This window comes from Pseudomonas sp. S07E 245, from assembly GCF_019599025.1.
In the GTDB taxonomy this organism is placed as follows: domain Bacteria; phylum Pseudomonadota; class Gammaproteobacteria; order Pseudomonadales; family Pseudomonadaceae; genus Aquipseudomonas; species Aquipseudomonas shirazensis.
On sequence record NZ_CP080625.1, the window covers coordinates 2,606,020 to 2,663,690 of the forward strand.

Sequence of the window (57,671 nt, forward strand, 5' to 3'; positions counted from 1 at the left end):
CCGCGCCCGCGACAAGGCCAATGGCAAGTTGCAGATGAGTCGCCAGAGCCTCTACGACCTGGATGGCGAGCAACTGCTGGGCAGCGGCAAGAACGAATACAAGCAACTGGTCGAGGCACGCCTGGGCCTGAACTTCGAGCAGTTCACCCGCGCCGTGATGCTCGCCCAGAGCGAGTTCAGCGCGTTTCTCAAGGCCGATGACCGCGAGCGCAGCGACTTGCTGGAAAAGCTCACCAACACCGCCATCTACACCCGCCTCGGCCAACGGGCGTTTGCCAAGGCCAAGCAGGCCGGCGAGGTCTATCAGGGCTTGCAGGAGCGCGCCAGCCACCTGCTGCCGATGGTCGAAACCGAGCGTACCGAGCTTGACCAGCGCCTGGAGCAGGCGCAACAGCTGCTCAAGGCCGAGCAGGCGCGCGAACGCGAACTGGACCAGCAACGCGCCTGGCTGCGCGATCAGGTGCAGCTGCAGCAGCAACTCAGCGCGGCTCGCGAGGCCTTGCACAGTGCCGAACACGACTGGCAGCAACTGGCCGGACAGCGCCTGGACCTGCAACACCTCGAGCGCCTGGCGCCGCAGCGTCATCAGTTCCAGCGGCAACTGGCGCTGGCCGGCGAGCTTACTCCGCTGGCCGCAGCGGTCGCGGCGCAACTGGTTGAGCAGCGCAACCTGCACAGCCATAGCGAGCAGTTGCAGCAGGCCCTGCAAGCTGCCCGCGAGGCGCTGGCACAAGCGCAGGCTAAACACACCGACAGCGCCGCGAACCTGCGCCAGGCGTTTGCTGCTCAGGACAACCTGGCCCGCCTCGACACAGAGCTGGCGCAGTTGGCCACTGTCGGTGCCCAAGCCGATCAGGCCGTCAGCGAAGGCCAGTCGCAGCTGCAGCAGCTTGAGCAACAACAGCAGCACAGCCAGCAGCAGCTCGCCGCCATCGACGCCGCGCTGGCCGACAGCGCCGCACTGGCTGCTATCAGCAGCGCCTGGCAGGCCTACCGCGGCCAGTTGCAGCAACTGCTGCAGATCGGCAACCGCCTCAGCCAAGGCCGCGACGAGTTGCCCAGCCTGCAAGCCCAGGCCAGCCAGGCCAATGCCCTGCTGCAGGAGCAACGCGCCGCTATCGAGGTGCTGTTCCACGAAGCCGGCGCCGAACCGCACGCCCTGGCCGAACAGCTGGACCTGCTCGGCACCTTGCTCCAGGAGCAGCGCAAGCAGCAGCGCGCGGTCGAGCAATTGTCCCGCCTGCACGCTCGCGAGCAGGAACTGCAGCACACCCTGCACAGCGTGCGCGAACGTCAGCAGCAAGGCTTGCAGCAGCGTCAGCAACTGATCAGCGAAGGCCAGGCGGCCAAGGCCGAACTGGACACCGCCGAGCAGGCTCTGACATTGACCCGGCAACTGCTTGAACGCCAACGCCTGGCGCGCAACACCAGTGTCGAGGAGCTGCGCGGGCAACTGCGTGATGGCGAGCCGTGCCCGGTGTGCGGCAGCGCCGAGCACCCGTTCCATCAGCCTGAAGCCCTGCTGCAAAGCCTGGGCCGGCATGACCAGGTCGAAGAGGCTGCAGCGCTGGCTCAGGTCGAGGCGCTCAATGCCCGCGTGGTCGAGTTGCGCACCCAGGTCGGTATGCTCAACAGCCAGGGCAAGGAGTACCAGCAGCAACAGCTACAGCTGAGCGAACAACTGCTACCGCTGCAGCAGGAGCTGCAAGCGCACGCTTTGTGGCCATCGCTCAGCACCCAAACCGACAGCACCCGCAGTGCCTGGCTGGACGGCCAGCTGCGCCGCCTCGAAGAAGAAATCAACCGCGACGAGCAACGCCAGAGCGCCCTGCTCACCCTGCAGAAAGACGCCGCCCGACTGACCCAGCAAGTGCAGGCCGCCAGCGACGCGCAGCAGCAAGCACAGCAGCGCCTGGATCAGCAGCACCAGGCCATGGCCGCCGATCAGCAACGCCTGGAGCAGACCCTGGCCGATTTTGCCGAGATCCTGCCCGGCGATATCCTCAAGGCCCTGCGCGACGAGCCAGCCCATGCGTTTCTCGCCCTCGATCAACAGGTGGCCCAGCGCCTGCAACAGCTGGAGCAGCAAAAGGACGAGCAAAACGAGCAGCAACAACGCCTGCAACAGCAGCAGCGTCTGGCCGACCAGCAGCAGAGCCGGCTGCAACGCCAGAGCGAGCTGCACAGACAACTCGCAAGCCTTGCCGAGCAGCAACAACAGGCGCGCAGCGTGCTCGCCGAACTGCTTGGCGAACACGCCAATGCCGGTGCCTGGCAGCAGCACCTTGAGCAGCAGGTCGAGCACGCCCGCAGCGTTGAGGCCAGCACCGTGCAAGCGCTGCAGGACGCCCACAGCCAAAGCGTGCAACTGGCTGCTGAACTCAAGGCCAATCAGCAACGCCAGCAGGCCTTGGAGCAGGAACAGCAGACGCTGCAGGGCCAGATCAGCCAATGGCGAGCGGCCCATCCAGAACTCGATGATGCGGGCCTTGAGCGCTTGCTCAGTGTCGATGAAGCCACGCTCGACGCGCTGCGCCAGCAACTGCATAGCGTCGACAAGGCCATCGAGCAAGGCCGGGTACTGCTGCAGGAGCGCGAGCAGCGCCTGCAACAGCACAACCAACAGGCTCGGACCGAGCTGTCCAGCGAGCAACTCGAGCAGCACCTCGCCGACTTGCAGCAACAGCTGGTCGGGCATGAGCAACAATGCGCCGAGCTGCGCGCGCAGCAGGCCGACGACCAACGCCGGCAGCACGCGCACAGCGCCCTTGCCGCTGAAATCGAGCAGGCCCAGCAACAGTGGCAACGCTGGGCGCGCCTGAACAGCTTGATCGGCTCGGCTTCGGGCGATGTGTTCCGCAAGATCGCTCAGGGCTACAACCTCGACCTGCTGCTGCACCATGCCAACAGCCAACTGCGCCAGTTGGCCAAGCGCTACCGCCTCAAGCGTGGCGGCAGCGCACTGGGCCTCTTGGTGCTGGATACCGAGATGGGCGACGAACTGCGCTCGGTGCACTCGTTGTCCGGCGGCGAGACCTTCCTGGTGTCGCTGGCCTTGGCCCTGGGCCTGGCCTCGATGGCCTCGAGCACCCTGCGCATCGAATCGCTGTTCATCGACGAAGGTTTCGGCAGCCTTGACCCCGAGTCACTGCAACTGGCGATGGATGCGCTGGACGGCCTGCAGGCGCAAGGGCGCAAGGTGGCAGTGATCTCCCACGTGCAGGAGATGCACGAGCGCATCCCGGTGCAGATCCAGGTCCGGCGCCAGGGCAATGGCCTGAGCGAGGTGGAGGTCTGGGGATGATCCTCTACTCGTTTCGCCGCTGCCCCTGGGCCATGCGCGCGCGGCTGGCGCTGGCGTATGCTGGCTGCACCGTCGAGGTGTGTGAAGTGTCGATGAAGCACAAGCCGCCCGAGCTGCTGGCGTTGTCGCCCAAAGGCACGGTGCCGGTGCTGGACACCGGCGCCGAGGTGTTGGAAGAGAGCCTGGATATCATGCGCTGGGCCTTGCTTCAGCATGACCCGCAGGACTGGCTACTACGCGATGATCCAGCGGCAGCTGTGCAGGCAAACGCCCTGATTGCTCGCAATGACAGCACCTTCAAGGCTCAGGTCAACCTGTACAAGTATGCCGAGCGTTACCCCGAGCACACTCGCGAGGAGTACCGCCTGCAGGCCGAATCATGGCTTGAGGAGCTGGAGGCGCTGCTGCAAGGCAGGCCGTACCTGCTGGCCCAGCACCCAAGCCTGGCCGACGCCGCGTTGTTGCCGTTGCTGCGGCAGTTCGCCGGGGTCGAGCCTTTATGGTTCGCCCAGGCGCCCTACCCCCAGCTGCGTGACTGGTTGCAGGGCTGGCTTGTGTCAGACCTGTTCAAGGCCGTGATGGCGCGCTGACTCAGTCGAGAAACTTCAGGTCCGACGGGGCCGGCTGGTCGAACTTCTGCAGCGTTGCACCGAGTTGGCCAGTGCGTGGGTCGCGGTGCATGACCACGATCTGATTGCTCTTCTGGTTGGCCACCAGCAAATACTTGCCGCTTGGATCGATAGCGAATTCACGTGGGTGGTCGCCCTCAACCGAACGCCGCTGCAACAGGCTCAACTGGCCATCTTGCTTGCCGATCGCAAACACCACGATCTGATTGGCCGTGCCGCGATTGCTCACATAGAGGAAACGCCCATCGGCCGATAGGTGCAAGCCGCCGCCGGCCTTGGCGGCAGGGTCTTGACTGTCGGTCAGCGGCAGACGCTGGCGCTCGATCAGGGCATCGTCACGCACATCGAACATCACCACTTCAGCGCTCATCTCGAGGGTCAGATAGGCGTGCTTGCCCAGCGCGTCAAACAACAGATGGCGCGGGCCGCTGCCCGGCGGCAGGCTCACCGAAGCCGGCGTTGCCGGACTCAGCGGCTGCGTCGGGCTGGCGCCGTCGTAGGCGTAGACAAACACCCGGTCGGCGCCCAGATCGCTGGCGTACAGACGCAGGCCTTCGGCCGAAGGCACGACCGAATGCACATGGGCGCCGGCCTGGCGCTCCGGGTTGACCTTGCTTGGCGTGTGCGCCAACTGCTGCACCATGTCGCCGAGCTTGCCGTCCTTGGCCACTGGTAGCACCACCAGGCTGCCACCAAGGTCGGGCGCGACCGCGTAGTTGGCGACGAACAGGTAGCGCTGATCCTGGCTGAGGCTGGCGTGGGTCGGCTCATCGCCGGCGCTGGACACCTGGTTCAGTGGCGTGATCACGCCCTTGCTGCTCACTGCAAAACTGCTGACATGGCCGCGCGGGGTTTCATTGACGGCGAACAGCAAGCGCTGGTCGGCCGACAGCACCAGCCAGGACGGGCTGACCGTCTTCACCACCTGCAGCGGGGTCGGCTCGATACGGCCCTTGGCTGTATCGAACTGATATCGATAGATACCCTCGCTGGCAGTGCCTTCGGTATAGCTGCCAACCAGCAGGGTGGCGGCCTGCGCAGTGCCAAGCACAACGCTCAGGGCACTAGCGCTCAACAGGGTTTTCCAGCTGCGGCTGATCATCTTCCTGGTCATCATCGTCTTCGTCCGAGCCGTACACGGCACTCATGCAGACTAGCTCATGCTCGCCTTGGTCATCGTTGAGGCGCCACTCTTCGCCTGCGCCGACCGCGGCCGCGACCTGTTCGGCAGTGAATTTCCAGCGTTTGAGGTTGCGCCCGTCCATGCATTCGATCACCAGGCCGCTGGCGTCGAAGGTGAAACCGAAGGCGTGCAGGCCATCGATCAGGAGCATGTCGCTGGTGGCGAGGGCAGTGGCGAGGGTGGTCATGGGGCTACCTTGATGCGCAAAGCGTCCAGTATAACCAAACCCGGGCCAGGCCCGCTGCTCACCGCAGCGGCCTGACCGCACAAGCGTCAGTGGGCGAAGATCGAGCCGCCCTGCTTGCCTGCCAGTTTTTCCGGTTTGATCAGGAAGCGCGCCAGTGCCGGCAGCAGCCAGAGTGCACCGAACATATTCCAGAGCAGCATGAAGGTCAGCATCAGGCCCATATCGGCCTGGAACTTGATCGCCGAGAAGATCCAGGTGCACACGCCGATGGCCAGGCACAAACCAGTGAACAGCACCGCCTTGCCGGTCGAGCGCAGGGTCTGGTAATAGGCCTCCTGCAACGGCAGACCAGCACGCAGGAAGCTCTCCAGACGGCTGTAGATATAGATCCCGTAGTCGACCCCGATACCCACGCCAAGCGCCACCACCGGCAAGGTCGCGACCTTGACGCCGATGCCCATGAACGCCATCAGCGCGTTGCCCAGCACCGAGGTCAGCACCAGCGGCAGGACGATGCACAGCATCGCGGCAAACGAGCGGAAGGTGATCAGGCACATGATCGCCACGCACAGGTAGACCAGAATCAGAATGGTCAGCTCGGCCGACTTGATCACCTCGTTGGTGGCCGCCTCGATGCCGGCATTGCCCGCCGCCAGAAGGAACTGCAAGCCGTCACGGTTGTGCGTATCGGCAAAGGCCTTGGCTGCGGCGGTGACGCGCTCAAGGGTTTCTGCCTTGTGGTCGTTGAGGAACACCAGCACCGGCGCCAGCGAACAGTCAGCGTTGTACAGGCCGTCGGCGCGGGCCACCGAGCTGTTGAGCACATCCGGGTTGCGCGAGAGGGTTTCCCATTTCAGGTTGCCCTCGTTCATGCCGCGGATCATCTGCTTGGACACACTCACCAGGGAGATTGCCGACTGCACCCCGGGGGTGTTCTGCATGGTCCACATCAGCTCGTCGATGGGGGCCAGGGTCGAGTGGATCGAGCAGCTCTCCGAGGGCGTCTTGACCATGATCACCAGCACATCGGAACTGGTCGAGTAGTTGCTGATGATGAAGTGGTTGTCCTGGTTGTAGCGCGAGTCCGGGCGCAGCTCCGGGGCACCCGGGTCGAGGTCGCCGATCTTCAGGTTCTGGCTGTACCAGAGGCCGCCGCCAAAGGCGACCAGTGCCAGCGCAACCGACACCGGTGCCACTTTAGGGCTGGCGAAGTTGGCCAGCAGGCGCCAGAACGGGTGCTCGCGGGTGGCGTCGCGCTTGGAGCGCTCGACGGCCTTTTTGCTGATGCCGACATAGGAGATCGCCACCGGCAGCAGGATCAGGTTGGTGAAGACAATCACCGCCACGCCGATCGAGGCGCCGATGGCCAGCTCGCGGATCACGCCAATGTCGATGATCAGCAGAGTGATGAAGCCCACCGCGTCGGCCAGAATCGCGATCATCCCCGGCAGGAACAGCTGGCGGAAGGTCCGCCGCGCAGCGGTCAGGGCATTGTCGGCGCCACTGGACTGCAGGGCGATGCCGTTGATCTTCTGCACCCCGTGGGAAATACCGATGGCAAAGATCAGGAACGGCACCAGCATCGAGTAAGGGTCGAGGCCAAAGCCCACCGCGTGCATCAGGCCCAACTGCCAGACCACCGCCACCAGGGTGGTGATCAACACGGCAATGGTGCTGCGGATACACCAGGTAAACCAGTACAGCAGGACCCAGGTGATCGCCAGCGCCACGCCGAAGAACAGCACCACCATCACCAGGCCGTCGATCAGGTCACCGACTTTTTTCGCAAAGCCGACGATGTGGATTTTCACATTGGGGTTCTGCGCCTGGAACTTGTCGCGGATCTTCTCTTCCAGCTGGTGCGAGAACTGCTGGTAGTCGAGCTTGACCTGCTTGCCCGGGTCCTGCGGATCGGGGTAGCTCTCCAGCAGCGGCACGTCGACGATGCTCGACTTGAAGTTGTTCGCCACCAGGCGCCCGACCTGGCCGGACTTGAGCACGTTGTCGCGCAGCTGATCGAGGCTTTGTGCGCTGCCATCGTAGGTGTTGGGGATCACCTCGCCACCGGCGAAGCCTTCTTCGGTGACCTCGGTCCAGCGCACGCTGGGGCTCCACAGCGACTTCAAGCCGGCGCGGTCGACACCCGGGATATAGAACACCTCGTCATGGATCTGGCGCAGGGTCTCCATGTAATCCTTGTCGAAGATGTCGCCGTTGACCGCCTCGACCGAGATGCGCACGGTGTTGCCGAGGTTGGCCAGGTCATTGCGGTGCTCGAGCATCTGTTCGATGAACGGGTGCTGCAGCGGGATCATCTTCTCGAAACTGGTCGAGGGGCGAATCTGCGTGGCCTGCCAGAACAGCAGGATGCTCACCAGCAGGCAGAGGCCGATCACTACCGGGCGGTTGTTGAAGATCATCCGCTCGAGCAGGGTGGGTTTGTCCTGATGATGCTGGGGCATGTCGAAGCGCTCCGGGCCGGTCATGGTTGCTGCTCCTCGGCGCCTTGGCCGTTGGCCAGGTGGATGCCGCCCTGCCCAACCAGCAGCAAGCCGCCGTCGGCCAGGCTGGTGACGCCGGCCAGGGCGATGCGGTCGGCGCGGTTGAATACGCTGAAGGTCAAGCCATCGTCACGGCTGCGCAGCACACTGCCGCCGTTGCCGACCAGGACGATACTGCCATCCTCGAGCAGCGCCGCGCTGGCCAGGCCGAACTGCAGCGGGCCGCGACTGGCGGTCAGGGCGATCTGCTGCCAGCTGTCGCCGAAGTCACTGGAGCGGTAGAGGTTGCCCCGCAGTCCGTAGGCCAACAAGGTGTGCGCCTGGGCAGTGCCGAGGACGCCGAACAACGAGCCCTCGTACGGGCCCTCGACGCGCGACCAAGTGGCGCCGTTATCGCCGGAGCGGAACATGCTGCCCTGCTCACCGACGATGAACAGGCCGGAATCCTTGATCGCGGCGATGCCATTCAGGTGCAGTTGATCGGGGTTGTCGAGGCGCTCGGCGACGTCCTGCCAATGCTGGCCGCCGTCGGTGGTCTCGAGCAGCGCGCCGTAGGCACCGACGGCAAAGCCATGCTGGGCATCGACAAAGCTGACGTCGAGCAACGGCGCTTCGCGGGCGAGGTCTTCGAACTGCTTGCTCCAGGTGGCGCCGCCATCGCTGCTGGCGAGGATCTGCGCGTCGTGACCGACTGCCCAGCCGCGCTTGTCATCGATGAAGAACACCGCGGTGAGCAGTTGCCGGGTCGGCACGCGCGCCTGGCTCCAGGTCTTGCCCTGGTCGTCGGAGAACAGGATATGGCCACGATCACCGACCACCACCAGGCGCTTGCCGGCGTGGGCGGCGTCGATCAGCAGGTTGTCGACTGCCTTGGCCGATTCGGTCGAGTACTCCTCGGCGGCAGCAGCGACGACAGTGCCGCTCCACATACCCAGCAGCAACAGTGCGCCCGCGGCCAGTGGCCTGGCGTGCGCCATCACCCGTTCCCTCATGCCCTTCCCCTATTGTATTTTTCTTGGTGGGTCATCCAGTGCAGGCACTGCAAGAAGCCTGATTCAGAGGCCTGCAACAGCTTTGAGCCATCCTAGCGGTGAGTTCTGCGGCAACACAATTGGCGGGACGTTATGTTTTGTTAACGGCGACAGCGCCCTGTTGTTTCGACCGCGTCGCCGGGGTGCTGCGCGGTCGGCGTAGGAGCGGCCTTGTGTCGCGAAAGGGCTGCGCAGCGGCCCCAGATTTCAGCTTCGCAGCCGATATCCCCGGGCCAGCTACGCTGGCCTTTCCGACCGGTCCGGCGCCCCGGCAAGGCCGCTCCTACGCCAGATCGCGGGCGCTCGCCAGGTTCATGCCAGGCTCTTGCTGACCACCTCATAGACGTCGCTGGACAAGGTGCCCGACACCAGAATCCGCTCCAGCTCGGCCTTCATCAGCGCCTGACGCGCGCTATCGTACTTGCGCCAGCGGGTCAGCGGCGCGAGCTGGCGCGAGGCGATCTGCGGGTTGAGCGCGTTAAGCTCGATGACCAGGTCCGCCAGGAAGCGATAGCCGGAACCGTCGGCCGCGTGGAAGTTGACCAGGTTCTGCCCCGCAAACGCGCCGATCAGTGCGCGCACCTTGTTCGGGTTCTTCAAGGTGAATGCCGGGTGCTGCATCAGCGCCTTGACCCGCGCCAGGCCGCCCGGCAACGAGCTGGCTGCCTGCACGCTGAACCACTGGTCCATGACCAGCGGGTTATCCTTGAAGTGCTCGGCGAAGGCTTGCAGCACTTCGGCGCGCTCTGCCTCGAACGGCGAGTTGACCAACACCGCCAGCGCGGTCAGGCGCTCGGTCATGTTGTCGCTGTCCTTGAACTGCTCAAGGGTCGCCGCCAGCACCTGCGGCTTGCCGCTGAGCATCAGGTACGACAGGGCGATGTTCTGCAGGCTGCGCCGGGCGAAGTGCTCGGCGGCCGCCACATATGGCGTGCGCCGCGACACTTCACGGTTGGCCTGATAGCGCGACCACAAGGCGTCGAACAGCTGCTCGGCGATCTGCTTGCGGGCAAATTCGCGGGCCGTGTGGATCGCGTCGACGTCGGCCACCTGGCTGATCTCGGTCAGGTAGGCCTCACCTGGCAGCGAGAGCATTTCCGCGACCATGGCCGGGTCCAGCGCGTCATTGCCGATGACCGTGGCCAGGGCAGTGATCAAACGCGGATCGAGGCTCAACGGCTGGCCGGCCTGATGCTGGCCGATCAGCTCCTGCAGCACTTGCACCGACAATTGCTGGCCGGCTTCCCAGCGATTGAAACCGTCGCTGTCGTGCTGCATGAGGAACATCAGCTGGTCGCGGTTGTACGGGAAGCTCAGCTTGACCGGCGCACTGAAGCCGCGCAGCAGCGACGGCAATGGCTTGGCGGCGATGTCGAGGAAGGTGAAGGTCTGCTCGGCCTCGGTCAGCGACAGCACGCGGCTGCTGCCCTGGGCGCTGGCTTCGCCGTCCAGGCGCAGCGGCAGGTCGTTGCCGTCGGCGTCGAGCAGGCCCAGCGCGACCGGAATCACGAACGGCAGTTTCTCGCGCTTGTCCGGCGTCTGCGGGCAGCTCTGGCGGAAGGTCAGGCTATAGCGCTGCGCTGTGCTGTCATAGGCTTCGCTGACCTCGAGGCGCGGCGTGCCGGCCTGGCTGTACCAGCGTTTGAACTGGGTCAGGTCAACGCCGTTGGCGTCTTCCATGGCCTTGATGAAGTCATCGCAGGTAACGGCCTGGCCGTCGTGACGCTCGAAGTACAGGTCACTGCCCTTGCGGAAGCCCTCGGCGCCCAGCAGGGTGCGGACCATGCCGACCACTTCTGCGCCCTTCTCGTAGATGGTCAGGGTGTAGAAGTTGGAGATTTCAATGAAGCTGTCCGGGCGCACCGGGTGGGCCATCGGGCCTGCGTCTTCGGCAAACTGATGGGTGCGCAGGTACGCCACGTCTTCAATGCGCTTGACCGTGCGCGAGTTCATGTCGGCGCTGAATTCGGCGTCGCGGAACACCGTGAAGCCTTCCTTGAGCGACAGCTGGAACCAGTCGCGGCAGGTGATGCGGTTGCCGGTCCAGTTGTGGAAGTACTCGTGCGCGACCACCCCTTCAACGCGCTGGTGAGCGGCGTCGGTGGCCGTTTCGGCACGCGCCAGCACACAGCTGGAGTTGAAGATGTTGAGGCCCTTGTTTTCCATGGCGCCCATGTTGAAGTCGTTGACCGCAACGATCATGAAGATGTCCAGATCGTACTCGCGGCCATAGACTTCCTCGTCCCAGCGCATCGACTTCTTCAGGCTGACCATCGCGTGCTGGCACTTGTCGATGTTTTCTGGCTCGACATAGATGCGCAGCGCCACGTCACGGCCGGACTGGCGGGTGAAGGTGTCTTCAACGCACCAGAGATCGCCCGCCACCAGGGCGAACAGGTAGGCCGGCTTCTTGAACGGGTCTTCCCAGGTTGCCCAGTGGCGGCCGTCGTCAGCCGGGCCGCTGCCGATCGGGTTGCCGTTGGACAACAGGATCGGGTAGCGATGCTGCTCGGCGATCACCGTGGTGGTGAACGTGCTCATCACATCCGGGCGGTCGAGGTAGTAGGTGATCTTGCGAAAGCCCTCGGCCTCGCACTGGGTGCAGTACATCGACCCCGACTTGTACAGTCCCTCCAGAGCCGTGTTGCTCTCGGGGTGGATCTTCACCGTGGTGTCGAGGGTGAACGTCTGCGCTTTCGGATGCAGGGTCAGGCTGTCGTCATCAAGCTGGTAATCGCCCGCGCTCAGGGCCTGGTCATCCAGTTGCACACTGACCAGTTGCAGCTGTTGACCGTTCAGCACCAGCGGCGGCAAGCCTTCGCCACGCGCCGGGTTGCGGCGCATCAGCAGTTGCGCATGGACCAGGCTGTGGTCCTCGAACAACTCGAAGGTCAGGTGCGTCTCGTCGATCAGGTACTCGGGCGCCTGGTAATCCTTGAGGTAGATCACTTGCGGTTGTTCGGTGCGCATGTGGCTGTCCTTTTACTGATGCACGGCCAACTGGTAGGCCGTGTATTTGCGAATATTGATCACGCCGGTATCGAAGATCAGGTACTGGCCCTTGATTCCGAGCAGAGTGCCTTCGATGACCGGGGTCTTGTCCAGGTTGAGGCTGACGATCTTTTTCGGATAGGCCTCGACCGGGTAACGGATCTCGACCACCTCGGCATCGGGCAGCGGCTGGATCGCTTGAAGGCCAAAACGTTCGTGCAGGGTGCGAATACCGTCGGCGCAGGCGTCGAAGATCTGCTCGCGAATCGCCGCCAGGTCGAGCACCTCGGCATCGCCCTTGAGCAGGTTGCGCCAGTTGGTGCGGTCTGGCACCTGGCTGCGCAATACATCCTCGACCCGGCCCGACTGCTGCCGAGTGGAAACGCGCATGATCGGCAGGGCCTGGATGGCGCCCTGATCGAGCCAGCGGGTTGGCAGTTGGGTAGCGCGGGTGATACCGACCTTGACCCCCGACGAGTTGGCCAGGTAGACCACGTGATCGGTCATGCAGAACTGCTCGCCCCAGGACGGCTCGCGGCAGGTGCCGGCGTCGTAGTGGCAACGTTCCGGGGCCATGATGCACAGGTCGCACTGGGCCAGCTTGGTCATGCACGGGTAGCAGTAGCCCTGGCTGTAGCTGGTCTTGGTGCGCTTGCCACAGTGGCTACAGTGGATGGCACCGAGGTATTCAAGACGTAGGGTCTTGCCGATCATCGGGTTGACCGGCACCAGCGAATCACCCAGGCGAAAGCTGTATTGCACAACCGGTGCCTGCAACTGCACCGACATCTTGCTCAAAGAGCCACGAGCGAGTTCGATCAATGTACCGAGTCCGACTTGAACAGAATATTGGCGATGGGCGCCGACTTCGAGGCACACTCTTGCGGGCCCATGTAACCGGTACGCTGGTCTTCAGGCAGGTTCTGCAGTTCCCAGGCGATGACCGCCTGCAGCGACAGCTCTTTCTGCTCGACGGTGAGCTTGCGCCCGTCGGACCATTTGCCCAGCTCGACCGCAAGCTTGAGGCTCTGGTAGATCTCGGGGGTGATGTTTTCAATCATTTGGGCGAACGTGGACATTGTCTCTCCTCAATCAAGCCGACAGTTTACGCCGCGCCAGCGCGCCACCCAAGAGCCCAGTCAGGCATCCGATGAGCAGGCCACCGACATGCGCGGCATTGGCGATCTGGCCGAAGCCAAGCTGGCCGACCACGCCGGTCAGGCACACCACCAGCCAGATCAGCATCATCACCAGTACGCCCTTGGGCAGGCGGTAATGCGGGTTGGGTGCCAGCCACTGGTACAGCCAGACGTAGCCGAGCAAGCCGTACAACACGCCGGACAGCCCGCCGAACAGGCTCGGGCCGCCGACCAGGTGCTGGGCCAGGTTGGAGATCAGGCTGAACAGCAGCGTCAGCAACAGCAGCAACCAAGGCCCCTGGCGCAGCTCGATGCGCTTGCCCAGCTCCCAGTACCACATGCCATTCATGGCCAGGTGGAGGAAGCCGAAGTGCAGCAGCATCGGTGACACCAGCCGCCACCACTGGCCATCGCTAAGGCCCTGGGCCAGCGAGCTGAAGTACAGGTACTCGCCCTGCACACGGAAATCGAGAAAGGTGAACCAGCTCAGAGTCGACAGGTTGTCGCCCAGCCCGGTGATTGCCGCCACCACCACGCACAGCAGCAGTACGCCAGCCGTGACCTTGCACGCGCGGGCCTGCTGGGCCAGGGACGGTTGCCTGGGCAGGCTGGCCTGAGCCGCGGCCGGCAGTTCGATCTGGTCGTTGCCTTCGGGGTAGCGCTCATACAGCTGGCGGACATCCTCGAGCAAGGCCTGCGGCGCCCACAGCACCTGCTCTTCGCCCTCCTCGCTGACCCGGTGCGGCACCTGCAGGCGGCGCAGCAGGCTGACAAAACCACTGAGGTCGACGGTCAACGGCAGGCGCAGCACTTCGATCACATTCATTGAGTGTCCTGTGGGCGCTCGACATCGACCCAGACGAACTTGTGCGGGTCGATGCCGGTTTCGTCATCCAGGCGATAGGCCGCCAGTTTGCCGTAGAGCACGGCGCTGTAATCCAGGCAGGCCAGATTGGGCCGGATCGGCGCCGGGCGACCGCTGCGCCAGTAATGGCCGACGAACAGCATCGGTTGCGCTTCGTCATAGCGCAGCAAGGCGTTTTTCTGCGTGTGGCTGAGCGGCGCGCTGGCCACCTCGTCCGGCAAGGCATCGGGCTGGAACACGATGTCGCCGTAGGTCTGCGGGTCTTCTTCCCAGAACTTGGTGCGGAAGAACGCCCGCGTCAGGCCATCGCCACCGGTCAGGGTGAGGCCATCCGGCAGGCGCATGTCGGTGCCGCGCAGGAGGCGATTGCACACGGTCGAGGCAAAGCTGCCGGACACACCCGAGGCCTGAATGAAGTGCTCGTCGATGCAGCCGCTTGGGTACTGTGGGCGCAACTGCTCGATCAGGCTCGGGTCCCAGCAGGCGTGCACCAGCCGGAAGCGCCCGGCATCGACAAACAGCGGCAGCTGGTAGAACCAGGCCAGGAAGTCGTGCCAGTCGCCCGGGTGCTGGGCGAACTGGGTCAGGGTTTCGTCGATCAGGCGCGCGTTACGCGGCGTGTGCTCACGGACAAATGCCTTGCCACTGCCGGGCAGCGCCGGCGTGACCCAGGCCAAGGCGTTGTACTCATGGTTACCCATGATGCAGAACGCCTGACCGGCCACGACCATGTCGTGGACGATATGCAGCGCCTCGCGAATTCGCGGGCCGCGATCGACGATATCGCCGAGGAACAGTGCCTGGCGCCGTGGATGCCGCCAGACCCCGCCCACGCGCTTGTAGCCGAGGGTATCGAGCAGGCGTTCGAGGGTATGTGCACACCCGTGCACGTCGCCGATGATATCGAAACTGCGCGCCGGATCGAGCATCAGTCGCCCCCACCCCCCAGGCGGCTGCCCCAGCCGAGCTTGGTGCGGCAGACTTCGTAGTAGTTGTGATCGAGCGGGTGGATCAGGCGCAGTTTCTGCGGCTTCTTGCTCACCGTGATGGTATCGCCGGGGGCGCAGGTGAAGTGGTTCTGGCCGTCACAGGACACTTGCGGATAGATCTGCAGGTCCTGCGAGACGACGATCTTCAGCTCGCTGTTGCCATCGACCACGATCGGCCGGCCCGACAGGGTGTGCGGGTACATCGGCACGATGACGATGGCGTCGAGCTTGGGGTGCATAATCGGCCCGCCGGCCGACAGCGCATAGGCGGTCGAGCCGGTGGGGGTGGCGACGATCAGGCCGTCGGCCTTCTGGCTGCAGACGAACTGGCCGTCAATGTAGATTTCGAACTCGATCATCCGCGTCGACTTGCCCGGGTGCAGGACCACGTCGTTGAGCGCGTCGCCCTGGCCAATGGCTTCGCCGTGGCGGCGCACTTCGGCCTGCAGCAAGAAGCGGTTTTCCACCAGGTAGTGGCCGTCGAGCACTTCGGCGACCTTGACCTCAAGCTCATCCGGGCGGATGTCGGTGAGAAAGCCCAGGTTGCCGCGGTTGATACCGAGCACCGGCACATTGTGCCGGGCCAGCGCGCGGGCGGCGCCGAGCAGGCTGCCATCGCCGCCGACCACGATGACCAGGTCACAGACCTCGCCGAGCAGCTTGCGGGTCGAGGTCTGCAGGCCATGCCCTGGCAGCACTTCGGCAATCGTGTCCTCGAGGATCACGTGCATATGGCGATCAAGGAGGAACGTTTTCAGTCGGCGAATGGTGTCGAGCACCTGTGAGCTGCCCAGGCGGCCGATGATACCGATATTGCGAAATTGCTCCATGGTGCTCCTGCAAGGCCGTGCGGCGGGTAACGATAGCGGGTAACGATAGACGGATTATGGTCGAAACGACCGTCCAGCGGCAAACCGGCTATGCTCGCAGGATGACGCCCCTCACCGAGCTGCGCGACCTGCCCCGCCGTTTGCGCCGCCCTGCGGTGCGCGATCTGGCCTGGGCGCTGCTGTCGCCACCGCTGATGCGCGACTTGCCCGCACCACAGCGCCACCCGTTGACCGCCAGTGACTGGGCTGCCGACCCGCAGCAGCTGCAGGACTGGTTACTGGCGCTGGATGGCGATGATCAGCCGCTGCGCGATTGGCTGGTGAAGATGACCAGCCGGCGCCTGGGCCTGTATTACGAGGCCCTCTGGCAGTTCGCCTTGAACCACGCCAGCGGGGTCGAACTGCTCGGCGCCAATCTGCCGATCCGCCAAGGCGGCCGCACTCTGGGCGAGCTGGATATCCTCCTGCGCGACCGCGACGGTGTGCATCATCTGGAATTGGCGATCAAGCTCTACCTCGGCCCGGCCAATGGCGCTGGCCCAGGCTCGATGCACTGGTTGGGGCCGGGATGCCAGGATCGGCTCGATCTGAAACTGGCCCACCTTGTCGGTCATCAGCTGCCTATTTCTGCTCGCCCAGAGAGCCAGGCGCTGCTTGCGGAGCTTGGCCTGGATCAGCCCCAGGCGCACCTGTGGCTGGGCGGCTATCTGTTCTACCCAGGCATGCTTGCAGTCCATCCTCCAGCCGGCGCAGAACCTGCGCACTTACGCGGTGACTGGCTGCACCGGCACGACTGGCCCGGCTACCGCAGCGGCGCGGCAGAGGGCCGCTGGCAGGTCCTGACGCGCCAGCACTGGCTGGCGCCCGCGCGTATTGCAGACAGCGACTGCTGGACGCCAGCGCAGTTCGAGCAATGGCTGATGCAGCTGGACCCGTTCGCACCCGCGCAATTGCTGGTCAGGTTGACGCAGACCGAAGACGGCGCCTGGGAGGAACAGCAGCGGTTGTTTCTGGTGGCGGACAGCTGGCCGCACTTGCCGAGCTGAGCAGCAGGCCGCCAAGGTTTTCGACAGATTCACGCAAATATCTGCGCAGCCTTCGACCTGTAGCAAAGAAATCTGTCAGCCATCGATTAGAGTTAGCGATACGCGCCAGCAAGAGCGCCTTTTCGACCTGATAAGTGAGGAGTGACCATGGTTTCATCCAACCCGCCGGCGCATTACGCGCGGATCTCGATTGCCCTGCACTGGCTGATGCTGGTGTTGCTGGCAAGCGTCTACGCCCTGATCGAACTGCGTGGCCTGTTCCCCAAGGACAGCGCCGAACGCAACCTGATGAAAGACCTGCACTTCATGTTCGGCCTGACCGTGTTCGTACTGGTCTGGCTACGCCTGGCCATGCGCCTGATCAACCCGACGCCGCCGATCACGCCCAAGCCGCCGGCATGGCAGACTGGCCTGGCGCACCTGGTGCACCTGCTGCTGTACCTGCTGATGATCGGCATGCCGCTGGCGGGCTGGTTGATCCTCAGCGCCGCCGACAAGCCAATCCCGTTCTACGGCTTCGAGCTGCCCGCGCTGACCGGGCCTGATTCGGACTTTGCCAAGTTCATCAAGGGCTGGCATGAGCGGGTTGGCGGCTGGGGCTACTGGCTGATTGGCCTGCATGCACTGGCCGGGCTTTACCATCACTACATCAAGCGCGATAACACCCTGGTGCGCATGCTGCCCTACAAGTAACCGCGTCGGCCCTGCAGCCCGCCTGTGTGCACGAACAGCAGGCGGCTGCCGGGCCTGAAGCGCCCCGCCTCGACCTCATCGCGCAGCGCCAGCAGGGCCTTGCCGGTGTACACCGCCTCCAGCGGCAGGCCACTGTGCTGTTCGCTGTCGGCGATAAACGCCAGCAACTCATCATCCATGCGCGCAAAGCCGCCACGGCAAGCGTCATGCAATTGGTAGCCCTGCTCTCCCGCCAACGCTGCCACCGTTGCCGCCACGCCGTGGTCAGCCGGCACCGCAAGGGCGCCGTGCACCGGGCGCGCACCGGCCTCAGCGAGCACCAGCCCCGCCAGGGTGGTGCCGGTACCGACGGCCAGCCACCAGCCATCGTAGTCATCCCAACCCAGCTGCGGCAGCTGCTCGCGTGCCTGCTCGACGATCAATCGGCAACCCTGTGCGCCGGCCATGCCGCCACCGCCCTCGGCGATGCACTGCCAGCCGGGGTAGCGTGCTTGCCACTCAGCCCAGAACTGCGGCTCATGTCGCGCCCGGTAGCCGCCATAGCCGAGCCAGTGCAGTTGCATGCCCAAGGCTTGCAGGTCGCGCACGGTCGGGGTGTCCTGCGCATGGCCACGCAGCAGGCCGGCGGTGGCAAAGCCAAACCGTTTGCCGGCAGCGGCCAGTGCATGCAGATGGTTGGAATGGTTGCCGCCAAGGCTGATCAAGCCGGGCGCGTTGCACCGCCAGGCTTCGACCAGATGGTCGCGCAGCTTGAACCACTTGTTGCCGCTGATCAGCGGGTCGATCAGGTCCAGACGCAACACTGCGAGCTGGACCTCAGCGCGCTGAGTCCAGGGCAAGCACAGCGGTTGTAGAGGTGCCTGAGGCAGGCAGGAGAGTTCGGCAGACATCGACCGAGTCTACCAGCTTGGGCCGGGGCCGCGCTGCAGCCCCACCCCAGGCCGTTACAGCTCGGCGGCCAAGCGCGAACCTTGGTTGATGGCGCGCTTGGCATCCAGCTCGGCGGCCACATCAGCGCCGCCGATCAGGTGCACCGACTGCCCCGCTGCGACCAGCCCGTCCTGCAGTTCGCGCAGTGGATCCTGGCCTGCACAGATCACCACGTTGTCCACTGCCAGCAACTGCGGCTCGCCATCAGCAATGCGTACATGCAAACCAGCGTCGTCGATCTGCAGGTATTCGACACTGTTGAGCATCTGTACCTGCTTGTTTTTCAGGCCAGTGCGGTGAATCCAGCCGGTAGTCTTGCCCAGACCGTCGCCGACCTTGGTCTTCTTGCGCTGCAAAAGGTACACCTGCCGCGCCGGCGCATGCGGCTCGGGCTTGATCCCGGCCACGCCACCACGCGCTTCGAGCGCAGTGTCGATGCCCCACTCTTTCCAGAACGCGTCGCGATCCAGGCTGGTAGCCACGCCCTGGTGCACCAGGTACTCGGAGACATCAAAGCCGATGCCGCCCGCGCCGATCACCGCAACCCGCTGGCCGACCGGTTTGCGCTGCAACAGTACATCCAGATAATTCAGCACCTTGGCGTGCTCGATGCCGGGGATAGCCGGGTTGCGCGGGACAATCCCGGTGGCCAGGATGATCTCGTCATAATCGCCGGCAATCAGCTGCTCGGCGCTGACTCGGCTATTCAGGCGCACGTCCACGCCCGTGAGCTGCAGCTTGTTACGGAAATAGCGCAGGGTTTCGGAGAACTCTTCCTTGCCCGGCACGCGCTTGGCCACGTTGAATTGGCCACCGATTTCGCCAGCGGCGTCAAACAGGGTGACCTGATGGCCGCGCTCGCCGGCCACGGTCGCCGCAGCCAGGCCAGCCGGGCCAGCACCCACAACCGCGATACGCTTGGCCTGGGTCACCGGCAGGTAATTCAGTTCTGTTTCATGGCAGGCGCGCGGATTGACCAGGCAACTGGTCAACTTGCCGCCAAAGGTGTGATCAAGGCAGGCCTGGTTGCAGCCGATGCAGGTATTGATCTGCTCGGCCTGATCGGCTGCGGCCTTGTTGACGAACTCTGGATCGGCCAGGAATGGCCGGGCCATCGACACCATGTCGGCATCGCCGGCAGCCAGCACGGCCTCGGCAACTTCGGGTGTATTGATGCGGTTGGTGGTGATCAATGGGATGTTGACGTGCCCACGCAGCTTGGCCGTGACCTTGCTGAAGGCCGCCCGCGGTACTTTGGTGGCGATGGTCGGAATGCGCGCTTCGTGCCAGCCGATGCCGGTATTGATCAGCGTTGCCCCGGCCTGCTCGATGGCCTTGGCCAGTTGCAGGATCTCTTGCCAATCGCTGCCACCTTCGATCAGGTCGAGCATCGACAGGCGGAAGATGATGATGAAGTTAGGGCCCACCGCCGCACGCACGCGGGTGACGATTTCGACCGCCAGGCGCATGCGGTTGGCGTAGCTGCCACCCCAGCGATCGGTGCGGTGGTTGGTATGAGCGGCGAGGAACTGGTTGATGAAGTAGCCTTCCGATCCCATGATCTCGACGCCGTCATATCCCGCGCGCTGGGCCAGTTCGGCACAGTTGACGAAGTCGGCGATCTGCTTCTCGATGCCGGCTTCGTCCAGCTCCTTGGGCTTGAACGGGTTGATCGGCGCCTGAATCGCGCTCGGCGCCACCTGGCGCGGGCTGTAGGCGTAACGGCCGGCGTGGAGGATCTGCAGGCAGATCTTGCCCCCAGCGGCGTGCACCGCCTCGGTGACGATACGGTGCTGGTCGGCTTCTTCAGCGGTGCTCAGCTTGGCAGCACCGGAGTACACGCCACCCTCATCGTTTGGCGCAATGCCACCCGTGACCATCAGGCCGACACCACCGCGTGCTCGCTCGGCGAAGTACACTGCCATGCGTTCGAAGCCGCCTGGGCGCTCTTCCAGGCCGGTGTGCATGGAGCCCATCAGGGTGCGGTTGCGCAAAGTGGTGAAGCCAAGGTCAAGCGGGGCCAGCAGGTTCGGGTAAGCCATGGAGCAACTCCACATGGGCAAAATCACGGGATGCAGGCGCCTCGCTGGGATGCGGGGCCCGTCGGTTATCTGCCATCGACATTAAACAGCCGTTTGAACCGGCTCAATGATCGAAACTGACAACTTATTGATCCTGCTGCACAGCAGGTCTACCCTAGGGCTCCTTACATTCGATGGTGCCGCAGCGGTTCATGCGCAAACTTCTCGCAAGCGCCCTGGCGCTGGTAATGATCGCCGCGTTGTGTGGCTATGGTTTCTGGACGCAACAGCGCCCTGAAGGCCACTACCTGTCTGACCTGCGTATCGAGCTGGCGCTCAATCAGGGTAGCCCTGGCGAGCGCGGCAATCTGCTCGGCATCGAGCCGCTGCTCTACCCCAGCGACTATCAAAACCTGCAACGGCTGCGCCTCAAGCTTGCCGCCTACCTGCAGCAGGCCCGCGAGCAGGGGCTGGTGAATGCGCGCACAGTGGTGGTATTGCCTGAGCACATCGGCACCTGGCTGTGGGCGCGCGGTGAAAAAAACGAGCTGTATCAAGTGACCCAGCGGCGCGAGGCCGAGCAGTGGCTTGAGCTGAGTAACCCGCTGCGCTACGGCCTGGCAATGCTTTGGGCGACCGGGGACGACCGCCGCGCCGATGCGCATCTGCGCATGAAGGCGGCGCAGATGGCCGCCGACTATCAGGCCCTGTTCAGCGGCCTGGCAAAGGAATTTGGCGTGACCCTGGTGGCCGGCTCGATTGTCTTGCCCGCGCCCTATGTGGAGAACGGCGTGCTGCACGCCGGCAGCGGCCCACTGTTCAACAGCAGCTTGGTATTCGCCGGCGATGGCAGTGTGCTGGGGCAGCCGCAACGCCAGCAGTTTGCCGACAGCGAAGTACGCCGGTACATTCAGGACGGTCGCGGGCAAGACGGTCGCGAGCAGCCCCTGCACGTCGTTTCGACCCCAGCTGGACGCCTTGGCGTGTTGATCGGCAGTGACAGCTGGTACCCGGAAAATTATCAGCAGCTGGCGCAGCAGTCCGCACAGCTGATCGCCAACCCGGTATTTCTCAGTGGCAAGCACAGCTGGGACGCACCCTGGCGCGGTAATCGCCATCAGGATGCCGCCGCCGAGCTGCCACTGCAGCGTGGTCAAGTCAGCGAACAACAGGCCTGGCGGCAACTGACCCTGGCCGCCAATCCCGGCCTGACCAGCATCAGCGTGTTCATGCGTGGCCAATTCTGGGAACTTGGCGCTGACGGTCAAGGCTTTGCCAACCACGCTGGCGGCCAGTTGGCCGGCACCTCGCAGCATGGCGCCCGCCTGCTAAACGTGTGGTTGTAACGCCATGCCCAGGCCGCGTGTGCGCCTCGGTGAATTGACTGTAGGGTTCGTCCAGCCTCTGGCCGAGGCCCTGCAACAGCTGGGGCATGACCCTACGCCGTTGCTCGAGCGTTACGGCCTGACCAGCAGCCGCCTCGCCCAGCCCGGCGCGCGCTTGTCGATACCGCGCTACATGCACCTGGGCCATGCAGCAATCAAGCTCAGCGGCGAGCCAGCGTTGGGCCTGCGCATGGGCAGCCTGAGCCGGCTGGCACAGACAGGTTTGGCCGGAGTCACCGCAGCTCAAGCACCGACGCTCGGCGAAGCTGCCCGCACCTTGCTGCGCTTCGAGCCGCTATATGCGGCCAACTACCGCGGCAGCTCGGTGTTTGTCGAAGACACGCAAGGCGCCTGGCTGCGCTTCTATTCGATCAGCCCCTACAACGACTACAACCGTTTCGTGGTCGACTCGCTGCTGTCGGGCTGGCTTGCGCAGTTAGGCCAGCTGGCGGGGCAGCCGGTGCAGGCAGAGCGAATGGAGATCGAATTTGCAGCGCCAAGCTACGCAGCGGGCTATCAGGCACTTTGTGCCACGCCGATACACTTCGCAGCCGAAGGTAATCAGCTGCGCCTGAGCCGGGCCACGCTTGAGCAGGCCAACCCACAGCACTGCCCCAGCACCTGGCAGCAGCTGCTCCAGCTATGTGAAGTGGAGCTCGCCCAGCACACCCGTGTACGCAGCCTTGGCGAGCGCATCACGCATCTGCTCGGGCCGCTGCTTAACGGCGGGCGCGAGCCTGACCTGGAGGAAGTCGCCCGCCATTTGCAATTGCCGACCTGGACCCTGCGCCGCAAGCTTGCCGAAGAAGGCACGCGCTTTCGCAGCCTGCTCAACGACACCCGCCAGGATCTTGCCGAGACCTACATCCGCGACACGGAGCTGGCCTTCGGCGAGATTGCCTATCTGTTGGGGTTTGCTTCAGCAGAAGCCTTTCAACGTGCGTTCAAGCGCTGGACCGGGCTTACGCCGGGGGAGTTCCGGCGTAATCAACGGCGCACCGGTTAGAGCTCGGTGGCGTCGTCTGGTTCGGGGGCGTCCAGTTCATAGGCCTGATATTCGAGCAGCTCTTCCTGATAGTCGTCCATCGCCCTGCTTCCTCTTCACTCATGATGTTGGCTCATGTCGCCACGCTAAAGCGGGCGCATGACGCATTGATGACAAGCTTATGAGTGATAAACGTAGCAGGGGTTCGAAGGATTAGCCTGGCAAGCTGTAACAACAAACTGCAAGGCCGATCGAGGCCTTGCAGAGGCCATTTACATCGAGGCTGGAGCAGCCTCGCTGGCCGGAGCCTCCTGCTGCACCTGGATCGGCGAAGCCTCGTTGGGGGGCGCGACCGGCTGCGAGCTGCGGCTGTCGTCTACCAGCGGCGCGGCAGGTGCCTCGCTGACGGGAGCAACGGCCGCTGGGGCGACTACAGGTGCTTCGGGAACCGCTGGGGCCGCTGCCGGCGCGACCGCTGCAGCCGGAGCCAATGCAGCCGGCGCTGGCGCTTGCTCCGGCAGGCCCAGATCTGGCGCTGGCTGTTCAGCCTTCGGCGCCTCGACCTTGGCTTCAGCCTTTTTCGCCTTCTTCGGTTTGGGCTTGGGCAGGAAGCTCTCGACCAGCGCGAAGTAGCGCTCATAGAACTGCGGCGCCGTGACGGTTTCGCTGGCCACCTTGACCATCGAATCATCGCTCGAACCGATTGGCATCGACACCGAACCGAGAATCCCTACGCCAAGGCTGGCCGAGGTATTGGACTTTTTTAGCGCGTAGCGATCCTGCAGGGCGTTGGCGAACATCGTCGAACGCTGGTCATCGCTGCTGTCGGGCGCACAGGTGACGCTGAAGCTGATCTGCAGATGGTTGTCGCTGTTCTGCTGAAAGCTCTTGTTGCCGGCGATCTGGTTGTCGCCCGTGCTGGTGATGATATAGCCCTGGCTGAGCAACGCGCGCCGGGCCGCTTCGCAGGAGCCGGCGTCGCTGACCGGGAAGCTGCGCGAGTAGGTGCCCGAGTCATCGAAGTTCTCGTGCTCGTAGACCGCAGGTTTTTTCGAGGAGCAACCGGATACGCCCGCCAGCACAAGGGCCAGCCCGAGCGCACCGAAGACGGATGATCTGGACATCATGAATACCGGATTGGTCGAATGGCGCCTATTGTGCAACACATACCCGCTGACTTAAACCGTTGATCTGTGAAGAGGCTGTCAGCTTTGGCTAAAGCTGGGCTGCCTCAACACGGTGATAGGGGCGCTGTGAGCAAGATAGCAAGACGCGATCACCCTGCCGACAGGTGTGTATGCAACCGCTCGATGTGCTCCGGCCCGATCCCGCAGCAACCGCCAACGATGCTGGCGCCAGCGGCCACCCAGCTACTTGCCCACTGCAGATATGCCTGAGGGGTCAGATCATCACGAATCTCGAGCAAGGTACTATTGGCCTTGGCCGCCGCGCTGACTGGAGGAAACGCATTGGCATACACCCCAAGCTCGATGGCCTGACCGAGGAGCTGGATGACCACGCGCGCTTCATGCAATGCCGCAGCCATCACCTCTGGCTGGCTGCAGTTGAACAACACCACGGCCGCGCCCAGCTGCGCAGCGACACGCACGGCCTCAGCCACCGCCTCACCTGAGCGCAAGCGCGGGGCCCCGGCGACCTCGTCCAGCAAGGTAAAGGACAACCACAGTGGCTTCGGCTGCGCACCCAGCGCCTCGGCCACGGCGCGAGCTTCGGCGACAGAGCTTTGTGTTTCCGCCAGCCAAACATCAACCCGCTCGCGCAAGCCAGCAATGAGTTGCCGGTGAATGGCGACACTGCGTGCATGATCGAACAAATCCGGGCGGTAAGATCCCAGCGCCGGCGGCAATGAGCCAGCCACCGTGACTGGCGCGGGAGACTCATCGGCAGCCTCGCGGGCAAGGCGCCCTGCCCTCTCGGCCAACGTCAGAGCATGCTCGGCAAAGCGCTCTTCACCGAGGTGAAACGGCACCACGGCATAGCTGTTGGTGCTGATGATCCTGGCGCCAGCGGCGATGAACGAGCGATGCGCCTGCAGCACGAACTCGGGCGCTTCAATTAATGCCAGCGCCGACCACTCCGGCTGCCTGAACGGTGCGCCGATGCGCTGCAGCTCACGGCCCATGCCGCCATCCAACAAACGAACAGTGGCTGCACTCATTGGTTGGCACTCACGGTCTGCTGAGGCTCGCCCAGCCAACGAGCAATGATGGCTGGGTTGGCCTTGACCCACGCCTTGGCTGCAATTTCAGCCGGCTGCTTTTCCTTTTCGATCTTGAGGATCAGGTCATTGAGCTGCGCAGGTTCAATAGCGACGTTTTGCAGAAACGCGGCAATTTTCGGTGCACGCTTTTGCAGGGCGACCGACGACAACACGTAAACCTTGGCATCCGGGTACGCGCAAGTGATCTGGCTTTTGTTGAGCCAGTCAGGGTCAACTGTAGGGCTGATGAACTTCCAGCAGCCGTCAGCCTTGTACAACGGATCCCCCTTCTTGTTGTCCTGGGCATACCCATCGAATGCCGGCTCCTGCAATCGGCGCAGGTCGAAGGCGGAGAATATCCAGTCCGGGGTATAGGCATAGAACACCACGCCTCGCCCTGCTTTGTAAGCTGCCGCCAGCCTGGAATAGGTGACGGCTGCCTCAGTAGAGATCGACTCGAATTTATCGGCAAACTGGTAATCCTTGGCCTTGATCTCACCGATGTAGGTTGACTCCCAGCCCGCCGGCCCGACCAGCAACTGGGCCTTGCCGCCGCCCGGTGGCTGGAAGAGCTCGGCGACTTCCGGCTTCTTCAGGTCATACACGGATTTCACCCCGTATTTGTCCTGCAGATAGCCGGGGATGTAAAAGCCTTGCTCGCCGGTGTAGGTTGTTTGTTCGGAAACAGCGAAGGGTTGGCACCGCTGACATATTTCGCCCAGGCAGCGGATTGGTTGGGCATCCAGATGTCGGTCAGCACGTCTACCGAACCATCGCCTTTCGACGCTGCACTGAGCAGCACCGGGACGTCCCCCGCCAGGTAGGAGACGTCGGCGTCGAGGCGGCTCTGCAGCACTTCACCGAGGATGTACTGAATGGCGACTGCGCCAGTCCAGTTCTGTTCGCCAATGACGATCTTGTCCTTGGCCAACGCCGTGTTCGAACCGATGACGGCGGCCAGTACAGCCAGCGCGCCGAGGCTACGCGATAAAGATGGGTTCACGGTAAGTCTCACTTTCACTGGTAGAGTTGGCCTTGCTTGCGCAGGCTCGATTGAATGATCCGATCAGGGATCAGCGCGCACACGACAATCGCGATACCCGCAAGCACGCCCTCGCCGCCTTTGATGTTGCGCAGCGCAGTCATGACGTCGTAACCCAGGCCGCCGGCGCCGATCAAGGCAGCGACCACCACCATCGACAGGCTCATGACAATGGTTTGATTTATCCCCAGCAGCAGCGAACGCCGAGCCAGCGGCAGCTCCACCTTGCACAGCGTCTGCCAGGGGCTGGCGCCATGGGCGACGGCGGCTTCGAGGGCATCCTTGGGTACTTCCTGAATGCCCAGCGAGGTCAGGCGAATCATCGGCGCCAGCGCAAAAATCACAGTAGCAATCACCGCAGGCGTCTTGCCGACCGAAAAAAACGCCACGGCAGGGATCAGATAGACAAACGTCGGCAAGGTCTGCATGACATCCAGCAACGGTGTCATCAGCCGCCGCAGCAGTGGCCGTTTAGCCAACAAGATCCCGCTGGGGACGCCGATGACCAGGGCAATCAGCACCGAGGAGCCGACCAGCGCGAGCGTGGCAATGGTGTGGTCCCAGAAGCCGAACACGCCGATATACGCCAAGGCGGCGGCGCTGGTGAACGCCAGCCCCCAGCCAGCCGAGCGCCAGGCAAGGTACACCAGCGTCAGTGCCGCAACCGGCCATGGCAACCAGCCCAACAGGTTTTCGACACCCTCGATCACCGTGCGCACGGCCACGATCACACCAACGAATGCACCCTCAAAGGTGACCTGCGACCAACCGATAAAGTCGTCGATCGCTTGTGCGGTTACCAGCAGCAACTGGCGGTTGACCGGAAACTGCAGCAACGCGTGGCTTGGCTCTGGTGCCGCCACACGCCATAGCACCAGCGCCTGGCAGACAACCACCAAGGCCAGCGGCAGTAGCCAGCCAGTACCTTCGCTTGCACCCGCATGACGGCTCAGCCTGACCGCAGTCAGGCGGCTTGCCAGCAGTGCCAGCAGCGCGAGAATGCTCAGCCACCCGGCAGTCGACTGTGCCAGCCCGACCAGCGCGGCTAGCTCGACCCCAAACGTGCCCCAGAAGGCTGCGCCTTTGCCGCGCGCCGCTAACGCGGCTGGCCCCAGCAGCGCTGCTTGCCACCAAGGCAAGGCGGTGCTGCCCGGCTGCGCCCGGCGCTCTGCTGGCAAGGCGGTCTGGGTTGACCTGCTCGCCGCAGCCGGCGGGGTCGAAGCGGGCTGGCAGTCGCGGAAGAAATCCGCCACTTCGCTGTCAGCCGGCTGCTCGAGTAACGTCTGCGGTGCGGCCAATTGCACCAGTCGCCCGCCGCGCATGACTGCTATACGGTCGGCCAGTCGCAACGCCTCAGCAGGATCATGGGTCACCAGCAAGGTGGTGATGCCACGCTCACGGACCAGGCTCATAAAGTGCAGCTGCAGGTCTCGGCGAATAGTCGGGTCCAACGCGCTGAACGGCTCGTCCATCAACAGGATGTCCGGCTCCGACACCAGCGCCCTGGCCAGACCAACCCGCTGTTGCATACCACCGGAAAGCTCATGCGGATAATGCTCGCCCCAGCCCTCAAGCCCGACCGCCTTGAGCTGCACGGCAGCTGCCGCGTGCCGAGCGCCCTCGGCTTCACCGCTCAACTCCAGCGGCAATGCGACATTGTCGAGCACGGTGCGATGGGGCAGGAGACCAAAGTGCTGGAGCACCATGCCGATGCGTCGTGACCTGAGTACCCGCAGCGCGCTGTTGCTCAAGCCACTGAGGGCCTGGCCGTCGATGAGCACTTCACCTTGGCTCGGCTTGATCAGACGGTTGATGTGACACAGCAGGGTCGATTTACCGCTGCCAGAGGTGCCCATCAGGCACAGGACCTCACCGCGGCGCACCTTGAGACTGACGTCATTTACCGCAGGCAGCGATGGCGTGCCCTTGCCACGCAAGTAGCGCTTGGTCACCGAGCGAAGTTCAAGCACCACGTCGCCGTCGTCCTGCTCGGAAACATTGAGATCAAGCTCTGACTCATACACTGGCGCCAGCGGCGATTGGATGACTGTCACGACGACTCCCGACAGATCAGCTGGGCCAAAACCGGCTCACAGGCTGACGAAAAAAAAGCGGGCGTCAGTGGGATATTGCTTCAGCCCGACGCCTGGACAACGCCTGACTGGACAGCAAGGCGTTGGGGTTGGGTTAAAGCTAAACGATCTTAAAAAAGCAAAATAAATACTTTTTTAGAATTAGCTTAGTCGTGAGCGTCGTAGTCACGAGGAGCGTCGGCATGCTTCAGCACGCAGGTACGCCTGAGCAAGCGTCACACTTCTATCGCTGAGTGGATACCGTCGATGAAGAGGGATAACTGCTGGAAACAAAAAAAGCGACCCGAAGGTCGCTTTCTCTGTGTGCTTCAAGGCGTTCAAGGGGCCTCGAAGCGAAGATGGCGCAGCGGACGGGACTCGAACCCGCGACCCCCGGCGTGACAGGCCGGTATTCTAACCGACTGAACTACCGCTGCGTATCATTCAGGCTTGCGCCTGTTTGAAACTAGGATCTGACCTACAGCAACCTGTGCTGGCGGTTCAGGCACAAAAAAAGCGATAACGTGATCGCTTCTTTTGTGTTGCTTCGAGGCGTTCAAAGGGCCTCGAGGCGAAGATGGCGCAGCGGACGGGACTCGAACCCGCGACCCCCGGCGTGACAGGCCGGTATTCTAACCGACTGAACTACCGCTGCGTATCGTTCAGGCTTGCGCCCGATTGAAACTGGGTCTGGCACAAAGGCTTGGCCTTTGAACCTCAGACCGGTGACAAGCACCCATCTGGAGAAAAGTGGCGCAGCGGACGGGACTCGAACCCGCGACCCCCGGCGTGACAGGCCGGTATTCTAACCGACTGAACTACCGCTGCGCATAGTGGACTTGCGTCCTGTTCCTCTCTACCGATTTGCTTCTTGCGAAGCTGACCAGCCAGGAACATCTCAGAAAGTGGTGGGTGATGACGGGATCGAACCGCCGACCCTCTGCTTGTAAGGCAGATGCTCTCCCGGCTGAGCTAATCACCCATATTCGCTTCAAGTGTTGCCTAGTTCTACCTAGTCTTGCTTGTTACGTTTACTTCGCTGAGGCCGCGAAATTTACGCAGGTACCGATGCTAAGTCAATACCCCCATTGAATTTTTTTTCAAAAAGGGCAAAACGGATCAGGTATAGATCATCTTCCGGCTCATGCCGCCGTCCACTACAAATTCCTGGCCGGTAACGAACCCGGCCTGACGCGACAGTAACCACGCCACCAGCGCCGCGACGTCTTCTACCGTCCCTACCCTGCCGGTCGGATGCTGGGCGTGGTCGGCATCGGTCAACGGCTCAGCCCTGCGCTGGGACGGGTCACGTGCGTCGATCCAGCCCGGGCTCACCGCATTGACGCGAATCTCCGGGCCCAGGCTCATGGCCAGGGCGTGGGTCAGCGCCAGCAGCCCGCCCTTGCTCGCCGCATAAGCCTCAGTATCAGGCTCGGATTGGCGTGCACGGGTCGAGGTCAAGTTGACGATGGCGCCGCCATGGGCACGTAGATACGGCGCACAGTGCTTGGCCAGCAGCATCGGGCCATTCAGATTGACCGCCAGCACCCGGTTCCACTGGCTCAGGCTCAAACTCTCGAGGGTATGGTTGTGCGGGTTGGCGATGGCGGCGTTGCACACCAGCGCATCGAGGCGACCAAATTGGCCAAGCACCTCGGACACCCCGGCACTGACCTGGGCTTCATCGGCAACGTCCATGGTGATGAACCAGGCATTGTCGCCCAGGGCCTTGGCCACCTTGGCACCGCGCGGGCGGTCAAGGTCGCTGAGGACCACTTGCCAGCCCTCACAGATCAGCCAGGCGGCAATGCCCAGGCCGATGCCGCGGGCGGCACCGGTAACCAGGGCGACCCGACCGTTATGATCGGGCTCGCCGCCCTTCCAGTCGATCACAGCGCTGCCAGCCCACGCGCCAGGTCGGCTTGCAGGTCAGCAACGTCTTCCAGGCCAACCGCAATGCGGATCAGGCTGTCGCGGATACCCGCCGCCTCACGCTCCTGCGGCGACAGACGGCCGTGGGAAGTGGTCGCCGGGTGGGTGATGGTGGTCTTGCTGTCACCCAGGTTGGCCGTGATCGAGAGCAAACGGGTGGCATCGATGAAGCGCCAGGCGCCGTCTTTGCCGCCTCTGACCTCAAAGCTCACCACCGCACCGAAGTCACTCATCTGCCGTTTGGCCAGGTCGTGCTGCGGGTGGCTGGCGAGGCCAGCGTAGTGGACTTTCTCTACCCCATCCTGCTGCTCAAGCCACTGCGCCAGCGCCTTGGCACTCTCGCAATGGGCGCGCATACGCAGCTTGAGCGTCTCCAGGCCTTTGAGGAAGACCCAGGCGTTGAACGGGCTGAGGGTAGGACCTGCGGTACGCAGAAAGCCCACCACTTCCTTCATCTGCTCACTACGCCCGGCCACCGCACCGCCCATGCAACGGCCTTGGCCATCGATGAACTTGGTTGCCGAATGCACGACGATGTCGGCACCCAGCTTCAGCGGTTGCTGCAGCGCTGGGGTGCTGAAGCAGTTGTCGACCACCAGCAGCGCGCCGCGGGCATGGGCGATCTCGGCCAGCGCGGCAATATCGACAAGCTCGGCCAGCGGATTGGACGGCGACTCGACGAACAGCAGCTTGGTGTTGGCCTTGATGCCCTGCTCCCAACCGCTGAGCTCGGCCAGTGGCACGTAGTCCACCTCGACGCCAAAGCGCTTGAAGTACTTCTCGAACAGGCTGATGGTCGAGCCGAACACGCTTTGCGAGACCAGCACATGATCACCGGCGCTGCACAGCGCCATCACCGTCGACAGGATCGCCGACATGCCGGTAGAGGTGCCGACTGCCTGTTCGGCGCCTTCCAGGGCCGCCAGACGCTCTTCAAAGGCGCGCACGGTCGGGTTGGTATAGCGCGAATAGACGTTGCCCGGTGTTTCACCGGCAAACCGCGCAGCTGCATCGGCAGCCGTGCGGAACACGTAGCTGGAGGTGAAGAACAGCGCGTCGCTGTGCTCAGCCTCCGGCGTGCGGTATTGACCGGCGCGCACCGCCAGGGTGTCGAAAGCGACACCCTCGAGGTCGCTGTCCAGTCGCCCGGCATCCCATTGATCCGTCATGCCGTCACTCCCAATCAGTTGTTGTAGAGGTCGATGATCGCGCTGACAGCCTGAGTCTTGACCTTCGCCGCATCGTTGCGATTTTGCTCGATACGGTCCAGGTAGGCGTCGTCGATGTCGCCGGTGACGTATTCACCGTCGAACACTGCGCAGTCGAAATGCTCGATCTTGATCTTGCCGCCACCGACCGAATCGATCAGGTCTGGCAAGTCCTGATAGATCAGCCAGTCGGCGCCGATCAACTCGGCCACCTGGTCGGTGGTACGGTTGTGGGCGATCAGTTCGTGGACACTCGGCATGTCGATGCCGTAGACGTTGGGGTAACGCACTGCCGGGGCAGCGGAACAGAAGTAGACGTTTTTCGCGCCGGCCTCGCGGGCCATCTGGATGATCTGCTTGCAGGTGGTACCGCGCACGATCGAGTCGTCGACGAGCATCACGTTCTTGCCGCGGAATTCCAGCTCGATAGCGTTGAGCTTCTGGCGCACCGACTTCTTGCGCGCGGCCTGGCCGGGCATGATGAAGGTACGGCCGATGTAGCGGTTCTTGACGAAGCCTTCGCGGAACTTCACGCCCAGACGATTGGCCAGCTCCAGCGCCGCGGTACGGCTGGTGTCCGGAATCGGGATAACCACGTCGATGTCATGCTCAGGACGCTCGCGCATGATCTTGTCGGCGAGTTTCTCACCCATGCGCAGCCGCGCCTTGTACACCGAGACGCCATCCATGATCGAGTCAGGGCGCGCCAGGTAGACGTGCTCGAAGATGCACGGCTTGAGCATTGGGTTATGCGCGCACTGCTTGGTGTGCAGCTGGCCTTCCTCGGTGATGTACACCGCTTCGCCCGGTGCCAGGTCACGGATCAGGGTGAAGCCGAGCACGTCGAGGGCGACGCTTTCGGAGGCGATCATGTACTCCACGCCCTCGTCGGTGTGACGCTGGCCGAACACCACCGGGCGAATGCCGTTGGGGTCACGGAAGCCGACGATGCCGTAGCCGGTGATCATCGCTACTACCGCGTAACCACCAACACAGCGGCTGTGCACGTGGGAGACCGCCGCGAACACGTCTTCTTCGGTAGGCTGCAGCTTGCCGCGCACGGCCAGCTCGTGGGCGAATACGTTGAGCAGCACTTCCGAATCGGAGTTGGTGTTGACGTGGCGCAGATCGGACTCGTAGATCTCCTTGGCCAGCTGCTCGACGTTGGTCAAGTTGCCGTTGTGGGCCAAGGTGATGCCGTACGGCGAGTTGACGTAGAACGGCTGGGCCTCGGCCGAGGTCGAGCTGCCCGCAGTCGGGTAGCGCACGTGGCCAATGCCCATGTGGCCGACCAGGCGCTGCATGTGCCGCTGCTGGAATACGTCGCGCACCAGGCCATTGTCCTTGCGCAGGAATAACCGGCCGTCATGGCTGGTGACGATACCGGCAGCATCCTGGCCGCGGTGCTGGAGGACCGTAAGCGCATCATACAGCGCCTGATTGACGTTCGACTTACCGACAATACCGGTGATGCCACACATGCGACGCAACCCCTACTTTGATGAAACTTGAGTGAATAGCGCTCAAGGCCGCGATGGCCCCAGCAACTGTTCCTTGAACGGAAGATCAGCAGGTGCGCTGATCCCACTGGACATCCACTGGCTGGTGAAACCCAGGATAAGGTTTTTCGACCAGTCAGCGACCAATAGAAATTGAGGTATCAGGCGCGACTCTTGCCACCATGGGTCCTGTTGTACAGGGCCAAGGCTGAGCAGACCGACTGCCACGACAACCAAAAGGGCTCCACGGGCGGCGCCGAAGGCCATGCCCAGAAAGCGATCGGTGCCGGACAGCCCGGTCACGCGGATCAGCTCGCCTATCAGGAAATTGAGCATCGCCCCGACAATCAGCGTGGCGACAAAAAGAATGGTACAGCCGGCGATGACCCGTGCCGAAGGCGTCTGGATGTAGCTTTCCAGGTACTGCGCCAACGAGCCGCCGAACATCCAGGCAACCGCACCCGCGGTAATCCAGATGACCAGCGACAGGGCTTCCTTGACGAAGCCGCGTGTCAAACTGATCAATGTGGAGACGGCGATAACAGCGATGATCGCCCAATCAACCCAGGTAAATGCCACGGTGCCGCCTGCATACGTTTGAGGCGGCGCATTTTACCAGAGCAACGGGCTGGGAGTAAGCGGAATGTCAGGGTGTTGCTTCACCAGCGCTGGCGACGCTGGCAAAGCGACATTCCGGACTCAGTTGCGCTCGGGCTGGAAGCGGGTGACAAAGCCCTTGAGCTTCTGCTGGCGGTTGATCACATCACGCAGGCGCTCGGCCTCGGCGCGCTCGATCAACGGCCCGACGTAGACCCGGTTCATGCCATCGGCGGAGCGAATGTAGGCGTTGTAACCCTGGCTGCGCAGGGTCTTTTGCAAGTTGTCGGCACCGGCCCGGTTGGACAGACTGGCCAACTGGATCGACCAACTGACCGGCAGACCATTGCTATCGATCTTGGACGCGGCGGCAGGCTTGGTGACGGCGGCGCTGGCGGTGGCTGGCGCGGTGACCGGCGCACGGTTCTCGACCTTCGGCGCAGGCGCTGGCGCAGTTACCGGCGCTGGCGACGGTGCAGCACTGATCGGCTGGCTCGGCGTGGACGGTGGCGCGGTCGACTCATCGACCACCACCGGTGGCTGCTCGACAATCGGCTGCTGCTCGGGCACCTGGATCGTCTCGACCTGCACCTGCGGCAAGCTCGGCATAGCCGGGGCCTCGGGCGCATCGACCCGGACCTGGCGCATCTCGTCTTCGCGGGTGAACAGCATCGGCAAGAAGATCACCGCCAGTGCAACCAGCACCAACGCACCGACCATGCGCTGTTTCATTCCCTTATCCAGCACTGCCATTTACTCCGCCCTCAGGAGCCTGCTGCGCAAGCCATTGCAAGGCCTGGGCAACACAGAAAAACGAACCGAACAGCACGATCTGATCATCGCCGGTCGCGTGTGCGCACTGGCCCTGCAAAGCGGCCTCGACGCTGGGGTAAGACTTCACCGACTGACCAAGGTTCGTCAAGGCCTGCGCAAGCTCGCCAGCCGGGCGACTGCGCGGGGTGTCGAGCGGTGCCACGGCCCAGCTGTCGAACAGCCCCTGCAGCGGCGCGAGCACGCCGTCGAGGTCCTTGTCGGCGAGCAGGCCGAACACCGCCAGGCGTTTGCCCAGTGGTGGCCTGGCAGCCAGCCGTCGTGCCAGGTACTCGGCCGCATGCGGGTTGTGGCCGACATCCAGCAGGACCTCGACAGGTGTACCCTGCCAAGTCAGCGAACGCCGGTCGAGGCGACCGGTCATGCGCGTATCCAGCAGTGCCTGACGTACCTGCGCCGCGTCCCACTCCAGCCCCATCAGCAGATAGGCCTGCAACGCGAGCGCGGCGTTTTCCATAGGCAGATCGAGCAACGGCAGGTCATGCAGCTCGACCGCCGCGCCATCCAGGGTCCGCCCCCGCCAGTGCCAGCTATCGGCAGCCATGCTCAGGTCAAAATCGCGGCTGCGCAGGAACAACGGGCAGTCCAGCTCGCGGGCTTTATCCAGCAACGGCTGCGGCGGCTCGGGATCACCACACAGGGCCGGTTTGCCCGGACGGAAGATGCCCGCCTTCTCGAACGCCACCGACTCTCGCGTGTCGCCCAGGTATTCGACGTGATCGACGCCGATACTGGTGACCAGCGCCAGATCGGCATCGACAAGATTGACGGTATCCAGCCGCCCACCGAGGCCGACTTCAAGCACCACGGCATCCAGCGCCGACCGCTCGAACAGCCAGAACGCCGCCAGGGTGCCCATCTCGAAATAGGTCAAGGAGGTGTCACCGCGTGCAGCCTCGACGGCAACAAACGCCTCGCACAGGCGCTCATCGCTGGCATCGACGCCATCGATGCGCACCCGCTCGTTGTAGCGCAGCAGGTGCGGCGAGCTGTACACGCCAACGCGCAGGCCCTGGGCCTTGAGCAACGCTGCGACAAAGGCACAGGTCGAGCCCTTGCCGTTGGTGCCGGTAACCGTCACTACCCGCGGCGCCAGCTTGCCCAGCCCGAGCCGCTGCGCCACCTGCTGCGAACGCTCCAGGCCCATGTCGATGGCTGAAGGGTGCAACTGCTCGAGATAGGCGAGCCATTCGCCGAGGGTGCGCTGACTCATCAGGCGACGGCCGCCACTTCCTGCACCAGGGCCTGGGCAGGCGTTGGCTGACCGGTCATCTGCGCCAGCAGACGGGCCAGACGTGGACGCAGTTCAGGACGGGAGATGATCAGGTCGATGGCACCGTGCTCCAGCAGGAACTCGCTGCGCTGGAAGCCTTCCGGCAGCTTCTCGCGCACGGTCTGCTCGATTACGCGCGGGCCGGCGAAGCCGATCAGCGCCTTGGGCTCGCCAACGATCACGTCGCCGAGCATAGCCAGCGAAGCAGAAACGCCGCCATAAACCGGGTCGGTCAGCACCGAAATGAACGGGATGCCTTCTTCACGCAGACGCGCCAGCACTGCCGAGGTCTTGGCCATCTGCATCAGCGAGATCAGCGCTTCCTGCATGCGCGCACCGCCGGAAGCGGAGAAGCAGATCATCGGGCAGCGATGTTCCAGGGCATAGTTGGCAGCACGCACGAAGCGTTCACCGACCACGGCACCCATCGAGCCCCCCATGAACGAGAATTCGAAGGCGCTGACCACGACCGGCATGCCCATCAGGGTGCCGCTCATGGAGATCAGGGCGTCTTTCTCGCCGGTCTGCTTCTGCGCGCCGACCAGACGGTCCTTGTACTTCTTGCCATCGCGGAACTTGAGGCGGTCGACCGGTTCCAGATCGGCACCTAGCTCGGCACGGCCTTCGGCGTCGAGGAAGATGTCGATGCGCGCACGGGCACCGATACGCATGTGGTGGTTGCACTTGGGGCAGACGTCGAGGGTCTTTTCCAGCTCCGGGCGATACAGCACGTTCTCGCAGGCCGGGCACTTGTGCCAAAGGCCTTCAGGCACCGAGCTTTTCTTCACCTCGGAACGCATGATCGAAGGGATCAGTTTGTCGACTAACCAGTTGCTCATGCTTCGTCTCTCCAGTATTTGACGGACGGGGACCGGTCACGCCGGCCAAGCCCTGCCCTTGAGCTCAATTTTTTCAAATGATTCGCTACCAGCTCGGTTCCGTGGCCCGCGGTAGTGCGGTGCCGGCCGGACGACCGGGCCGTGTTCAATCTGTTCGGCTGCGCCACAGCGCGCGCCGGGCAGCACCAGGCTGCGAAAGCTATGGACGATGGCGCGCGGCCAGCCGTCACATCTGCACTCATGCCTGGCGCACTGCGCGCATGAACGCTTCGATCCTGGCCGCGTCCTTGATGCCCTTGGCCTGCTCGACGCCGCCGCTGACATCCACCGCATACGGCTGCACCTGGGCGATCGCCTGGGCGACGTTGTCTGCGCTCAGGCCGCCGGCAAGGATGATCGGCTTGCTTAACTGCGCCGGCACCAACGACCAGTCGAACGCCTCGCCGGTGCCACCAGGCACGCCGGCGACGAACGTATCCAGCAGAATTCCGCTGGCACCCGCGTAGTGCTGGCAAGCCGCCTCCAGATCATCCCCCGGGCGCACCCTCAGGGCCTTGATGTATGGCCGGTTGAAGCCCACACAGTCGCTCGGGGTTTCGTCGCCGTGGAACTGTAGCAGGTCCAACGGCACCGCCTCGAGGATCTCGTTGAGTTCGCAGCGTGAGGCATTGACGAACAAACCGACCGTGGTCACGAACGGCGGCAGCGCGGCGATGATCGCCCGCGCCTGGTGCACGTCGACCGCACGCGGGCTCTTGGCGTAGAACACCAGACCAATGGCATCGGCGCCTGCGTCGGCGGCAGCCAGGGCATCCTCGATGCGGGTAATCCCGCAGATTTTGCTGCGCACGTTGCTCATGGACGGCGAACCCTCGGTAATCGATAGGGGGCGGATGGTAGCAAACGCTGGATGCCGCGTCAGTCCGCCAAGGTATCGAAACCGCTGAGAAAGTGTGGGCCGATGTAACGCTGAGGCAGCACGAATGGCTCGGGATATTCGACCTGGACCAGGTACAGCCCATACGGATGCGCGGTAACTCCGGCTTCGCGCCGGTCGCGGCTTTCCAGCACTTCACGGGCCCAGGCCACTGGCCGCTCACCGCTGCCGATGCTCATCAACACACCAGCGATGTTACGCACCATGTGGTGCAGAAAGGCGCTGGCGCGGATGTCGAGCACGATCATCTGGCCGTGCCGGGTCACGCGCAGATGGTACATCTCCTTGACCGGCGACTTGGCCTGACACTGGCTGGCGCGAAAGGCGCTGAAGTCGTGGGTACCGAGCAGGCATCGAGCGGCCTCGGCCATGCGCTCGACGTCGAGTGGGCGGTGGTTCCAGGTGACTTCCTCGGCCAGGTGCGCCGGGCGGATCGGATCGTTGTAGATGACGTAGCGATAACGCCGGGCGTTGGCTTTGAAGCGGGCGTGAAAATCCGCCGGCATGACCGTCGCCCAGGTCACGCTGATGTCGTGGGGCAGATTGAAATTGGTACCCATGGTCCAGGCACGCTCGTCGCGCAACGCATTGGTATCGAAATGCACAACTTGACCACTGGCATGCACACCGGCATCGGTGCGCCCGGCGCAAGACACGGTAATGGGTGCATTGGCCACCTTCGACAGGGCCTGCTCAAGCGCCTGCTGAACACTCGGTACGCCACTGGTCTGGCGCTGCCAGCCACGGTAGCGGGCGCCCTTGTATTCCACGCCCAGGGCAATCCGGGAGAAGCCTTCGGCCGCCGATTCGGCCCGGTCGATGTCGATGATGTCCAAGTAACTGAAACCTGTGGATGGAACAAAAGGCGGCAGTATAACGACAACGGCAGCCGATAGGGCTGCCGTTGCCGGGCAGGCGCCATGTCGGCCCTGCCCCGTTCTGCTGAACTGGCTGACTAGACCAGACGCGAGAGCATGTCCTCAGCTTCGCTGCGCTGGGTGTCGTCGCCGTCCTTGACCACTTCATCAAGGATGTCCCGCGCGCCTTGATGGTCACCCATGTCGATGTAGGCACGCGCCAGGTCAAGCTTGGTCGCGACCTCATCGGCGCCGGAGAAGAAGTCGAAGTCCAAATCGTCCAGCGGCTCCAGCTCCTGCTCGGCATCGGCGGCCGTGAACTGCGGCTCGAGCGGCGGGGTTTCCAGGCTCTGCGACAGCTTGTCGAGTTCGGCGTTGACGTCGTCCAGCTCGGAGGCGAAGTTCTGCGCTGCCGGCGAGTCGTCGTCCAGCGACAGCGACAGATCGAAGTCGTCTGGCAGCTCCAGCTCGGAGATCGGATCGAACTCGGGGATTTCGTCGAATGCGGCCAGTTCCGCCGCGACATCTACCGGTGGCTCTGCTGCCGGCGGCTCGACTGCTACGTCGCCGACGTCAAGGTCGAAGTCAGCCAGGTCATCAACGGCCTGCGGCTCGGCCTGGGCCTGGGCTTGTGCCTGTGCCAGCAGCGCTTCGAAATCATCGTCCGCGTCGGTAGCGGCAGCGACAGGTTCAACCGGCTCGCTCAGCTCGGTTTGCGGATTATCGTCCAGCGTTACCGTGAGGTCGTCCTGGGGCTGCGCCTGCAGTGGCTCATCCAGCAACAGGTCATCGTCCAGGCTGAGGTCGAAGGCAGTGTCCAGATCGTCTTCGGCAACCGGTTCGATATCGGCCAGTGCGGCCGGCTCGGGCTCGGGCTCTGCTGCAGGTGCGGGCTCGGTGATTACCGGCTCGGGCTCGAAAGACAGATCGTCAAGCACCGGCTCCGGCTCGACAGCGGCCGGGATGTCCTGTTCGTCCTGCAGCAGCTCCTGTACGTACTGCTCGTCCAGCTCAGCGGCCAGCGCCGCAGCACCGAGGCCGGCAGCTGCCAGTGCAACCATGGCCGGGAAGCGCTCACGCAGCGATTCGACTTCGGCTTGATTGGCTGGGTTGGCGGGCAACTGGCGTTCCTGCTCGACAAAGGCGTTTTGATCGCCTTGGCGCGCGTAGACTTCCATCAGTTTGAGGCGCAGATCGCTGCGTTCCGGCTCGGCAGCAACCGCAGGCTCGAGCAGGTCGGCGGCGTGATTCAGGCGACCACGAGCCAGGCTCAGGTCGACTTCCGCGAGCAGTGGATCAGTCGTATCGGCTTGAGCTGCGGGCTCAGCCTCCACCACTGGCACCGCCGGTTTCTCGGCCGCTGTCGCCGCTGCTGCCGACGCTGCTACTACCGCTGGTGCAAGGGTCACGCTCGGCGCCGACATGTCCAGACCGTCGAAGCTGCCAGGTGGCAGATCCAGATCAGGGTTGCGCTCGCCCTCCTCCGACAAGGCACGGGCCATGCGCAGGTGTTTTTCGGCCTCTTGGTCGGCTTTGCGCTTACGCGCCAGCAAGAGCAGGAGCAACAGCAGCACGAGCAGCGCGGAACCGGCGATCAGCGCCAGCAACAGCGGGTTGCCGAGCAACTGGTCCAGAGCGCTCTGTTCCGGCTTGACCTCATCTGCAGGAGCGACTTGCGGCGCAGTATCCACAGCAGCTGGCGCAGGTGTAACCACCGGCTCGGCCGGGGCCAGTTGCGCATCGACAGCAGGTACAGCAGGCTGAGCAGGCGTCTCTGCACCAGGCAGCGCAGCTGCAGCGGCCGGGTCTGGCTCGGCCGCGCCTTGGGCTTCAAGGCGGGCCAGCTGGTCGTTCTTCATCTGGATCAGACGCTGCAGCTTGTCCAGCTGGCTCTGCAGGTCGGTCATGCGGCTTTTCAGTTCGTCGTTGTCACGACGGCTGGTGTCCAGGCTTTCCTGGGCCACGGCCAGCTTGTCACTGACCGCCTTGGCATCGTTCCTGGCGGTCTTGCCGCCAGGGGTCACCAGGCGCAGGTTGTCGCCTTGAGCGATATGCGCAGGCGTGGCTTCAGCGGCACCGCGGCGAGTGGCATCGAGCTGGCGGGCGCGCGGCCCGAGCCTGCGCCCTTCACGCCAGGCGGCATATTGCTCGGCCACATCGCGATTGGCCTCACCCTGCGGGATGCTCTGGATCTGTTGCTGATCAGGCAGGCGCAGCACCTGACCGACCTTGAGCTGGTTGATGTTGTTGCCGATGAACGCGTCCGGGTTGAGCGCCTGGATCGCCAGCATGGTCTGCTGCACCGAGCCACCCTGGCTGTTGCGCGCAGCAATCTGCCAAAGCGTGTCGCGGCGCTTGGTGGTGTAGTTGGCGGCACCACTCACGGCCGGGTTTATATTGGCTGCAGCAGGCTGCGCGCCTTGGGCCTGGGCCTGGTCGAGGAGAACGCTGTAGTCACGCAGCAATCGCCCCTGCGGCCACATTACCTGCACCAGGAACTTGACCACCGGCTCCGGCAACGGCCGACTGGAAGTAACCCGCAACACGCTTTTGCCGTTGGGGCTGAGCACCGTGGTGAAGGTCAGGTCCTCGACGTAGGACGGATAGGCCACCCCGGCCTTGGCGAACTCTTCGCGCGAAGCGAGGCTAGGTGCCACCTCGGCAGCGGTGAGGTCGCGAACGTCGAGCAGTTCGATCTCAGCGTCCAGCGGTTGGTTTTGCGCCGACTTCAGTGTCAGCTCACCCAACCCCAGAGCATTGGCCATGCCAGACGACAGCGCCGAAGCTGCCGCCATGGCCAGAACCAGTTTGCGAATTCGAAGCATGACCTCTTCCCTTGTATGAATCGTCCCGAAACCTGCATGCGGTGCAGGACAAAAGTGCTCAGCAGTATCTTTTACAGCCTGTGTTTAAGCAACAATTGGCCGACCTGCACGGCGTTGAGTGCCGCACCCTTGCGCAGGTTGTCGGTGGTCAGCCAAAGGTTGAGCTGCTCTGGCTCATCAATTCCGTGCCGTACACGACCAACATAGACCACGTCTTGGCCGACTGCGTCACCCACCGGTGTCGGATAATCATCCGCTTCGACCAATTCGATGCTCGCCGCCGCCTCCAGCGCCTGGTTCACCGCACCCAGATCCACCGGGCGCCGGCTTTGCACGGCCACACTCAAGCTATCGCCGAAAAACACCGGGACTTGAACGCAGCTCACAGAAATCTTCAGCGCTGGCATATCCAGCAGCGCCCGCAGCTCATTGACCAGACGCCGCTCTACCGCGCTGTGGCCGTGCGCATCAACGGCGCCGACCTGGGCCAACACGTTGAACGCGATCTGCCGATCGAAGAAGCGCGGCTCCAATGGCCGCGCATTGAGCAGCTCGGCGGTCTGCCGGGCCAGCTCACCCACCGCTTCCTTGCCCTGGGCCGACACCGCCAGGCTGGCCATGACCTGCACCCGCTCGATATCGAGCAGGCCCTTGAGCGGCGCCAACGCCACCGCCAGGGCCACGGCACTGGCACTTGGGCTGGTGATCAGCGCGGGCAGGCTCAGGCCGGCCACCTGCTCGGGATTGGCTTCTGGTACCAGGGCAACGGCGTGCTCAAGCTCGCCGGACAGGTCGATCACGCTGCAACCGGCGGCATGGGCCTTGCTGGCGAAGCTGCGGCTGACCGCCGGGCCCGCAGCAAAGAAGGCCAGCTTGACCTGGCTGAAGTCGAAGCTGTCGACCTCACGCACGCGCACCTTTTTGCCGGCGAACATTACACTGCTGCCAGCCGATTCCATGCTGGCCAGCAGATGCAGGGTGCCCACCGGGAATTCGAGCTCTTCGAGGATCTGCACGAGGGTTTCACCGACACTGCCGGTGGCGCCGATCACGGCGATATCTAGGGGTTGGCTCATGGGGAGTCCTCTGCTGAAACGGCGGGAGCGGCACTTTACTTGGATTCTCAGCCTGGGGGTACCTTGGCCGCGCCATCTACCGCCCATAAAAAAACCCGCGCTGGGCAACAGCGCGGGTTTTTCTTCAGTGCAAACGCAATCAGCGCTCCAGCAGAATCCGCAGCATGCGGCGCAGCGGCTCGGCAGCTCCCCACAGCAGCTGGTCACCGACGGTGAACGCGCCCAGGTACTGGCTGCCCATGTTCAGCTTGCGCAGACGACCAACCGGCACGTTGAGGGTACCGGTGACGTTGGTCGGGCTCAGCTCCTGCATGCTGATTTCACGCTGGTTCGGCACCAGTTTCACCCATGGGTTGTGCTGGCTGATCATGCCTTCGATATCGGCCAGCGGCACATCCTTGTTGAGCTTGATGGTCAGCGCCTGGCTGTGGCAACGCATGGCACCGATGCGCACGCAGATGCCGTCGACCGGGATCGGGCTCTTGAAGCGGCCGAGGATCTTGTTGGTCTCGGCCTGGGCCTTCCATTCCTCACGGCTCTGGCCGTTGGGCAGCTCCTTGTCGATCCAGGGGATCAGGCTACCGGCCAGCGGCACACCGAAGTTCTCGGTAGGGAAGGCTTCGCTGCGCATGGCCTCGGCAACCTTGCGGTCGATGTCGAGGATGGCGCTGGCCGGGTTGGCCAGGTCTTCGCTGACGGCGGCGTTGATGCCGCCCATCTGCTTGATCAGCTCGCGCATGTTCTGCGCGCCAGCGCCGGAAGCGGCCTGGTAGGTCATGGCGCTCATCCACTCGACCAGACCCGCTTCGAACAGGCCACCCAGGCCCATCAGCATCAGGCTGACGGTGCAGTTGCCGCCGATGTAGTTCTTGGTACCGGCATCGAGCTGCTGGTCGATCACCTTGCGGTTGACCGGATCGAGGACGATCACCGCGTCATCTTGCATACGCAGCGACGATGCAGCGTCAATCCAGTAACCCTGCCAGCCGGCTTCGCGCAGCTTGGGGAACACCTCGTTGGTGTAGTCGCCGCCCTGGCAAGTCAGAATGACGTCGAGGGTCTTCAGCTCTTCAATGCTGTAGGCGTCCTTCAGCGGAGCAATATCCTTGCCCACGTTCGGACCTTGGCCACCGACATTGGAGGTGGTGAAGAACACCGGCTCGATCAGGTCGAAGTCCTGCTCTTCCAGCATGCGCTGCATGAGCACGGAACCGACCATTCCACGCCAACCGATCAGACCTACACGTTTCATCGCAACTACACCTTTGCTAAAAAGTGGGCCGCCACCGAGAGATATTGGCAGCGGGCCAGAGAGATTACAGATTCCGCAGCGCCGCGACTACTGCATCACCCATTTCCTTGGTGCCAACCTTGTTGCAGCCTGTCGACCAGATATCACCCGTGCGCAGGCCTTGATCGAGCACCTGGCTGACCGCCTGCTCGATTGCCTCGGCAGCAGCGTGCTGATTGAAGCTGTAACGCAGCATCATCGACACCGACAGGATGGTCGCCAACGGGTTGGCTACGCCCTGGCCGGCGATGTCTGGCGCCGAGCCGTGGCATGGCTCGTACATGCCTTTGTTGTTGGCATCCAGCGAGGCCGAAGGCAGCATGCCGATGGAACCGGTGAGCATGGACGCTTCATCCGAAAGAATGTCGCCGAACATGTTGTCGGTAACCATTACATCGAACTGCTTGGGTGCCCGCACCAGCTGCATGGCGGCGTTGTCGACGTACATGTGGCTGAGTTCGACGTCTGGGTAATCCTTGGCAACCTCTTCAACCACTTCACGCCACAGCTGGCTGGACGCAAGTACGTTGGCCTTGTCGACCGAGCACAGCTTCTTGCCGCGCACGCGGGCCATGTCGAAGCCGACCCGGGCAATCCGGCGCACTTCGCTTTCGCTGTATGGCAGGGTGTCGTAGGCCTGACGCTCGCCGCCTTCCAGCTCGCGCTGGCCACGCGGGGCGCCGAAGTAGATGCCGCCGGTGAGTTCACGGACGATGAGGATGTCCAGGCCCGAAACGATTTCCGGCTTCAGCGAAGAGGCGTCGGCCAGTTGCGGGTAGAGAATCGCAGGACGCAGGTTGGCGAACAGGCCCAGTTGCGCACGAATCTTCAGCAGGCCGCGCTCTGGACGAATGTCCCGCTCGATCTTGTCCCACTTCGGCCCGCCGACAGCGCCCAACAGCACCGCATCAGCGTTGCGCGCACGCTCAAGGGTGGCATCCGCCAATGGCACGCCATGGGCGTCGATGGCAGCGCCACCGATCAGATCGTGCTCCAGGGCGAAACCGAGCTGGAACTTGTCGTTGGCCAGCTCCAGTACCTTGACCGCTTCGGCCATGATTTCAGGGCCGATACCGTCACCTGGGAGAATCAGAATCTGCTTGCTCATGCTTTTCTCTATCCGTTCAAACGGCGCCGCCGCCATGGCCGCGCCGAACAAAAATTAATGCCCGACCTGCGCGCTGCTTCAGGCTTCGCGGAACAGCCATGGCTGGCTGGCGCGGTGCCTGGCTTCGAACGCCTGGATCGACTCGCTATCCTGCAAGGTCAAGCCAATGTCGTCGAGACCATTGAGCAGGCAATGCTTGCGGAAGGCGTCGATCTCGAAGTGCAGCACCTTGCCGTCAGGACGGGTAACGGCCTGCGCCTGCAGGTCGACGGTCAGCTGATAGCCTGGAATGGCTTCGACCTGCTTGAACAACTCGTCGACTTCTTCGTCGCTGAGGATGATCGGCAACAAGCCGTTCTTGAAGCTGTTGTTGAAGAAGATATCAGCAAAGCTTGGCGCGATGACGCTGCGAAAGCCATATTCGTCGAGGGCCCACGGGGCGTGCTCACGGCTCGAGCCGCAACCGAAGTTTTCCCGGGCGAGCAACACGCTGGCACCTTGGTAACGTTCGTGGTTGAGCACGAAGTCCATGTTCAACGGGCGCTTGCTGTTGTCCTGGTATGGCTGGCCAACGTCCAGGTAGCGCCATTCATCGAACAGGTTCGGGCCGAAGCCGGTGCGCTTGATCGACTTGAGAAACTGCTTGGGGATGATCTGGTCGGTATCGACGTTGGCGCGATCCAATGGCGCAACCAGGCCGGTGTGCTGGGTAAAGGCTTTCATGCTGCGCTCCCTTGAATCAACTCGCGGACATCGATGAAGTGGCCGGTCACCGCGGCAGCGGCGGCCATTGCCGGGCTGACCAGGTGGGTACGACCACCGGCGCCCTGCCGACCTTCGAAGTTACGGTTGGAGGTCGACGCGCAATGCTCGCCGCTTTCCAGCCGATCCGGGTTCATCGCGAGGCACATCGAGCAGCCCGGTTCACGCCATTCGAAGCCGGCTTCGATGAAGATCTTGTCCAGCCCTTCCTTCTCGGCCTGAGCCTTGACCAGGCCCGAGCCCGGTACCACCATCGCCTGCTTGACGGTAGCGGCGACCTTGCGGCCCTTGGCGACTTCGGCGGCAGCGCGCAGGTCTTCGATGCGCGAGTTGGTGCACGAGCCGATGAACACCCGATCGAGACGAATATCGGTGATCGCCTGGTTGGCACTCAGGCCCATGTACTTGAGCGCGCGCTCGATCGAGCCACGTTTGACCAGATCCGGCTCGGCAGCTGGATCCGGTACACGCTGATCAACGGCCAGGACCATCTCCGGCGAGGTGCCCCAGCTGACCTGTGGCTTGATCTGTGCGGCGTCGAGCTCGACCACGGTATCGAATACCGCATCGGTGTCGGACACCAGCCCTCGCCAGGCGGCAACCGCTTGCGGCCACTGGCTGACAGTCGGCGCGTAGGGGCGGCCTTCGACGTAATCGATGGTGGTCTGGTCGACAGCGACCAGGCCAACTCGGGCGCCGGCCTCGATGGACATGTTGCAGATGGTCATGCGGCCTTCCATCGACAAGTCGCGGATGGCGCTGCCAGCAAATTCCATGGCATGGCCGTTACCGCCGGCGGTGCCGATCTTGCCGATCACGGCAAGGACGATGTCCTTGGCGGTCACGCCTTCGCCCAGCTGGCCCTCGACACGGACCAGCATGTTCTTCATTTTTTTTGCGACCAGGCACTGGGTGGCGAGCACGTGCTCGACCTCGGAAGTACCGATGCCGTGGGCCAGTGCGCCGAAAGCGCCGTGAGTCGAGGTGTGCGAGTCGCCACAGACCACGGTCATGCCCGGCAAGGTGGCGCCCTGCTCTGGACTGATGACGTGAACGATGCCCTGGCGAATGTCGTTCATCTTGAATTCGACGATGCCGTATTCGTCACAGTTTTCATCGAGGGTCTGCACTTGCAAACGCGACACCTGGTCAGCGATGGCCTCGATGCCGCCTTTGCGCTCAGGGGTAGTCGGCACGTTGTGGTCGGGCGTAGCGATGTTGGCGTCGATCCGCCACGGCTGCCGCTTGGCCAGACGCAGGCCTTCGAATGCCTGGGGCGACGTCACTTCGTGAATGATGTGGCGATCGATGTAGATCAACGACGAACCATCGTCGCGTCGCTTGACCTCATGCGCATCCCAGAGCTTGTCGTAAAGCGTTTTGCCGGCCATCAGACTGTTCCTCATCAGCGTCTTTCTATGCCAATAACCCCTTGGCTTGTACGGACGATGCTATGGGTTTAGATTGAATAACTCAAATTGATAATTTTTATGCTTTGGATAACCAAAAGGAATACGAGCAGTGGACCTGGCCAACCTCAGTGCGTTTATCGCCATCGCCGAGACCGGCAGTTTTTCTGGCGCAGGAGAACGCCTGCATTTGACCCAGCCCGCCATCAGCAAACGCATCGCTGGCCTTGAGCAGCAACTTGACGTTCGCCTGTTCGATCGGCTGGGCCGCGAAGTGACCCTGACCGAGGCCGGCCGCGCCCTGCTCCCGCGTGCCTACCAGATACTCAATGTACTCGACGATACACGACGCGCCCTGAGCAATCTGACCGGTGAAGTCACGGGTAGGCTGACCCTGGCGACCAGCCACCACATCGGCCTGCACCGCCTGCCACCGTTATTGCGGGCTTTCACCCGTCAGTACCCCCTGGTTGCGCTGGATATTCAGTTCCTAGATTCGGAAGCGGCCTACGATGAAATACTCCACGGCCGGGCTGAAATCGCGGTAATTACCCTGGCCCCCGAACCGCACAACCTGGTGCGCGCGGTGCCGGTCTGGGACGATCCGCTGGATCTGGTGGCTGCCCCCGAGCACCCGCTGGCCAGCAGCGAGACAGTGAGCCTGGCTGACGTCGCCCGCCATCCGGCAGTGTTTCCCGGCGGCAATACCTTTACCCACCACATTGTCCAGCGCCTGTTCGAAAGCCAGGGCCTGACACCCAACATCGCGATGAGCACCAACTACCTGGAAACCATCAAGATGATGGTCTCGATCGGCCTTGCCTGGAGCGTGCTGCCGCGCACCATGCTCGATGATCAGGTTGCGCCTATCGCTTTGCCCGGCGTAAAGCTGACGCGGCAGCTAGGCTACATTCTGCACACCGAGCGCACCCTTTCGAATGCCGCCAAGGCATTCATGGCCCTGCTCGACAGTCACGCCGGCAGCGCCTGACGGTTCGTCGGGGCGGCACACCACTCTCAGGGACAGGTCACTCGCCAAAGGTCTGGTATCGATGCCCAAATCAGCTAACCGTTTTCCGCGCTTGCCGCGTATTCCTGCTGTCGACCCGCAGGACTCGGAGTTGGCCTGGCAGAACGCCCCGCAGTTGCTGGCGGCGCTCAATGGCGCGCAATTGGGCGCTTGGCTGTGGGATATCGACAGTGGCCGAATCAGTTGGTCGCGAGGCACCCAGGCGCTGTTCGGCTTCGATCCGCAGCAGCCTTTGCCCAGTGATATCGACTACCTTGAACTGCTCCCGGAGGAAGACCGCGCGCGTACCCGCCTGGCGTTTCAGGCGGTGGTCAATGGCGAGCCCATCGAGCAGGCCATGCGTCATCGGATTCGCTGGCCCGACGGCAGCCTGCATTGGCTGGAGGTCAGCGGCAGCCTGACCCACGACGGCAATGGCCGCCGGCAGATGATCGGCGTGATCCGTGAAATCACCCGCCAGCGCGACCGCGAAACGGCCTTGATCAACTCGGAAAAACGCTTTGCCAGCCTGTTTCACATGAGCCCCAATGCGATTCTGCTCAGCCGGCGCAAAGACGGCATGCTGTTCGAGGTCAACCAGCATTTTGAAGACATGTTCGGCTGGCCCGGGGCGCAGATCGTCGGCAAGACCAGTATCGAACTGGGCCTGTGGGTGCATCCGGAACAGCGCCAGCAGGTACTGGAGGCGACCCGCTACAACACCGGGCCGATCACCATGGAAGTGCAGTTTCGCGGCAGCGGCGGCAAGGTCCACGACGGCATCCTGTGCACCCAGAGCATCGAGCTGGAGGGCATAGCGTTTCTACTCACTACCTTTGTCGATACCAGCGAGCGCAAGCGCGCCGAGCTTGCCCTCAAGGACAGCCAGGAACGCCTCGACCTGGCGCTGGACTCTGCCCAGCTGGGCACCTGGGACTGGCATATTCCCAGCGGCATGCTCTACGGCTCGGCGCGCGCCGCGCAGCTGCATGGGCTGGAGCCGGTGCCGTTTCATGAATCCTTCGAAGCGTTTTTCGAAGGTGTGCCTGAACAGGAGCGTGAGGCCATGCGCCAGTCTTATCGCAGCTTGCGCGAAGGCCCGGCGGGCAGTTACCAGATCACCTACCGGGTGCAGCTGGAAAATGGCGCAGCGCGCTATATAGAAAGCCGCGCCCGCCTCTACCGTGACGAGCAGGGCAATCCGTTGCGCATGGCTGGCACCCTGCTCGACATCACCGACCAGGTCGAGCGCGAGCAGCGCCTGAGCGCCTCTGAAGAAAAGTTCGCCAGCCTCTTCCAGGTCAGCCCCGACCCAATCTGCGTAACCCGCCAGGACAATGGCCAGTTCATCGAGATCAACCCGGCCTTCAGCCAGACCTTTGGCTGGAGCGCGCAACAGGTGCTCGGCCGCACCGCCGAGCAGATCGGCCTGTGGGCAGAAACCGCAGAGCGCGCCCAGCGTATCGAACACGTGATCCGCGAACGGGCGCTGAGCAACGTCGCAGTCGTGGTCAACCATCGTAGTGGCGCGCCCATGACCTGTGTCATTTCCAGCCGCCTGATCATGGTCGATAACCAGCCCTGCAGCGTGACCTCACTGCGTGACATCACTCAGCAGCAGCGCGCCGAAGCGGCAATCAAGGCCAGTGAAGAGAAATTTGCCAAGGCGTTTCACTCCAGCCCCGACGCCATCACCATAACCGTGCGCGCCAGCGGCCTGTACCTGGAAGTCAACGACGGCTTCTGCCGCCTGACGGGCTACAGCATTGACGAAGTGATCGGGCGTACCGTGCACGAGCTCGGCATCTGGGCCGACGACACGCAACGGGCGACCTTGCTCAGCGAGATCAAACTGCGCGGGCGGGTGCACCACCGCGAGATGCTCGGACGCAACAAACGCGGCGAACTGCTGACGGTGGAAGTGTCAGTCGAGCCGATTACCCTGAATGCCACCGAATGCCTGCTGCTGACCGCGCGCGACGTCAGCCAGCTGAAAAACGCCCAGGCGCAGATTCGCCACCTGGCGTACCACGACCCGCTCACCAACCTGCCCAACCGCGCCCTGCTGATGGACCGCCTGAGCCAGCAGATCGCCTTGCTCAAGCGGCACAACCTGCGCGGCGCGCTGCTGTTTCTCGACCTCGATCACTTCAAGCACATCAACGACTCACTCGGTCACCCGGTCGGCGACATCGTGCTCAAGGTCATCACCGCCCGGCTCGAGGCCAGCGTGCGCCTGGAAGACACCGTGGCGCGCCTGGGCGGCGACGAGTTCGTGGTCTTGCTCAGCGGCCTGGAAGGCAGCCGCGAGGCGGTTGAAGGCAAGGTCCGCGAACTGGCCGATACCCTGCGCGAATTGCTCGCCGAGCCGATGTCTCTGGACGGCCAGCGCCTGCAAGTCACCCCCAGCATTGGCGTTGCCTTGATCCCCGATCATGGGGCTACGCCTGCCGACTTGCTCAAGCGCGCCGACATTGCCCTGTACCGGGCGAAGGACTCTGGGCGCAACACCACCCAGCTGTACCACACCACCATGCAAAAGGCGGCCAGTGAACGCCTGCGCATGGAGAATGATCTGCGCCAGGCGTTGGCCCGCGGCGAACTGGCGCTGCACTTTCAGCCGCAGGTGGATGCCCGCGACAATCGCATTGTCGGCGCTGAAGTACTGCTGCGCTGGCATCACCCGCAACTGGGGCAGCAACCGCCCTCGCAGTTCATCCAGGTGCTGGAAGAAAGCGGGCTGATTCTGGAGGTGGGCAGCTGGATTCTCGACGAGGCCTGTGATGCCTGTGCCGGCATGCTCAGCGACGGCCTGATCAAGGCGGACGAATTCAGCCTGTGCGTGAATATCAGCCCGCGGCAGTTCCGCCAGAACGACTTTGTCGGCAGAGTGCTGCGCAGCCTGGACGACTATCGCCTGCCCCGGCACATGCTCAAGCTGGAGATTACCGAGGGCATCGTGATCCAGAATCTGGAGGACACCATCGCCAAGATGCGTGAACTCAAAGGCTACGGCGTGAGTTTTGCCATGGATGACTTCGGCACCGGTTACTCGTCGCTGACCTATCTCAAGCGGCTGCCGGTGGATACCTTGAAGATCGACCAGTCATTCGTGCGCGATGCGCCGATAGATCCAAATGATGCCGAGATCGTCCGCGCTATCGTCGCCATGGCCCGCAGCCTTGAGTTGACGATCATTGCCGAGGGCGTCGAGCTGAGCGAGCAATTGGAGTTTCTCGAGCGGCTGGGTTGCCATTTGTATCAGGGGTATTTGCATAGCCGACCGTTGCCGCTGAGCGAGTTCAGGCAAATGTTGCTTGAGGCACCGGCGGATTATTGATCAGGCGGGGGATAAAGAAATGGGGCCGCGAGGCGGCCCCAGCCAATCGTCAGTTCAACGCTGGCTTGTCAGCACTGATCGGGATCCGCTTGGCTTTGGCTTCTTCCGGCACGACGCGCAGCAGTTCGACGCTGAGCAGTCCGTTGGCCAGGCCTGCGGATTTCACTTCGATGTGGTCGGCCAGGCGGAACGACAACTTAAAGGCACGCTGAGCGATGCCCTGGTGCAGGTAGGTCACTGCGTCGTTGCTGGCGTCGCGTTTGCCGCCAGTAACCGTCAGTACGCCCTTCTCAACCTGCAGTTCAAGGTCTGATTCCTGGAAGCCTGCTGCTGCAACCACGATGCGATAGTGATCATCGCCATGTTTTTCCACGTTGTAGGGCGGGTAGCTGCTACCGGCCTCATTACGCGCCGCGGATTCGAACAGGTCGTTGAAACGGTCGAAACCAACGGAATGGCGGAACAGTGGTGCAAGGGAGAAAGCGGTAGTCATGGTCATAAACTCCTGAAAATCAGCAAGTGAGTCAATCCGCGACCCGAATTCGGCATCGCGTACTAAATAGATATGGCCCGACCAACCGCTTTCAAGAGCTCAACCAAAAAAATTTTTAAAATTTGCTCAGGCCACTGCTTCACATGGCATCTGGCTGATGTCGGCACCCAGCAAATGGGTGATCCGCTGACAATCATCGACCCGGCGCAGTTCGGCAAATAACAGTACTGCTTCCGGATAGCTGCGAGTCAGCATTGCCACCCACTGCTTCATCCGCCCCGGCGCATAGCGCGGCGACAGCTTGGCCTGGGCCTGACGCCAAAACTCGCGCAGCAACGGCAACAGCGCCTGCCAGGCAAGCGGCTGATACTCGAGCCCCGCCCGTGCAGCAGCAATCTGCAGGCCCAGATCAGGCCGCGACACCAGGCCACGGCCGAGCATGATGTCTTCAGCGCCGCTGACCTCGCGGCACCGTCGCCAGTCGTCCACGGTCCAGATCTCGCCATTGGCGAACACCGGCACCTTGACCACATCCTGCACCCGCGCCACCCACTCCCAGTGCGCCGGCGGCTTGTAGCCCTCGACCTTGGTCCGTGCATGCACCACCAGGTGCGCCGAGCCACCTTCGGCCAACGCGGTAGCGCAATCGAGGGCGCCATCCGGGGTATCGAAGCCCAGACGCATCTTGGCCGTGACCGGGATGTGGGCAGGCACCGCCCGGCGCACTTCACGGACGATCGCGTGGAGCAACTCAGGCTCCTTGAGCAACACCGCCCCACCGCGGGACTTGTTCACCGTCTTGGCCGGGCAGCCGAAATTCAGGTCGATCACCGGCGCGCCCAGCTCGCAGGCCAATGCAGCGTTTTCAGCCAGGCACACCGGATCGGAGCCAAGCAACTGCACGCGCATGGGCACACCTGCCGCAGTACGCGCGCCGTGGCGCAGTTCAGGGGCGAGCTTGTCGAACTGGGAAGGTGGCAGCAGGCGGTCGCAGACGCGAATGAACTCGGTCACGCACCAGTCGACACCGCCGACCCGCGTAAGGACGTCGCGCAGGATGTTGTCGACCAGCCCCTCCATGGGGGCCAGGGCAATTTGCATGGATGGCTCTCGCGAAAAAGGCGGCAGTCTAGCAAACAATCAGGTGGACTCAGACGCCGACCAGCGCCTGCCCATAACCTTCAATGAATTCGCCCGGCATACGCTTGGGCTTGCCGGTCGACAGCTCGATACAGACAAAGGTGGTTTGCGCGCGCAGCAGGGTCACGCCGTCGCTCGGGCGCTTGAGCTGAAACCGGCGGGTCATGCGCAGGCGCTGGTCCCAGTCGACGATCCAGGTGGCCAGTTGCAGCTCGTCATCTTCGTAGCCGGCAGCCAGGTAATCGATTTCGTGGCGAACAACGGCCATGGCCCGGTCAAGACGGCGATATTCGACCAGGTCCAGACCCAGACGCTGCGAGTGGCGCCAGGCGCAGCGCTCCAGCCAGGTGACGTAGACCGCGTTGTTGGCGTGGCCGAGGCCGTCGATGTCGTCACCGCCAACGCGTAGGTCGATGATGAATGGCGATGCCAGATCCCAGCTCATGCGCGCTCCGAAGGTCATTGAACGCGTTGATTGTACCGGATGCTCAGGCGCTTTGGCGTGCTGGTGTGGCAGCGCGCGCCAGCAGCTCAAGCACGCCTTCGACCAGGAGCGGGTCGGCCAGCACACGCTGGTGACCGCCTTCTTCGAGCATCAGCAAGCGGCTGTCGAACCAGGCCTTGTGGATCAATTGCGCTTCGCTGGCAGCGACCAGAGGATCATCACTGGCGTGCACTATCAGGCCCGGCAGCTCGAGTTGATAGCCGTTGACGTCAAGCCGGGCGACTTGCAGGCCGACATCCTGCTCGACCTGGCGAATAAACGCCGCCCGCGCCCGCGCCGGCATGCCCAGCCGCTGGGCAAAACCGCGCAATACCCCGAGCAGTTGCGCCGGCGCGGCAATGCTGACCGCAGCCTCGGTGCGCAAACCCCATTGCAGCGCCAGCAAGACACTGGCACCGCCCATCGAATGGCCGATCACGGCGCGCAGCGGCGGCAGTTCGGCAGCAGCTTCGAGCAGCGCCCGGGCAAACAGCGCCACATGCGCCTGGCGGCCCGGAGAACGTCCATGGGCCGGCCCTTCCAGCGACACCACGGTATGCCCCGCCGCCACCAGCGCTTCAATCAACGCGGCAAACTGGGTTGGGCGCCCTTCCCAACCGTGCATCATCAGCACTGTCGGCCCCTGGCCCCAGCGCAGCGCTGACAGGCCGAAGCGCAAGGTGATGCGTTCAGCTGTCGCCAGCAAGGGCAACTCCCATTGCCGCGGCGGCAGGTTGCGCGGGGTCATGAAGGCGCGGCGCATCTTGCCCGCTATATGCTCGGGGGCCAGCCGGCCCAGGGTACCGTTGACGCCGCGAATCCAACTCAGGGTAGTCATCATCAATACTCCAGTCAGGCCACTAGATGACCGCCGACTTGGCGGCGCGCAGGATTCGGTCGGACAGCTCACTGGTGCCCAGCGCTCGGGCCAGCGCCAGGCCACCGATCATCAGCGCCAGGTCGGCCAACGCCTTGTCGGCGTCCTCAGGGCCGTCGACCATCTGCGCGGTCATCAGCTCCAGGTGCTCGGCCAGCGCCTCGCGAAACGCCTCAGGCAGGCGCTGCATCTCGCTCAGCGAGGTGGGCAACGGGCATGCCTGCTCGAGCGCGTCGCGATGCTTGCGTGACAGGTAGAAAGCAGCAGCGAGGGCACGGCGGCCGGCGCCGTCAAGGGCTGGATCGATCTGGGTGAATAAACCGCGGCGCTCGCTCAGCAACTGGCTGAACGCCTCGAGCATGAGTTCGTCCTTGCTGCCGAAGTGCGCGTAGAAACCGCCCACGGTCAACCCGGCGGCGCCCATCACCTGACTCACACTGGGCTCGGCCGGTCCGTGCTGGATCAACGCGCTGCGGGCTGAATCGAGAATGCGTTGGCGGGTCTTGCTCTTCTTGTCGTTCATAAGCCACCCGATAAATATTATGAGCGTAATATGATGCACATAATATTTATTGGCAAGCGAAAAAATCGAGCTCAGGCCGCTTCATTGAAAAAGTAAGGAAGGCTAAAAAAACAAAAGGCCCATTCAATAATCGAATGAGCCTTATAAGCCTCGCAAAACGCGAGAAAAAATTGGCGTCCCCTAGGGGACTCGAACCCCTGTTACCGCCGTGAAAGGGCGGTGTCCTAGGCCACTAGACGAAGGGGACTTGTAACCTTCGTGCAGGCCCGCTTTCACGAACCCTGGCAAATATTGGTGGAGCTAAGCGGGATCGAACCGCTGACCTCCTGCATGCCATGCAGGCGCTCTCCCAGCTGAGCTATAGCCCCTAAAACAAAAGGCCCATCCAATATGCGAATGAGCCTTTAAAGCCCCGCAAAACGCGGGTAAAACTGGCGTCCCCTAGGGGACTCGAACCCCTGTTACCGCCGTGAAAGGGCGGTGTCCTAGGCCACTAGACGAAGGGGACATAACCTTCGTGCCGGTTCGCTTGCACAAACCGCGGCAAAATTGGTGGAGCTAAGCGGGATCGAACCGCTGACCTCCTGCATGCCATGCAGGCGCTCTCCCAGCTGAGCTATAGCCCCGGATTTCTAGCCTCGCGGCCCAGCGACATGGTTATACATCGCTTGTGTAAAACTGGCGTCCCCTAGGGGACTCGAACCCCTGTTACCGCCGTGAAAGGGCGGTGTCCTAGGCCACTAGACGAAGGGGACGAACCTTCTACCGTGAAACCTGGCGCTGGTGCCGGGTTTCATTCTCCGCCAGCAGTGCTGGCCAAGAATCGGAATTTGGTGGAGCTAAGCGGGATCGAACCGCTGACCTCCTGCATGCCATGCAGGCGCTCTCCCAGCTGAGCTATAGCCCCACAATGTCGCTTTGAACTGAATTGCCGGCTGGGTTGCTGACAGTTCGTTACGTTCATCGCTGTGGACGGGGCGCATATTAAGATCGGATGGCTATGCTGTCAAACGAATTTTTGAAATTAACCAAAAGATTTTTCACAGATAACAATCACTTACCGCCCTGCCCCAGCAATTGACGATTTTGCCTACGGCAGCCGGCCCGCCCAGCGTCAGCTGGGACAGGCAAGCACGCTTGGGTAGCTGGCTGTCAGGCAATGTTGGCCAGCAGTTTTTCCCATTCCTTGTTTTCTTTCTTCGACACACCACCGAGCAGATCCAGCGCCTGACGCAGGCGGTAGCGAGTCAGGTCAGGGCCAAGGATTTCCATCGCATCCAGCACCGACACCGAACTGGCCTGGCCTGAGATAGCAGCAAACATCAGCGGCATGGCGTCACGCAGCTTCAGCTCAAGCGATTCGACCACGGCCTGGATGCAACCGGTGATGCGGTCTTTTTCCCACTGGCGCAAGCTCTCCAGCTTCCACAGAATCAGTTGGATGACCTGGCGGACCTGATCGGGCGAGAGCTTCTTGTGCTCGAACAGCTTGGCATCAAGCTTCAACGCACCCTCGAAGAAGAAGCCACCCAATGGGGCGATCTGGCTGAAGGTCTCTACGCGACCCTGCACATGCGGCGCGATCTTCATCATGTAATCGCTGTTGAACGCCCACTTCTGTACCCGCGCAGCGAACTCCTCGACCGGCAACTCACGCAGCCACTGGCCGTTGAGCCAGGACAGCTTTTCGATATCGAAGATCGGCCCACCCAGGGAAACCCGCGACAGGTCGAAGTGCTCGACCATCTCGGCCAGGGAAAACTTCTCGCGCTCGTCCGGCATCGACCAGCCCATGCGGCCGAGGTAATTGAGCATGGCTTCGGGCATGAAGCCCATGCGCTCGTAGAAGGTGACCGAAGTCGGATTCTTGCGCTTGGACAGCTTGCTCTTGTCCGGGTTACGCAGCAGCGGCATGTAGCACAGCTGCGGCTGCTCCCAGCCGAAGTACTCATACAGTTTGATCAGCTTGGGCGCCGACGGCAGCCACTCTTCGCCACGCAGGACGTGAGTGATGCCCATCAGGTGGTCATCGACCACGTTGGCCAAGAAGTAGGTCGGCAGGCCGTCGTTCTTCATCAGGACCTGCATGTCCATGCGATCCCACGGGATTTCGACATCGCCACGGAGTATGTCCGGGACCACGCAGACGCCTTCGCTTGGCACCTTCATGCGGATCACATGGGGCTCACCAGCGGCCAGGCGACGCTGCACTTCCTCAGCGCTGAGCAACAGCGCGCGGCCGTCGTAACGCGGCGTCTCGCCCCGGGCCATCTGTTCGGCGCGCATCTGGTCGAGTTCTTCTGCGGTACAGAAGCAGTAGAACGCATGCCCGGCGTCAACCAGCTGCTTGGCGTACTTCGCGTAGATCTCGCCACGCTCGCTCTGCCGGTAAGGGCCGTGCGGGCCGCCCACGTCCGGGCCTTCGTTCCACTCGATGCCCAGCCAGCGCAGGGCGTCGAAGATCTGCTGTTCCGATTCACGGGTCGAACGCAGCTGATCGGTGTCCTCGATGCGCAGGATGAATTCGCCGCCGTGCTGCTTGGCAAAGCAGTAGTTGAACAGGGCGATGTAGGCGGTGCCAACATGGGGGTCGCCGGTGGGCGATGGCGCGATACGCGTGCGAACGGTGGTCATGGAGGGTCTCGAACGAAGTTGAAACAAAGGCGCGATGTTAGCAGGGAGCGGGCATCAGGCTCCAGCGGTGGCGCAATCGCCCCACCGTCAGCCCAGGCGTGCAGATGATCGGCAGGCTATGCCGATCACCGGACCCGTCGGCAACTTAGCTGGTGATCAGCCGCTCACGCAGCTTGGTGATCTCGTCGCGCATCTGCGCGGCGGCCTCAAACTCGAGGTCGCGCGCCAGCTGGAACATCTTCTCTTCCATCTGTTTGATGCGTTTGGTGATCTCGCCTGGGGTGCGCAACTCGGCTTCGTAGCGAGCGCTCTCCTCCGCCGCCTTGGCCATGCCTTTGCGCTTCTTGCTGCGCCCGCCGGGGATGTTGGCGCCTTCCATGATGTCGGTGATGTCCTTGACCACCCCTTTGGGCACGATGCCGTTGGCCTCGTTGAAGGCGATCTGCTTTGCCCGGCGGCGCTCGGTCTCGTCGATGGCGCGTTGCATCGAGCCGGTCATGCGGTCGGCATACAGGATGGCCTTGCCGTTGAGGTTACGCGCTGCGCGGCCGATGGTCTGGATCAGCGAGCGGTCCGAGCGCAGGAAACCCTCCTTGTCGGCATCCAGAATCGCCACCAGCGACACTTCGGGCATATCCAGGCCTTCACGCAGCAGGTTGATCCCTACCAGCACATCGAAGGTA

At 63.1% G+C, this 57,671-nt stretch carries 45 protein-coding genes, 10 tRNA genes and 1 pseudogene (2 of these 56 only partly in view); 8 read left to right on the top strand and 48 right to left on the bottom strand.

Features of this window, described 5'->3' with window-relative positions; genetic code table 11:
- Positions 1-3,304, top strand: the 3' portion of a protein-coding gene (locus K3F44_RS12050; RefSeq protein WP_220634093.1) for an AAA family ATPase. Its footprint begins 341 nt before the window's first position; only the last 3,304 of its 3,645 coding nucleotides appear in the window; its start codon lies beyond the left edge, outside the window; its stop codon occupies positions 3,302-3,304.
- Positions 3,301-3,894 carry a glutathione S-transferase gene (locus tag K3F44_RS12055; RefSeq protein ID WP_220634094.1) on the top strand — a complete coding sequence of 198 codons (594 nt, stop codon included), beginning with the start codon at positions 3,301-3,303 and terminating at the stop codon, positions 3,892-3,894. Before K3F44_RS12050 ends, K3F44_RS12055 begins: the two co-directional genes overlap by 4 nt.
- 1 nt (position 3,895) lies before the next feature.
- Here K3F44_RS12055 and K3F44_RS12060 read toward each other — a convergent pair whose 3' ends face one another.
- The 10 genes from K3F44_RS12060 to K3F44_RS12105 all read right to left on the bottom strand — a co-directional run bounded on the left by K3F44_RS12060 (position 3,896) and on the right by K3F44_RS12105 (position 15,649).
- Positions 3,896-5,035, bottom strand: coding sequence for a lactonase family protein (locus K3F44_RS12060; RefSeq protein ID WP_409077672.1), 1,140 nt, complete (start codon positions 5,033-5,035; stop codon positions 3,896-3,898).
- Positions 4,998-5,303 carry a DUF5629 family protein gene (locus tag K3F44_RS12065; protein WP_101321369.1) on the bottom strand — a complete coding sequence of 102 codons (306 nt, stop codon included), beginning with the start codon at positions 5,301-5,303 and terminating at the stop codon, positions 4,998-5,000. Before K3F44_RS12065 ends, K3F44_RS12060 begins: the two co-directional genes overlap by 38 nt.
- Positions 5,304-5,389: 86 nt before the next feature.
- Positions 5,390-7,765, bottom strand: coding sequence for an RND family transporter (locus tag K3F44_RS12070; RefSeq protein WP_150570237.1), 2,376 nt, complete (start codon positions 7,763-7,765; stop codon positions 5,390-5,392).
- Positions 7,766-7,785: 20 nt separating this feature from the next.
- The gene (locus K3F44_RS12075; protein WP_150570221.1) at positions 7,786-8,796 is read right to left on the bottom strand and encodes a YCF48-related protein; all 1,011 of its coding nucleotides are present in this window, start codon (positions 8,794-8,796) and stop codon (positions 7,786-7,788) included.
- Positions 8,797-9,147: 351 nt separating this feature from the next.
- On the bottom strand, positions 9,148-11,805 hold the full coding sequence (gene pepN / locus K3F44_RS12080) for an aminopeptidase N (RefSeq protein ID WP_220634096.1): 2,658 nt from the start codon (positions 11,803-11,805) through the stop codon (positions 9,148-9,150).
- 12 nt (positions 11,806-11,817) lie between these two features.
- Entirely contained in the window at positions 11,818-12,648 is an 831-nt protein-coding gene (locus K3F44_RS12085; protein WP_220634097.1) for a DUF2797 domain-containing protein, read from the bottom strand.
- Positions 12,645-12,905, bottom strand: a complete 261-nt coding sequence (locus K3F44_RS12090) for a YeaC family protein (protein ID WP_101321377.1) — start codon at positions 12,903-12,905, stop codon at positions 12,645-12,647. The genes K3F44_RS12085 and K3F44_RS12090 overlap by 4 nt, the downstream gene beginning before the upstream one ends.
- A gap of 13 nt (positions 12,906-12,918) precedes the next feature.
- The gene (locus K3F44_RS12095) at positions 12,919-13,791 is read right to left on the bottom strand and encodes a rhomboid family intramembrane serine protease (protein ID WP_150570218.1); all 873 of its coding nucleotides are present in this window, start codon (positions 13,789-13,791) and stop codon (positions 12,919-12,921) included.
- Positions 13,788-14,759 (bottom strand): metallophosphoesterase, encoded by a 972-nt coding sequence (locus K3F44_RS12100; RefSeq protein WP_101321381.1) that lies wholly within the window; start codon positions 14,757-14,759, stop codon positions 13,788-13,790. Before K3F44_RS12100 ends, K3F44_RS12095 begins: the two co-directional genes overlap by 4 nt.
- A complete protein-coding gene (locus K3F44_RS12105; RefSeq protein WP_101321383.1) occupies positions 14,759-15,649 on the bottom strand; it encodes an NAD(+) kinase in 891 nt (296 codons plus the stop codon). The genes K3F44_RS12100 and K3F44_RS12105 overlap by 1 nt, the downstream gene beginning before the upstream one ends.
- Positions 15,650-15,705: 56 nt before the next feature.
- On the opposite strand from K3F44_RS12105, the gene K3F44_RS12110 reads away from it, so the two are divergent.
- Complete coding sequence (locus tag K3F44_RS12110; protein ID WP_220634098.1) at positions 15,706-16,695, top strand: DUF1853 family protein; 990 nt, start codon at positions 15,706-15,708, stop codon at positions 16,693-16,695.
- Positions 16,696-16,842: 147 nt separating this feature from the next.
- Complete coding sequence (locus K3F44_RS12115; RefSeq protein WP_101321387.1) at positions 16,843-17,388, top strand: cytochrome b; 546 nt, start codon at positions 16,843-16,845, stop codon at positions 17,386-17,388.
- On the opposite strand, the gene K3F44_RS12120 is transcribed toward K3F44_RS12115, so the two are convergent.
- Together K3F44_RS12120 and K3F44_RS12125 are read right to left on the bottom strand one after the other, a co-directional pair.
- Positions 17,379-18,278 carry a 1-aminocyclopropane-1-carboxylate deaminase/D-cysteine desulfhydrase gene (locus K3F44_RS12120; RefSeq protein ID WP_101321389.1) on the bottom strand — a complete coding sequence of 300 codons (900 nt, stop codon included), beginning with the start codon at positions 18,276-18,278 and terminating at the stop codon, positions 17,379-17,381. The two genes, K3F44_RS12115 and K3F44_RS12120, sit on opposite strands and share 10 nt — an antisense overlap.
- A 54-nt stretch (positions 18,279-18,332) precedes the next feature.
- The gene (locus K3F44_RS12125) at positions 18,333-20,360 is read right to left on the bottom strand and encodes an NADPH-dependent 2,4-dienoyl-CoA reductase (RefSeq protein WP_220634099.1); all 2,028 of its coding nucleotides are present in this window, start codon (positions 20,358-20,360) and stop codon (positions 18,333-18,335) included.
- A 191-nt stretch (positions 20,361-20,551) separates the two neighbouring features.
- Here K3F44_RS12125 and K3F44_RS12130 point away from each other — a divergent pair, with 191 nt between their 5' ends.
- The gene (locus tag K3F44_RS12130; RefSeq protein WP_188036458.1) at positions 20,552-21,685 is read left to right on the top strand and encodes a nitrilase-related carbon-nitrogen hydrolase; all 1,134 of its coding nucleotides are present in this window, start codon (positions 20,552-20,554) and stop codon (positions 21,683-21,685) included.
- A gap of 4 nt (positions 21,686-21,689) precedes the next feature.
- On the top strand, positions 21,690-22,730 hold the full coding sequence (locus tag K3F44_RS12135) for an AraC family transcriptional regulator (protein ID WP_150570213.1): 1,041 nt from the start codon (positions 21,690-21,692) through the stop codon (positions 22,728-22,730).
- 251 nt (positions 22,731-22,981) lie between these two features.
- On the opposite strand, the gene K3F44_RS12140 is transcribed toward K3F44_RS12135, so the two are convergent.
- From K3F44_RS12140 to leuC, 23 genes and pseudogenes are all read right to left on the bottom strand, one after another.
- Positions 22,982-23,833, bottom strand: a complete 852-nt coding sequence (locus tag K3F44_RS12140; protein ID WP_220634100.1) for a DUF2242 domain-containing protein — start codon at positions 23,831-23,833, stop codon at positions 22,982-22,984.
- Positions 23,834-23,985: 152 nt separating this feature from the next.
- A complete protein-coding gene (locus K3F44_RS12145; protein WP_220634101.1) occupies positions 23,986-24,888 on the bottom strand; it encodes a homocysteine S-methyltransferase family protein in 903 nt (300 codons plus the stop codon).
- A pseudogene (locus tag K3F44_RS12150) lies at positions 24,885-25,945 on the bottom strand (glycine betaine ABC transporter substrate-binding protein). The gene K3F44_RS12145 and the pseudogene K3F44_RS12150 overlap by 4 nt, the downstream one beginning before the upstream one ends.
- A 2-nt stretch (positions 25,946-25,947) precedes the next feature.
- Positions 25,948-28,005, bottom strand: coding sequence for an ATP-binding cassette domain-containing protein (locus K3F44_RS12155; RefSeq protein WP_409077673.1), 2,058 nt, complete (start codon positions 28,003-28,005; stop codon positions 25,948-25,950).
- A 399-nt stretch (positions 28,006-28,404) separates the two neighbouring features.
- A tRNA-Asp gene (locus tag K3F44_RS12160) sits at positions 28,405-28,481 on the bottom strand.
- Between the two features lie 141 nt (positions 28,482-28,622).
- Positions 28,623-28,699 (bottom strand) — tRNA-Asp (locus K3F44_RS12165).
- Positions 28,700-28,795: 96 nt separating this feature from the next.
- Positions 28,796-28,872 (bottom strand) — tRNA-Asp (locus tag K3F44_RS12170).
- A 78-nt stretch (positions 28,873-28,950) separates the two neighbouring features.
- Positions 28,951-29,026: transfer RNA gene (locus tag K3F44_RS12175), tRNA-Val, on the bottom strand.
- A gap of 137 nt (positions 29,027-29,163) precedes the next feature.
- Entirely contained in the window at positions 29,164-29,937 is a 774-nt protein-coding gene (locus tag K3F44_RS12180) for an SDR family oxidoreductase (protein WP_101321401.1), read from the bottom strand.
- Complete coding sequence (locus tag K3F44_RS12185) at positions 29,934-31,145, bottom strand: O-succinylhomoserine sulfhydrylase (RefSeq protein WP_220634102.1); 1,212 nt, start codon at positions 31,143-31,145, stop codon at positions 29,934-29,936. Before K3F44_RS12185 ends, K3F44_RS12180 begins: the two co-directional genes overlap by 4 nt.
- A gap of 14 nt (positions 31,146-31,159) precedes the next feature.
- Positions 31,160-32,665: an amidophosphoribosyltransferase gene (gene purF, locus K3F44_RS12190; RefSeq protein WP_101321405.1), complete on the bottom strand. Its 1,506-nt coding sequence runs from the start codon at positions 32,663-32,665 to the stop codon at positions 31,160-31,162.
- A 42-nt stretch (positions 32,666-32,707) separates the two neighbouring features.
- Positions 32,708-33,262: a CvpA family protein gene (locus tag K3F44_RS12195; protein ID WP_101321407.1), complete on the bottom strand. Its 555-nt coding sequence runs from the start codon at positions 33,260-33,262 to the stop codon at positions 32,708-32,710.
- A gap of 120 nt (positions 33,263-33,382) precedes the next feature.
- Entirely contained in the window at positions 33,383-34,033 is a 651-nt protein-coding gene (locus K3F44_RS12200) for an SPOR domain-containing protein (protein WP_188036472.1), read from the bottom strand.
- Positions 34,017-35,324 carry a bifunctional tetrahydrofolate synthase/dihydrofolate synthase gene (gene folC / locus K3F44_RS12205; protein WP_220634103.1) on the bottom strand — a complete coding sequence of 436 codons (1,308 nt, stop codon included), beginning with the start codon at positions 35,322-35,324 and terminating at the stop codon, positions 34,017-34,019. Before folC ends, K3F44_RS12200 begins: the two co-directional genes overlap by 17 nt.
- Positions 35,324-36,223 (bottom strand): acetyl-CoA carboxylase, carboxyltransferase subunit beta, encoded by a 900-nt coding sequence (gene accD / locus K3F44_RS12210; RefSeq protein WP_101321413.1) that lies wholly within the window; start codon positions 36,221-36,223, stop codon positions 35,324-35,326. The genes folC and accD overlap by 1 nt, the downstream gene beginning before the upstream one ends.
- A gap of 238 nt (positions 36,224-36,461) precedes the next feature.
- Positions 36,462-37,082: a phosphoribosylanthranilate isomerase gene (locus K3F44_RS12215; RefSeq protein WP_150570206.1), complete on the bottom strand. Its 621-nt coding sequence runs from the start codon at positions 37,080-37,082 to the stop codon at positions 36,462-36,464.
- Positions 37,083-37,141: 59 nt separating this feature from the next.
- Complete coding sequence (gene truA / locus K3F44_RS12220) at positions 37,142-37,996, bottom strand: tRNA pseudouridine(38-40) synthase TruA (protein WP_101321417.1); 855 nt, start codon at positions 37,994-37,996, stop codon at positions 37,142-37,144.
- A 119-nt stretch (positions 37,997-38,115) separates the two neighbouring features.
- Positions 38,116-40,842: a FimV/HubP family polar landmark protein gene (locus K3F44_RS12225; protein WP_220634104.1), complete on the bottom strand. Its 2,727-nt coding sequence runs from the start codon at positions 40,840-40,842 to the stop codon at positions 38,116-38,118.
- 71 nt (positions 40,843-40,913) lie between these two features.
- Entirely contained in the window at positions 40,914-41,918 is a 1,005-nt protein-coding gene (locus K3F44_RS12230) for an aspartate-semialdehyde dehydrogenase (protein ID WP_101321421.1), read from the bottom strand.
- A 139-nt stretch (positions 41,919-42,057) separates the two neighbouring features.
- Positions 42,058-43,170: an aspartate-semialdehyde dehydrogenase gene (asd, locus tag K3F44_RS12235; protein WP_101321423.1), complete on the bottom strand. Its 1,113-nt coding sequence runs from the start codon at positions 43,168-43,170 to the stop codon at positions 42,058-42,060.
- A 64-nt stretch (positions 43,171-43,234) separates the two neighbouring features.
- Complete coding sequence (gene leuB, locus K3F44_RS12240; protein WP_150572950.1) at positions 43,235-44,317, bottom strand: 3-isopropylmalate dehydrogenase; 1,083 nt, start codon at positions 44,315-44,317, stop codon at positions 43,235-43,237.
- A gap of 78 nt (positions 44,318-44,395) precedes the next feature.
- Positions 44,396-45,040 (bottom strand): 3-isopropylmalate dehydratase small subunit, encoded by a 645-nt coding sequence (gene leuD, locus K3F44_RS12245; protein ID WP_101321427.1) that lies wholly within the window; start codon positions 45,038-45,040, stop codon positions 44,396-44,398.
- A complete protein-coding gene (gene leuC / locus K3F44_RS12250; RefSeq protein ID WP_101321429.1) occupies positions 45,037-46,470 on the bottom strand; it encodes a 3-isopropylmalate dehydratase large subunit in 1,434 nt (477 codons plus the stop codon). The genes leuD and leuC overlap by 4 nt, the downstream gene beginning before the upstream one ends.
- 130 nt (positions 46,471-46,600) lie before the next feature.
- Here leuC and K3F44_RS12255 point away from each other — a divergent pair, with 130 nt between their 5' ends.
- Together K3F44_RS12255 and K3F44_RS12260 are read left to right on the top strand one after the other, a co-directional pair.
- A complete protein-coding gene (locus K3F44_RS12255) occupies positions 46,601-47,479 on the top strand; it encodes a LysR family transcriptional regulator (RefSeq protein WP_101321431.1) in 879 nt (292 codons plus the stop codon).
- Between the two features lie 61 nt (positions 47,480-47,540).
- A complete protein-coding gene (locus tag K3F44_RS12260) occupies positions 47,541-50,837 on the top strand; it encodes a PAS domain S-box protein (protein WP_220634105.1) in 3,297 nt (1,098 codons plus the stop codon).
- A gap of 49 nt (positions 50,838-50,886) precedes the next feature.
- On the opposite strand, the gene K3F44_RS12265 is transcribed toward K3F44_RS12260, so the two are convergent.
- The 13 genes from K3F44_RS12265 to uvrB all read right to left on the bottom strand — a co-directional run.
- Positions 50,887-51,330 carry an Hsp20 family protein gene (locus K3F44_RS12265; protein ID WP_101321435.1) on the bottom strand — a complete coding sequence of 148 codons (444 nt, stop codon included), beginning with the start codon at positions 51,328-51,330 and terminating at the stop codon, positions 50,887-50,889.
- A gap of 126 nt (positions 51,331-51,456) precedes the next feature.
- Complete coding sequence (locus K3F44_RS12270; RefSeq protein ID WP_220634106.1) at positions 51,457-52,431, bottom strand: tRNA-dihydrouridine synthase; 975 nt, start codon at positions 52,429-52,431, stop codon at positions 51,457-51,459.
- 49 nt (positions 52,432-52,480) lie between these two features.
- Complete coding sequence (locus K3F44_RS12275; RefSeq protein ID WP_181107043.1) at positions 52,481-52,915, bottom strand: thioesterase family protein; 435 nt, start codon at positions 52,913-52,915, stop codon at positions 52,481-52,483.
- Positions 52,916-52,958: 43 nt separating this feature from the next.
- Positions 52,959-53,792, bottom strand: coding sequence for an alpha/beta hydrolase (locus tag K3F44_RS12280; RefSeq protein WP_101323080.1), 834 nt, complete (start codon positions 53,790-53,792; stop codon positions 52,959-52,961).
- Between the two features lie 22 nt (positions 53,793-53,814).
- On the bottom strand, positions 53,815-54,354 hold the full coding sequence (locus K3F44_RS12285; RefSeq protein WP_220634107.1) for a TetR/AcrR family transcriptional regulator: 540 nt from the start codon (positions 54,352-54,354) through the stop codon (positions 53,815-53,817).
- A 171-nt stretch (positions 54,355-54,525) separates the two neighbouring features.
- Positions 54,526-54,601: transfer RNA gene (locus K3F44_RS12290), tRNA-Glu, on the bottom strand.
- Between the two features lie 45 nt (positions 54,602-54,646).
- A tRNA-Ala gene (locus K3F44_RS12295) sits at positions 54,647-54,722 on the bottom strand.
- A gap of 64 nt (positions 54,723-54,786) precedes the next feature.
- A tRNA-Glu gene (locus tag K3F44_RS12300) sits at positions 54,787-54,862 on the bottom strand.
- Positions 54,863-54,904: 42 nt separating this feature from the next.
- A tRNA-Ala gene (locus tag K3F44_RS12305) sits at positions 54,905-54,980 on the bottom strand.
- Positions 54,981-55,033: 53 nt separating this feature from the next.
- Positions 55,034-55,109, bottom strand: a tRNA-Glu gene (locus K3F44_RS12310).
- A 76-nt stretch (positions 55,110-55,185) separates the two neighbouring features.
- Positions 55,186-55,261 (bottom strand) — tRNA-Ala (locus tag K3F44_RS12315).
- A gap of 245 nt (positions 55,262-55,506) precedes the next feature.
- Complete coding sequence (gene gltX / locus K3F44_RS12320) at positions 55,507-56,988, bottom strand: glutamate--tRNA ligase (protein ID WP_220634108.1); 1,482 nt, start codon at positions 56,986-56,988, stop codon at positions 55,507-55,509.
- Between the two features lie 145 nt (positions 56,989-57,133).
- On the bottom strand, positions 57,134-57,671 hold the 3' end of the coding sequence (uvrB, locus tag K3F44_RS12325; protein ID WP_101321457.1) for an excinuclease ABC subunit UvrB. Its footprint extends 1,478 nt past the window's final position; the window shows 538 of its 2,016 coding nt (coding positions 1,479-2,016); the start codon falls outside the window, past its right edge; the stop codon is at positions 57,134-57,136.

What these genes read in the sequence shown, in the direction of transcription:
- K3F44_RS12055 (WP_220634094.1), top strand. Translation starts at nt 3,301, where the DNA reads ATGATCCTCTACTCGTTTCGCCGCTGCCCCTGGGCCATGCGCGCGCGG.
- K3F44_RS12060 (WP_409077672.1), bottom strand. Translation starts at nt 5,035, where the DNA reads ATGATCAGCCGCAGCTGGAAAACCCTGTTGAGCGCTAGTGCCCTGAGC.
- K3F44_RS12065 (WP_101321369.1), bottom strand. Translation starts at nt 5,303, where the DNA reads ATGACCACCCTCGCCACTGCCCTCGCCACCAGCGACATGCTCCTGATC.
- K3F44_RS12070 (WP_150570237.1), bottom strand. Translation starts at nt 7,765, where the DNA reads ATGCCCCAGCATCATCAGGACAAACCCACCCTGCTCGAGCGGATGATC.
- K3F44_RS12075 (WP_150570221.1), bottom strand. Translation starts at nt 8,796, where the DNA reads ATGAGGGAACGGGTGATGGCGCACGCCAGGCCACTGGCCGCGGGCGCA.
- pepN (WP_220634096.1), bottom strand. Translation starts at nt 11,805, where the DNA reads ATGCGCACCGAACAACCGCAAGTGATCTACCTCAAGGATTACCAGGCG.
- K3F44_RS12090 (WP_101321377.1), bottom strand. Translation starts at nt 12,905, where the DNA reads ATGTCCACGTTCGCCCAAATGATTGAAAACATCACCCCCGAGATCTAC.
- K3F44_RS12095 (WP_150570218.1), bottom strand. Translation starts at nt 13,791, where the DNA reads ATGAATGTGATCGAAGTGCTGCGCCTGCCGTTGACCGTCGACCTCAGT.
- K3F44_RS12100 (WP_101321381.1), bottom strand. Translation starts at nt 14,759, where the DNA reads ATGCTCGATCCGGCGCGCAGTTTCGATATCATCGGCGACGTGCACGGG.
- K3F44_RS12105 (WP_101321383.1), bottom strand. Translation starts at nt 15,649, where the DNA reads ATGGAGCAATTTCGCAATATCGGTATCATCGGCCGCCTGGGCAGCTCA.
- K3F44_RS12110 (WP_220634098.1), top strand. Translation starts at nt 15,706, where the DNA reads ATGGTCGAAACGACCGTCCAGCGGCAAACCGGCTATGCTCGCAGGATG.
- K3F44_RS12115 (WP_101321387.1), top strand. Translation starts at nt 16,843, where the DNA reads ATGGTTTCATCCAACCCGCCGGCGCATTACGCGCGGATCTCGATTGCC.
- K3F44_RS12120 (WP_101321389.1), bottom strand. Translation starts at nt 18,278, where the DNA reads ATGTCTGCCGAACTCTCCTGCCTGCCTCAGGCACCTCTACAACCGCTG.
- K3F44_RS12125 (WP_220634099.1), bottom strand. Translation starts at nt 20,360, where the DNA reads ATGGCTTACCCGAACCTGCTGGCCCCGCTTGACCTTGGCTTCACCACT.
- K3F44_RS12130 (WP_188036458.1), top strand. Translation starts at nt 20,552, where the DNA reads ATGCGCAAACTTCTCGCAAGCGCCCTGGCGCTGGTAATGATCGCCGCG.
- K3F44_RS12135 (WP_150570213.1), top strand. Translation starts at nt 21,690, where the DNA reads ATGCCCAGGCCGCGTGTGCGCCTCGGTGAATTGACTGTAGGGTTCGTC.
- K3F44_RS12140 (WP_220634100.1), bottom strand. Translation starts at nt 23,833, where the DNA reads ATGTCCAGATCATCCGTCTTCGGTGCGCTCGGGCTGGCCCTTGTGCTG.
- K3F44_RS12145 (WP_220634101.1), bottom strand. Translation starts at nt 24,888, where the DNA reads ATGAGTGCAGCCACTGTTCGTTTGTTGGATGGCGGCATGGGCCGTGAG.
- K3F44_RS12185 (WP_220634102.1), bottom strand. Translation starts at nt 31,145, where the DNA reads ATGACGGATCAATGGGATGCCGGGCGACTGGACAGCGACCTCGAGGGT.
- purF (WP_101321405.1), bottom strand. Translation starts at nt 32,665, where the DNA reads ATGTGTGGCATCACCGGTATTGTCGGTAAGTCGAACGTCAATCAGGCG.
- K3F44_RS12200 (WP_188036472.1), bottom strand. Translation starts at nt 34,033, where the DNA reads ATGGCAGTGCTGGATAAGGGAATGAAACAGCGCATGGTCGGTGCGTTG.
- folC (WP_220634103.1), bottom strand. Translation starts at nt 35,324, where the DNA reads ATGAGTCAGCGCACCCTCGGCGAATGGCTCGCCTATCTCGAGCAGTTG.
- accD (WP_101321413.1), bottom strand. Translation starts at nt 36,223, where the DNA reads ATGAGCAACTGGTTAGTCGACAAACTGATCCCTTCGATCATGCGTTCC.
- K3F44_RS12215 (WP_150570206.1), bottom strand. Translation starts at nt 37,082, where the DNA reads ATGAGCAACGTGCGCAGCAAAATCTGCGGGATTACCCGCATCGAGGAT.
- K3F44_RS12225 (WP_220634104.1), bottom strand. Translation starts at nt 40,842, where the DNA reads ATGCTTCGAATTCGCAAACTGGTTCTGGCCATGGCGGCAGCTTCGGCG.
- K3F44_RS12230 (WP_101321421.1), bottom strand. Translation starts at nt 41,918, where the DNA reads ATGAGCCAACCCCTAGATATCGCCGTGATCGGCGCCACCGGCAGTGTC.
- asd (WP_101321423.1), bottom strand. Translation starts at nt 43,170, where the DNA reads ATGAAACGTGTAGGTCTGATCGGTTGGCGTGGAATGGTCGGTTCCGTG.
- leuB (WP_150572950.1), bottom strand. Translation starts at nt 44,317, where the DNA reads ATGAGCAAGCAGATTCTGATTCTCCCAGGTGACGGTATCGGCCCTGAA.
- leuD (WP_101321427.1), bottom strand. Translation starts at nt 45,040, where the DNA reads ATGAAAGCCTTTACCCAGCACACCGGCCTGGTTGCGCCATTGGATCGC.
- leuC (WP_101321429.1), bottom strand. Translation starts at nt 46,470, where the DNA reads ATGGCCGGCAAAACGCTTTACGACAAGCTCTGGGATGCGCATGAGGTC.
- K3F44_RS12260 (WP_220634105.1), top strand. Translation starts at nt 47,541, where the DNA reads ATGCCCAAATCAGCTAACCGTTTTCCGCGCTTGCCGCGTATTCCTGCT.
- K3F44_RS12265 (WP_101321435.1), bottom strand. Translation starts at nt 51,330, where the DNA reads ATGACTACCGCTTTCTCCCTTGCACCACTGTTCCGCCATTCCGTTGGT.
- K3F44_RS12270 (WP_220634106.1), bottom strand. Translation starts at nt 52,431, where the DNA reads ATGCAAATTGCCCTGGCCCCCATGGAGGGGCTGGTCGACAACATCCTG.
- K3F44_RS12275 (WP_181107043.1), bottom strand. Translation starts at nt 52,915, where the DNA reads ATGAGCTGGGATCTGGCATCGCCATTCATCATCGACCTACGCGTTGGC.
- K3F44_RS12280 (WP_101323080.1), bottom strand. Translation starts at nt 53,792, where the DNA reads ATGACTACCCTGAGTTGGATTCGCGGCGTCAACGGTACCCTGGGCCGG.
- K3F44_RS12285 (WP_220634107.1), bottom strand. Translation starts at nt 54,354, where the DNA reads ATGAACGACAAGAAGAGCAAGACCCGCCAACGCATTCTCGATTCAGCC.
- gltX (WP_220634108.1), bottom strand. Translation starts at nt 56,988, where the DNA reads ATGACCACCGTTCGCACGCGTATCGCGCCATCGCCCACCGGCGACCCC.